General features: G+C 58.6%; 49 protein-coding genes and 5 tRNA genes (1 of these 54 cut by a window edge). 17 read left to right on the top strand and 37 right to left on the bottom strand.

Going from position 1 to position 57,671, the window contains the following annotated elements; genetic code table 11:
- Positions 1-77 precede the first annotated feature (77 nt).
- The 6 genes from DXC79_RS01615 to DXC79_RS01640 all read right to left on the bottom strand — a co-directional run bounded on the left by DXC79_RS01615 (position 78) and on the right by DXC79_RS01640 (position 3,904).
- Positions 78-518, bottom strand: coding sequence for a MarR family winged helix-turn-helix transcriptional regulator (locus DXC79_RS01615; RefSeq protein WP_158550938.1), 441 nt, complete (start codon positions 516-518; stop codon positions 78-80).
- A gap of 104 nt (positions 519-622) precedes the next feature.
- Complete coding sequence (locus DXC79_RS01620; RefSeq protein ID WP_117584044.1) at positions 623-949, bottom strand: DUF202 domain-containing protein; 327 nt, start codon at positions 947-949, stop codon at positions 623-625.
- Positions 950-1,145: 196 nt separating this feature from the next.
- Positions 1,146-1,973, bottom strand: a complete 828-nt coding sequence (locus DXC79_RS01625) for a PTS system mannose/fructose/sorbose family transporter subunit IID (RefSeq protein WP_117584043.1) — start codon at positions 1,971-1,973, stop codon at positions 1,146-1,148.
- Positions 1,973-2,830 (bottom strand): PTS sugar transporter subunit IIC, encoded by an 858-nt coding sequence (locus tag DXC79_RS01630; RefSeq protein WP_089572605.1) that lies wholly within the window; start codon positions 2,828-2,830, stop codon positions 1,973-1,975. The genes DXC79_RS01625 and DXC79_RS01630 overlap by 1 nt, the downstream gene beginning before the upstream one ends.
- 71 nt (positions 2,831-2,901) lie before the next feature.
- Positions 2,902-3,390, bottom strand: coding sequence for a PTS sugar transporter subunit IIB (locus DXC79_RS01635; protein ID WP_117584041.1), 489 nt, complete (start codon positions 3,388-3,390; stop codon positions 2,902-2,904).
- Positions 3,391-3,469: 79 nt separating this feature from the next.
- Positions 3,470-3,904, bottom strand: coding sequence for a PTS sugar transporter subunit IIA (locus tag DXC79_RS01640; protein WP_117634680.1), 435 nt, complete (start codon positions 3,902-3,904; stop codon positions 3,470-3,472).
- A 308-nt stretch (positions 3,905-4,212) separates the two neighbouring features.
- Between DXC79_RS01640 and DXC79_RS01645 the strand changes: the two genes are divergently transcribed.
- Positions 4,213-4,995, top strand: a complete 783-nt coding sequence (locus tag DXC79_RS01645) for a GntR family transcriptional regulator (protein WP_158550939.1) — start codon at positions 4,213-4,215, stop codon at positions 4,993-4,995.
- Between the two features lie 216 nt (positions 4,996-5,211).
- Here the strand turns inward: DXC79_RS01645 and carB are convergent, their stop codons facing one another.
- The 12 genes from carB to rpsF all read right to left on the bottom strand — a co-directional run bounded on the left by carB (position 5,212) and on the right by rpsF (position 20,008).
- Positions 5,212-8,526 carry a carbamoyl-phosphate synthase large subunit gene (gene carB / locus DXC79_RS01650; protein ID WP_117634684.1) on the bottom strand — a complete coding sequence of 1,105 codons (3,315 nt, stop codon included), beginning with the start codon at positions 8,524-8,526 and terminating at the stop codon, positions 5,212-5,214.
- Position 8,527: 1 nt separating this feature from the next.
- A complete protein-coding gene (carA, locus tag DXC79_RS01655; RefSeq protein ID WP_117634685.1) occupies positions 8,528-9,967 on the bottom strand; it encodes a glutamine-hydrolyzing carbamoyl-phosphate synthase small subunit in 1,440 nt (479 codons plus the stop codon).
- A 208-nt stretch (positions 9,968-10,175) separates the two neighbouring features.
- The gene (locus DXC79_RS01660; protein WP_117564028.1) at positions 10,176-11,141 is read right to left on the bottom strand and encodes a hypothetical protein; all 966 of its coding nucleotides are present in this window, start codon (positions 11,139-11,141) and stop codon (positions 10,176-10,178) included.
- Positions 11,142-11,160: 19 nt separating this feature from the next.
- The gene (locus tag DXC79_RS01665) at positions 11,161-12,933 is read right to left on the bottom strand and encodes an ABC transporter ATP-binding protein (RefSeq protein ID WP_117634687.1); all 1,773 of its coding nucleotides are present in this window, start codon (positions 12,931-12,933) and stop codon (positions 11,161-11,163) included.
- A 247-nt stretch (positions 12,934-13,180) separates the two neighbouring features.
- On the bottom strand, positions 13,181-13,876 hold the full coding sequence (locus tag DXC79_RS01670; RefSeq protein ID WP_172622467.1) for an NUDIX domain-containing protein: 696 nt from the start codon (positions 13,874-13,876) through the stop codon (positions 13,181-13,183).
- Positions 13,877-13,897: 21 nt separating this feature from the next.
- Positions 13,898-15,202 carry a phosphoribosylamine--glycine ligase gene (gene purD / locus DXC79_RS01675; RefSeq protein ID WP_117634689.1) on the bottom strand — a complete coding sequence of 435 codons (1,305 nt, stop codon included), beginning with the start codon at positions 15,200-15,202 and terminating at the stop codon, positions 13,898-13,900.
- 121 nt (positions 15,203-15,323) lie between these two features.
- Positions 15,324-16,610: an adenylosuccinate synthase gene (locus DXC79_RS01680; protein ID WP_117634691.1), complete on the bottom strand. Its 1,287-nt coding sequence runs from the start codon at positions 16,608-16,610 to the stop codon at positions 15,324-15,326.
- 93 nt (positions 16,611-16,703) lie between these two features.
- Positions 16,704-18,101: a replicative DNA helicase gene (gene dnaB / locus DXC79_RS01685; RefSeq protein ID WP_117634693.1), complete on the bottom strand. Its 1,398-nt coding sequence runs from the start codon at positions 18,099-18,101 to the stop codon at positions 16,704-16,706.
- 218 nt (positions 18,102-18,319) lie between these two features.
- Positions 18,320-18,859, bottom strand: coding sequence for a 50S ribosomal protein L9 (gene rplI / locus DXC79_RS01690; RefSeq protein ID WP_022094073.1), 540 nt, complete (start codon positions 18,857-18,859; stop codon positions 18,320-18,322).
- 15 nt (positions 18,860-18,874) lie between these two features.
- Positions 18,875-19,141, bottom strand: coding sequence for a 30S ribosomal protein S18 (gene rpsR, locus DXC79_RS01695; RefSeq protein ID WP_006235829.1), 267 nt, complete (start codon positions 19,139-19,141; stop codon positions 18,875-18,877).
- Between the two features lie 72 nt (positions 19,142-19,213).
- The gene (locus DXC79_RS01700) at positions 19,214-19,666 is read right to left on the bottom strand and encodes a single-stranded DNA-binding protein (protein ID WP_006235830.1); all 453 of its coding nucleotides are present in this window, start codon (positions 19,664-19,666) and stop codon (positions 19,214-19,216) included.
- A 48-nt stretch (positions 19,667-19,714) separates the two neighbouring features.
- Positions 19,715-20,008: a 30S ribosomal protein S6 gene (gene rpsF, locus DXC79_RS01705; RefSeq protein ID WP_006235831.1), complete on the bottom strand. Its 294-nt coding sequence runs from the start codon at positions 20,006-20,008 to the stop codon at positions 19,715-19,717.
- Between the two features lie 505 nt (positions 20,009-20,513).
- On the opposite strand from rpsF, the gene DXC79_RS01710 reads away from it, so the two are divergent.
- The 5 genes from DXC79_RS01710 to DXC79_RS01730 all read left to right on the top strand — a co-directional run bounded on the left by DXC79_RS01710 (position 20,514) and on the right by DXC79_RS01730 (position 24,315).
- Positions 20,514-20,604: transfer RNA gene (locus DXC79_RS01710), tRNA-Ser, on the top strand.
- A gap of 48 nt (positions 20,605-20,652) precedes the next feature.
- Positions 20,653-20,743: transfer RNA gene (locus DXC79_RS01715), tRNA-Ser, on the top strand.
- Positions 20,744-21,162: 419 nt separating this feature from the next.
- Positions 21,163-22,170 carry a hypothetical protein gene (locus tag DXC79_RS01720; protein WP_147327464.1) on the top strand — a complete coding sequence of 336 codons (1,008 nt, stop codon included), beginning with the start codon at positions 21,163-21,165 and terminating at the stop codon, positions 22,168-22,170.
- Positions 22,171-22,265: 95 nt separating this feature from the next.
- On the top strand, positions 22,266-23,063 hold the full coding sequence (locus DXC79_RS01725; protein WP_233502921.1) for a trimeric intracellular cation channel family protein: 798 nt from the start codon (positions 22,266-22,268) through the stop codon (positions 23,061-23,063).
- Between the two features lie 106 nt (positions 23,064-23,169).
- The gene (locus tag DXC79_RS01730) at positions 23,170-24,315 is read left to right on the top strand and encodes a polymer-forming cytoskeletal protein (RefSeq protein ID WP_117634697.1); all 1,146 of its coding nucleotides are present in this window, start codon (positions 23,170-23,172) and stop codon (positions 24,313-24,315) included.
- A 149-nt stretch (positions 24,316-24,464) separates the two neighbouring features.
- Here the strand turns inward: DXC79_RS01730 and DXC79_RS01735 are convergent, their stop codons facing one another.
- The 18 genes from DXC79_RS01735 to DXC79_RS01820 form a co-directional block, all read right to left on the bottom strand.
- Positions 24,465-26,258 carry an isopeptide-forming domain-containing fimbrial protein gene (locus tag DXC79_RS01735; protein ID WP_117634699.1) on the bottom strand — a complete coding sequence of 598 codons (1,794 nt, stop codon included), beginning with the start codon at positions 26,256-26,258 and terminating at the stop codon, positions 24,465-24,467.
- A gap of 125 nt (positions 26,259-26,383) precedes the next feature.
- The gene (locus tag DXC79_RS01740) at positions 26,384-28,018 is read right to left on the bottom strand and encodes a SpaA isopeptide-forming pilin-related protein (RefSeq protein WP_233502933.1); all 1,635 of its coding nucleotides are present in this window, start codon (positions 28,016-28,018) and stop codon (positions 26,384-26,386) included.
- A 1-nt stretch (position 28,019) separates the two neighbouring features.
- Positions 28,020-30,926 (bottom strand): Spy0128 family protein, encoded by a 2,907-nt coding sequence (locus DXC79_RS01745; RefSeq protein WP_117634703.1) that lies wholly within the window; start codon positions 30,924-30,926, stop codon positions 28,020-28,022.
- Positions 30,920-31,765 carry a hypothetical protein gene (locus tag DXC79_RS01750; protein ID WP_117634705.1) on the bottom strand — a complete coding sequence of 282 codons (846 nt, stop codon included), beginning with the start codon at positions 31,763-31,765 and terminating at the stop codon, positions 30,920-30,922. Before DXC79_RS01750 ends, DXC79_RS01745 begins: the two co-directional genes overlap by 7 nt.
- A gap of 424 nt (positions 31,766-32,189) precedes the next feature.
- Positions 32,190-34,028 (bottom strand): translational GTPase TypA, encoded by a 1,839-nt coding sequence (typA, locus tag DXC79_RS01755; RefSeq protein WP_006235837.1) that lies wholly within the window; start codon positions 34,026-34,028, stop codon positions 32,190-32,192.
- 117 nt (positions 34,029-34,145) lie between these two features.
- Positions 34,146-34,595 carry a hypothetical protein gene (locus DXC79_RS01760; protein ID WP_089572580.1) on the bottom strand — a complete coding sequence of 150 codons (450 nt, stop codon included), beginning with the start codon at positions 34,593-34,595 and terminating at the stop codon, positions 34,146-34,148.
- A 30-nt stretch (positions 34,596-34,625) separates the two neighbouring features.
- Entirely contained in the window at positions 34,626-34,982 is a 357-nt protein-coding gene (locus DXC79_RS01765; RefSeq protein ID WP_147327465.1) for a hypothetical protein, read from the bottom strand.
- Between the two features lie 33 nt (positions 34,983-35,015).
- A complete protein-coding gene (locus DXC79_RS01770; RefSeq protein WP_117634709.1) occupies positions 35,016-35,516 on the bottom strand; it encodes a bifunctional nuclease family protein in 501 nt (166 codons plus the stop codon).
- 158 nt (positions 35,517-35,674) lie between these two features.
- Positions 35,675-35,751: transfer RNA gene (locus DXC79_RS01775), tRNA-Ile, on the bottom strand.
- 4 nt (positions 35,752-35,755) lie between these two features.
- Positions 35,756-35,831: transfer RNA gene (locus DXC79_RS01780), tRNA-Ala, on the bottom strand.
- A gap of 67 nt (positions 35,832-35,898) precedes the next feature.
- A tRNA-Ile gene (locus DXC79_RS01785) sits at positions 35,899-35,975 on the bottom strand.
- A 298-nt stretch (positions 35,976-36,273) separates the two neighbouring features.
- Complete coding sequence (gyrA, locus tag DXC79_RS01790; protein WP_199408621.1) at positions 36,274-38,985, bottom strand: DNA gyrase subunit A; 2,712 nt, start codon at positions 38,983-38,985, stop codon at positions 36,274-36,276.
- 41 nt (positions 38,986-39,026) lie between these two features.
- Positions 39,027-41,057, bottom strand: coding sequence for a DNA topoisomerase (ATP-hydrolyzing) subunit B (gene gyrB, locus DXC79_RS01795; protein ID WP_117634711.1), 2,031 nt, complete (start codon positions 41,055-41,057; stop codon positions 39,027-39,029).
- A gap of 105 nt (positions 41,058-41,162) precedes the next feature.
- Entirely contained in the window at positions 41,163-41,726 is a 564-nt protein-coding gene (locus DXC79_RS01800; protein ID WP_117634713.1) for a DciA family protein, read from the bottom strand.
- Positions 41,713-42,819, bottom strand: coding sequence for a DNA replication/repair protein RecF (locus tag DXC79_RS01805; RefSeq protein WP_117634715.1), 1,107 nt, complete (start codon positions 42,817-42,819; stop codon positions 41,713-41,715). Before DXC79_RS01805 ends, DXC79_RS01800 begins: the two co-directional genes overlap by 14 nt.
- A 9-nt stretch (positions 42,820-42,828) precedes the next feature.
- Positions 42,829-43,932 carry a DNA polymerase III subunit beta gene (dnaN, locus tag DXC79_RS01810; RefSeq protein ID WP_099432409.1) on the bottom strand — a complete coding sequence of 368 codons (1,104 nt, stop codon included), beginning with the start codon at positions 43,930-43,932 and terminating at the stop codon, positions 42,829-42,831.
- A gap of 238 nt (positions 43,933-44,170) precedes the next feature.
- Entirely contained in the window at positions 44,171-45,895 is a 1,725-nt protein-coding gene (locus DXC79_RS01815; protein WP_117634717.1) for a DnaA ATPase domain-containing protein, read from the bottom strand.
- A gap of 15 nt (positions 45,896-45,910) precedes the next feature.
- Complete coding sequence (locus tag DXC79_RS01820) at positions 45,911-47,263, bottom strand: ATP-binding protein (protein WP_117634719.1); 1,353 nt, start codon at positions 47,261-47,263, stop codon at positions 45,911-45,913.
- Positions 47,264-47,608: 345 nt separating this feature from the next.
- Between DXC79_RS01820 and rpmH the strand changes: the two genes are divergently transcribed.
- The 9 genes from rpmH (at position 47,609) to DXC79_RS01865 (ending at position 52,648) form a co-directional block, all read left to right on the top strand.
- On the top strand, positions 47,609-47,743 hold the full coding sequence (gene rpmH / locus DXC79_RS01825) for a 50S ribosomal protein L34 (protein WP_019127408.1): 135 nt from the start codon (positions 47,609-47,611) through the stop codon (positions 47,741-47,743).
- Positions 47,744-47,763: 20 nt separating this feature from the next.
- Positions 47,764-48,102 (top strand): ribonuclease P protein component, encoded by a 339-nt coding sequence (gene rnpA / locus DXC79_RS01830; protein WP_082435526.1) that lies wholly within the window; start codon positions 47,764-47,766, stop codon positions 48,100-48,102.
- A complete protein-coding gene (gene yidD, locus DXC79_RS01835; RefSeq protein WP_022093804.1) occupies positions 48,099-48,323 on the top strand; it encodes a membrane protein insertion efficiency factor YidD in 225 nt (74 codons plus the stop codon). Before rnpA ends, yidD begins: the two co-directional genes overlap by 4 nt.
- Positions 48,324-48,352: 29 nt before the next feature.
- Positions 48,353-49,123, top strand: coding sequence for a YidC/Oxa1 family membrane protein insertase (locus tag DXC79_RS01840; RefSeq protein ID WP_055251326.1), 771 nt, complete (start codon positions 48,353-48,355; stop codon positions 49,121-49,123).
- Between the two features lie 44 nt (positions 49,124-49,167).
- Positions 49,168-49,737 carry a R3H domain-containing nucleic acid-binding protein gene (locus tag DXC79_RS01845; protein WP_022093802.1) on the top strand — a complete coding sequence of 190 codons (570 nt, stop codon included), beginning with the start codon at positions 49,168-49,170 and terminating at the stop codon, positions 49,735-49,737.
- Between the two features lie 96 nt (positions 49,738-49,833).
- Positions 49,834-50,571: a 16S rRNA (guanine(527)-N(7))-methyltransferase RsmG gene (gene rsmG / locus DXC79_RS01850; protein ID WP_233502923.1), complete on the top strand. Its 738-nt coding sequence runs from the start codon at positions 49,834-49,836 to the stop codon at positions 50,569-50,571.
- A gap of 134 nt (positions 50,572-50,705) precedes the next feature.
- A complete protein-coding gene (locus tag DXC79_RS01855) occupies positions 50,706-51,506 on the top strand; it encodes a ParA family protein (RefSeq protein WP_117634723.1) in 801 nt (266 codons plus the stop codon).
- A complete protein-coding gene (locus DXC79_RS01860; protein WP_199408616.1) occupies positions 51,499-52,404 on the top strand; it encodes a ParB/RepB/Spo0J family partition protein in 906 nt (301 codons plus the stop codon). Before DXC79_RS01855 ends, DXC79_RS01860 begins: the two co-directional genes overlap by 8 nt.
- Positions 52,394-52,648 (top strand): hypothetical protein, encoded by a 255-nt coding sequence (locus tag DXC79_RS01865; protein WP_117634725.1) that lies wholly within the window; start codon positions 52,394-52,396, stop codon positions 52,646-52,648. The genes DXC79_RS01860 and DXC79_RS01865 overlap by 11 nt, the downstream gene beginning before the upstream one ends.
- Before the next feature lie 199 nt (positions 52,649-52,847).
- Here DXC79_RS01865 and rlmN read toward each other — a convergent pair whose 3' ends face one another.
- Complete coding sequence (gene rlmN, locus DXC79_RS01870) at positions 52,848-53,900, bottom strand: 23S rRNA (adenine(2503)-C(2))-methyltransferase RlmN (RefSeq protein WP_117634727.1); 1,053 nt, start codon at positions 53,898-53,900, stop codon at positions 52,848-52,850.
- Between the two features lie 85 nt (positions 53,901-53,985).
- Here rlmN and DXC79_RS01875 point away from each other — a divergent pair, with 85 nt between their 5' ends.
- A complete protein-coding gene (locus DXC79_RS01875) occupies positions 53,986-54,951 on the top strand; it encodes a D-alanine--D-alanine ligase (RefSeq protein ID WP_117634729.1) in 966 nt (321 codons plus the stop codon).
- Positions 54,945-57,671: the 5' portion of a helicase C-terminal domain-containing protein gene (locus tag DXC79_RS01880; RefSeq protein WP_117634731.1), read on the top strand. Its footprint extends 168 nt past the window's final position; only the first 2,727 of its 2,895 coding nucleotides appear in the window; the start codon lies at positions 54,945-54,947; the stop codon falls past the right edge of the window. The genes DXC79_RS01875 and DXC79_RS01880 overlap by 7 nt, the downstream gene beginning before the upstream one ends.

Here is a 57,671-nt window from a genome sequence, read left to right on the forward strand (position 1 = left end):
TGAGATGCTGACGGTAGTCAATGGGCACAACTGTCCCGGGTGCATTTCAAGATGCACCTAAATGTCTGCCTTCATCCTTATAGATTGTCCAGGTAGTCGTCGGCATCATAGGTAAGGCTGTAGGCTTTATTCAGGATGCGCACGAGCTCCTGAGCATCGTGTTCGCCGAGCGCTGAGAGCTGCTTCGAGAGCGATGCCACACTCTCGGCATTTTTTTTCGCCGCGAAATCACGGCCTTCCTCGGTAATGCTCACCAGCACACGCCGACGATCGTTTGGATCGGTCCTGCGCTGAACGTAACCCTTGCTCTCGAGTGAATCCAAGATATGCGACATGCGCGCACGGGAGAATTTCAGCTTCTTGGCAATCTCGGAGGGAATAACATCACCGTCAATACCCGATAGATACTGTAAAACCGGTGCCTCGCCCACACTGGCGCCGCCGGCAGCACTCAAGGATCCCTTGGCAAGGGAACGTGAGTACACAATCAGTTTTCGAGCGACGTCATCGTAATCCACTGGGGATATTGTCCTTTGCAACTCTAGAAGGGCCATAAAACCGTCATTTGCCGTACATTAGTTAACATTCGCAACAATTATTTATGATACCCCAACGCGGAAGTCTATTGCTCGTCCTTCTTGCGTCGCATAAGCTCCTCAACGTCGATACCCGCGGCCTCGAGCATACGCTCAACATTCTTTTTGGCGTTGGTCGTGCCAACCTTAAGCACAATCGAAAGCGGAGTGCCCACCACCAAGCATACGATGCCCGCGGGGACGCCCCAGCCGGGGCCGCCCTGCATACCCCACATCCCCACCAAAAAGCCAATAGCCACGAGCGAATAGCCCAGACGCAGCCAAACGTTGAGCCGCTGAATAGCATCGGTCTGCATCTTTGCCTCGCGGATCAAGTCGTCGCGCGAAAGGTCGTGTCCGTGTTTCTCGTGCATATGGGTCCTCCTCGTGCAAAGCGTGCATCATGTGCAAGAACATCGTTTTTCGAATACGTCATCTTTCAAGAGCAATATAGCGGGTGTCGTGTAGGCGATGGAGGTCGCTGGCCATATTGCCCTTGAAGGGCGGCGCAAAATCAGAAGGCCGTGCGGTTGAGGCCGCACGGCCTTACAGGGGGCCAGGGGATGATGACTAGTAGCTCAGTGCCGGGTCGAAGAAGCCAATAACAACGCCCACGAATGCGATCACGACGAGAATCAGCATCATAACGATGGGGTTGACCTTCTTCTTGGTCATCATGTACCAGCAGAAGATGATGAAGACCATCGGCAGCAGGTGCGGATAGATGCCATCGAGAGTGTCCTGGAACTTACCGCCGCCGGGCAGCACCAGGTTGGGGCTGCAGGTGATGGAGACCCAGGTAGCACCGACTGCACCGATGACCATGGTACCGACCATCACGATGGAATCGCGAAGAGCCTTTGCCTTGGGGCCGACCAGTGCCTCAACCGCCTTGCCGCCGAGCTCATAGCCCTGGTTGTAGGCAAAGCGCATGCCGAGGTACATGAGCAGGTTCCACACGACGATATAGAAGATAGCGCCGAGCGGGGAGCCGCCGGTCGAGAGACCGAGGGCGATACCGAGCAGGATCGGGATCAGGGTACCGACGATCAGCGAGTCGCCAAGGCCGGCGAGCGGGCCCATGAGGCCGGCGCGGATGCCGTTGATGGCGTCGTCGTCGATGGCCTCGCCGTTTGCGCGAGCCTCCTCGAGGCCGGCGGTGACGCCGACAATCATGGTGCCGATCTGCGGCTCGGTGTTGAAGAACGCGGAGTAGGTCTGGAGGGCCTGCTTCTGCTCCTCGGGCGTGTCGTAGAGCTCCTCGACGATCGGAAGCATGGCGCACAGGTAACCGAAGGTCTGCATGTGCTCCTGCGAGAAGCAAGTCAGGTTGCCATAGGACCAGTTGCGGAACGACTTGGCAAGCGTTTTCTTAGAGAGTTTCTTCTTCTCTGCCATTAGATGTCCTCCTCTTCCTCATCATCGGAGCCCGAGGCGATAGCTGCCTTGGGAGCGTTTGCGAGGTCGATCTTGAGCGAAGCGATCTCATAGTTGATCAGGGCGAAGAAGCAGCCGATGCCGGCGGCGGCAATCAGGTTGCATCCCATGACAGCGGACAGGGTGAAGCCGAAGAAGAACGTGAGGAAGTCCGTCGGCTTGGAGATGACCTGCTTGAGCAGGATGGCGATACCGACGGTAGGCAGCAGCGAGCCGACGGTGAACAGCGTCTTCATCGCGATGCCGTCCATGGGCATGTAGGTCTTCATGAGGTCGACCATGGCGGTGCCGCCCATGGTGATGATGAACGTCGGGAGGAACGAGCAGACGATGTGACCAATCCAAGGCAGAACGTTGTTGACCAGGTAGAGCTTGTGGAGATCGCCCTTCTCGAGCCACTTCCACCCCATGCCCTGCCACACCAGGTTGATGGTGGCGGTGCCATAGAAGAGCACAGTGCCGAGCGTGCCGACGGCGGCACCGAGGGATGCGGCCATGCCGGCAGCCTCAGCGGAGGCGGGATCGATGCCCGAGTTCTTGATGGCGAGGATCGCCAGCGGGATGCCGATATAGGACACGGCGCGGACGTCGGCGGAGACGGTTCCGCCGGGGGTCACGAGAGCGATGTAGACAACCTGGATGGCAGCGCCGACGAGGATGCCCGTCTGCATATCGCCCATGATGATGCCGACGATGAGGCCGGCGACCAGAGGACGACCCAGAGTGTAGTTGCCGATCGTCGTGCCGCCCATGCCAGGCAGTGATGCCAGGCAGGCGAACAGGCCGAACAGCGCGGCTTGGAATGCATTGATTGCCATGCTTTCCCCTTTCTTTATTCCTCAGCCCCTTTCCCCAGGGCTGTAGGTACCAAAATGCAGCTGGCGCCTAACTAGAAGCCAAACTGACCGCGGAACTTGGGCCACTCACCAATGGATTTCTCCTTGATAAGGGCGAACTCGACCGTGTAGCCGGCGTTGGTGAGATCCTCGAGCGCCTGGGCCTCTTCCTGCGTGATCGACTGGTTGTTGCCGAGCTTGGTGGCGCCGGGACGGTCGTTGCAGGGGCCGACGATGATGCGGTCCATGCCGGGCTTAAAGCCAAAATCGACGAGAAGTTCCTTCATGTCGAGCGGGTTCTTGGTGATCAGGAAGTACTTGGTGTTGGACTTGAGAACCTTCTCGGAGACCTCCTTGAAGTGCTCCTTGGTCCACACGAACGTCTTCTTGCCCGAGGCACTCTTGTAGGCCTCCTTGAGCACGGGGTTGGACGCTGCAGCGTCGTTGACGGCGATAAGACCGTCGCAGGGATACTCGAGGGCCCAACGGGTAACGGTCTGTCCATGGATCATACGGTCGTCAATACGGATGAACGAAATCATGCGTTCTCCCTTTCTTTATCACCGGGGGTCTTTCCTCTTAACCCCCGCTCCATCACAAAAATTGGGGCGGATGCGCTGCCTAGATGTCGTCGTCCTCGTCGTCGGCGTCATCGGTCGGGACCACAAGCTCGGACATACCGTTCTTGCCCTCCTGCAGCATCATCTGCTTGAGAGAATCCAGGTCCATGGTGGCAAGCCCCATCATGGCGGTCATAGCCATGGGCAGATTCATACCGCCGAAGGCAATGGTGTGGGCGGGCAAGCCCTTCTCGGCCAGCGTGTTCATAGCATTGGTGAGCGGCGATCCGCCCAGGATGTCACCGAGCAGGACAACCTCGTCATCGGCGGTAACGGGAGCGACCATCGCCTTGACGTTCTCGACATATTCGTCAGCGCCCATGCCGTCCACGAGACTCGTCGACAAGATGTTCGGGGCGTCATTGCCGAGCATCTTGAGGACACTGTGCAGTCCGGGAGCGAGCGTTCCGTGACTGACCATTACCAGATACCGCATGCGGTCTCCTCTCGACCTGCCGTGTGTCGCACGGCTTTGCTTTTTGCTGAGATTATTGTTGCGCCGGGGCATGTTCGGTACAAGAAAATAGTTGTGAACGGCAACTATTCATCGGTTAACGGTAGCAACTATTTTTGTGCCTAAATTATTTTTTCTTCTAATTATTTTTAAAATAGCAGGTAGATTGCCTGATAAATGTTTTATGTTCCTTATGCACCATACATACCAGCAAGAATCGGGCCTGGCATCTCCGGTTTGCCCCGCAGTGTCAGACCATGTCACGTACGCCCACGACATGGAGGTACCCCATGGATATGATCTCGTTTCTCGCCTCCGAACCCTTCGACCGCAGCGGTGATACGCCGCTCTATGTCCAACTTAAACATCGAATCGCCCTGCTTATCGCCAGCCAGGCGTTCGACACCAAGACGCCGCTGCCACGCGAGCTCGAAATCTGTGAACGGCTAGAGTTATCGCGCGCGACCGTGCGCCGTTGCTTCCAAGATCTCGTCATCGAGGGGCGCGTGGTGCGCAAACGTGGGCAGGGCACGTTCATCAAACCCCAAACCTCAGCACCCGGCATCGACCTGGCCCTGAATTTCAGCGCGCGGATGCGCGAAGCGGGACGGGTTCCGAGCTCGCAGATTCTCGCCTTTTCAAGCATACCGGCCGTCCGCGGCATCGCCTCTGGGCTCAAAGTGCCCGAGGGGACACCCGTCTGGGAGATTCGCCGCCTGCGTCTCGCCAACGACAAACCCATGGAGCTCAACTACGTCTATATCCTCGTGTCACTTTGCCCCGAGCTCACACGCAAAGACGTGGATGGCTCGCTCTACGCCTACATCGCGGAAAAGACCGGCATCCTGCCCGCAAGCGTCGATGCCGTCTACGAGACGGTCAACCTCGACAAGCATGAGGCGCGCCTTTTGGGACAGAACACCGGTAAGGCGGCGATGCGCATCGTGCGTTCGACCTACGACAAGACGGGAACCCCGTTCGAGGTAGGCGTGCTCATCAGCTGCGACGGTCAGGCAAAGCTGCACGTGCACATCGCCGCCGACAAAACAACCTTCACCGCCACAGCCCAATAAATCCAAAACGTGGGCTCCGCCGTTCGAACGAACGGCGGAGCCCACACTCACTTTCTTTTTCATCCCTAGTCATCGCGCAAAGCCCCTTCGGCAGCACACGGTGCAGCCGAGTCACCGTAGGCCGGGGCGGGAGGCGGACCTTTCTCTCGGAAAACTTCGCGAAGCCCAGTTTCCGAGAGGAAGTGTCCGGCTGCCGCCCCGGCCGACCAGGTCACACTACACCGTGTGCTGCGGCAGGTCCTGCAGGGCGATGACGTCCATGCCCATGTCGTTGGCGCTGCCGTGACCCTGCTGGTCCTCGCGCACCGCCTCGATGGCACTCACATACGTGTTGGCTGCAGACATCGCGGTCACGCAGGTCACGCCGCGACGCACCGCCTCGGTACGCAACAGATAGCCGTCGCCGCGCGAACCTGGGCCGTACGGCGTGTTGATAATCACCGCGATCTTGCCATCGGCGATAAGGTCGCCGATGTTGGGGCTCTCGCTATCATGCGGACCGCTGATCTTTTCCACGATTTCGCACGTCACGTTGCCGCCGCGCAGCACGCGCGCCGTACCCTCAGTGGAACAGATATCAAAGCCCAGGTAGCGCAGGATACGGGCAACCGAAAGAATATGGCGCTTATCGCGGTCGCACACGCTAATGAACACCTTGCCGCTGCCCGGATCGGGCAGGTTGTAGTCGATCGCCAGCTGCGTCTTGGCGTATGCCTCGGGATAGCTCTTGGCGATACCCATGACCTCGCCCGTCGACTTCATCTCGGGCCCCAGGATAACGTCGGCTCCCGGGAAACGGCCCCAGGGCATGACGGCTTCCTTCATGCAGAACCAATCGAGCTGACGCTCGTCGCTCGGCAGGCCCAGGCTGGCGATGGAATCGCCCGCCATGATGCGCGCCACGCACTTGGCCAGCGGCACGCCGGTGGCCTTGGAGATAAACGGCACAGTGCGGCTCGCGCGCGGGTTTGCCTCGATCACGTAGACGGTCTCGCCCTTGATGGCATACTGCACATTGACCAGGCCGCGTACGCCCAGCGCCATCGCGATGCGGCGCGTGGTCTCGCGGAGCTTTGCCTGCAGGCTCTCGCTAAAGCTGAACGGCGGGATGCAGGTCGCAGAGTCGCCGGAGTGAATACCGGCCTCCTCGATATGCTCCAGAATGCCGCCGATGTAGACCTCTTCGCCATCGCACAGGGCGTCGACATCGGACTCGATCGCACCCTCCAGGAAGCGATCCAGATACACCGGGTAGTCGGGGCTAATGCGCGCAGCCTCGGCCATGTAATCGCGCAGATGCTCGGCATCGTAGGCGATCATCATGCCGCGGCCGCCCAGCACGTAGCTCGGACGCACCAGCAGCGGGTAGCCAATATGCGCGGCCACGGCCTCGGCCTCCTCAAACGAGGTTGCCTGGCCCGCCGGCGGATACATAATGCCCAGCTTGTCGAGCAGGGCGGCAAAGCGCTCGCGGTCCTCGGCAAAGTCGATGGCATCGGGCTTGGTGCCCATGATGTTCACGCCGCTCTCCTCGAGCATGCGCGCCAGCTTAAGCGGAGTCTGGCCGCCGAGCGTCACCACGACGCCGTCGGGGCGCTCAACATCGATAACGTCCATGACGTCCTCGTAGGTGAGCGGCTCAAAGTACAGGCGGTCGGACGTGTCATAGTCGGTCGAGACGGTCTCGGGATTGCAGTTGACCATGATGGTCTCGAAGCCGCGGGCCGCCAGCGCGTAGCTCGCGTGCACGCAACAGTAATCGAACTCGATACCCTGGCCAATGCGGTTGGGACCGGCGCCCAGGATCATCGCCTTGGGCTTGTCCGCCGGCGTGGTCTCGTCGGGAGCCACGCACTTCTTGGCATCCGGGCTCGTGCGGTAGATGTTCTCGTACGTCTTGTAATGGTACTCCGTGGCGCTCGAGAACTCGGCGGCGCAGGTATCGACCGTCTTCATGCTGGGAACCACGCCCAGGCCCTTGCGATAAGCGCGAACAAAGCGCTCGTCCGAGCCGGTCAGCGCGGCGATCTCGGCGTCGCTCGTGCCGTACTGCTTGAGCAGGCGCATCGCGTCGGCGTCGATATCCTCCACACGCAGGCCGCGGATGCTCTCCTGGACCTGCACCATATCGTTGATGCGATTGAGATACCACGGATCGATACCGCAAATGGCGTGGATGCGCGCAACATCCCAGCCGCGGCGCAGGGCCTCGACCACAAAGAAGATGCGGTGCTCGGTCGGGGTACCCACGGCCTGGGCGAGTTCATCGTCGCTCAGTTTATCGGCACCCTCCTTGCCGCCAGCGCAAATGCCCTGGTGTCCATCCTCCAGCGAGCGCATAGCCTTGCCAAAGGCCTCCTCAAAGGTGCGGCCGATCGCCATAATCTCGCCCACGGCCTTCATGCGCGTGGTGAGCGTGGGGTCGGTGCCCTTGAACTTCTCAAAGGCAAAGCGCGGCACCTTGACCACGCAGTAGTCGATCGTGGGCTCAAAGCAGGCGGGCGTGGCCTTGGTGATGTCGTTGACGATCTCGTCGAGCGTGTAGCCCACGGCCAGGCGAGCGGCGGCCTTGGCGATGGGGAAACCCGTGGCCTTGGAGGCCAGCGCGGACGAGCGGCTCACGCGCGGGTTCATCTCGATGACGATCAGGCGGCCGGTCTGGGGGTTCACGGCAAACTGCACGTTGGAGCCGCCGGTCTCGACGCCGATCTTCTCCAAGATGGCGAGCGAGGCGACACGCATGCGCTGATACTCCAGGTCGGAGAGGGTCTGCGCCGGCGCCACGGTGATGGAGTCGCCGGTATGCACGCCCATGGGGTCGAGGTTCTCGATGGAGCACACGATGATGCCGTTGCCGGCGTGGTCACGCATGACCTCCATCTCATACTCTTTCCAACCCTCGATGGACTCCTCGACCAGCACCTCATGGGCAGGCGAGAGCTCAAGGCCCTGGCTCACGATGGAGACGAGCTCCTCGTGGGTATGCGCGATGCCGCCGCCGGCGCCACCGAGGGTAAAGCTCGGGCGCAGTACGCAGGGATATCCCACGCGCTCGGCGATAGCCTCGGCGTCGGCCACGCTGTAGGCATAGCCCGAGCGCGCAACCTCCAGGCCGATCTCGGCCATGGCCTCGTTAAAGAGTTTGCGGTCCTCGCCGCGCTCGATAGCGGCCAGGTCGCAGCCGATCATCTCGACGCCGTACTTGTCGAGCGTGCCGTCCTTTGCCAGCTCGACGGCGGCGTTCAGACCGGTCTGGCCGCCCAGCGTGGGCAGCAGCGCGTCCGGGCGCTCTTTCTTGATTACGCGCTCGATAAACTCGGCGGTGATGGGCTCGACATAGGTGCGGTCGGCAAGACCCGGGTCGGTCATGATGGTCGCCGGATTGGAGTTGACCAGGATGACCTCAAAGCCATCCTCCTTGAGCACCTTGCAGGCCTGTGCGCCGGAGTAGTCGAACTCACAGGCCTGGCCAATGACGATAGGGCCCGAACCAATAACGAGGATGCGCTTGATGTCAGTACGTTTAGGCATGTTAGTTCTCCTCGGTCGCAGCGTTCTCGGACTCGGCGAAATTCCAGCCGGCGAGGCGGTCCTTCGCGGTGTCGATGTCCAGGTAGTTCTCCTCGCCGTCCATGAGTCGCGTAAAGGCGGTAAAGAGATAGTGGGCATCGGTGGGGCCAGGCGAAGCCTCGGGGTGGTACTGGACCGAGAAACACGGGGCGTCGAGCAGCTGGATGCCCTCGGCGGTGCCGTCGTTGAGGTTCACATGTGTCAGGCGAATGCGACCAAAGCGCTCGTTCATCACGACCGGCGCGATGCCGCGACGCACCCAGGCGCGCAGGTCACCGTCGGCCGCATGCTCGGTTTCGCCGCCGGAAAGCTCCGGAATCAGTTTGCCCAGACTGGGGAACAGCAGGCCAAAGCCGTGGTTTTGCGCGGTGATCTCCACGCGACGGCTCACCAGATTCATAACCGGCTGGTTACCGCCACGGTGACCGAATTTAAGCTTTTCCATTTGGGCGCCGCAGGCCAGGCTGATCATCTGGTGACCGAGGCAAATGCCAAAGACCGGCACCTTGCCGATCAGCTGCTGTACCTGCTCATAGGTCTCCACCACGGCATCGGGGTCGCCGGGGCCGTTGGACAAAAAGACGCCATCGGGATTCATGTCGAGCACCTCACTCGCGGGCGTATCCCACGGCACGACGGTGAGATCGCAGCCGGCACGGACCAGGCCCTCCAGAATACCGCGCTTCACACCGCAGTCGTAGGCGACCACTTTGTGACGGGCAGGAGCGGCAGCCGCAAGCGCAAAGTCATGCGTGGCAGGCAGGTCGGCGGCCACAAACTCGTGAGGCGCGGGGCAACTTACGGTCTTGACCAGGTTCTCGCCTACCAGCGTGGGCGCAGCGGACAAGCGCTCGGCAAGCTCGTCGACGTCGAAGATCTCGGTCGAGATAATGCCCATCTTGGAACCATTGTCGCGCAGATGGCGCACCAGAGCGCGGGTGTCGATACCCTCGATAGCGACGATGCCGTGAGCGCGCAGGTACTCCGGCACGCTGACGGCCGAGCGCCAGTTAGAAGGCGTGGCGCACATATCGCGAACGATCATGCCGCGCATAGCCGGAGCGCTCGCAGGGCGCACGGCGTCGCCGGGGAAGGCCGACTGGACATCGGTCTCGTCGATACCGTAATTGCCGATCTGCGGATAGGTCATGGTTACAATTTGGCCGGCATAACTCGGGTCGGTCATGACCTCAAAGTAGCCCTCGAGCGAGGTGTTGAAGCAGACTTCGCCGGTCGCGGTGCCCTCGGCGCCGCATGCACGTCCATAAAAAATGGTCCCATCCTCAAGATACAGGATACAGGGACCGCAGGTGCCCTTGCTGGTTTTGGCCAGCATACGCTGGCAAAGCTCGCTGGGCGCGAAGGTGCGGGCGGCAGCGCCCGCGGTATGGTTGTTCGCCATAATTCTCCTTCCCGGTCTCACAGGACCGGCTTAAAGGTGTGTAGTTAGGCCTCGCGGTATTGTAACCGCAAGCATGCCTCATGGCGTTAATTTCATCGAAATGTTTACGAAATGATAATTATGACTTTCTATGCATAATGATTATTTAATCCCCGTCCCAGAAAAATTATCCCGCGTGGGCTTGTGGCTCACGCGGGATAATGGCCTCTTACTTTTGCTTGTCCTGTTCCAGCAGATCGGACGGTGAGCGATCGGGCTTGCCGCCGCGGAAAATCTCGCGGCCATGCAGACGATGCTCCAGGTCACGTTCGGCCTTTTCCTCGTCAATCTTGGTCTGGCTCACCACCGGGTCCTCGATCAGCGACGAAACCGAGTTCACCTGTTTTTGAATGCGCTCGGCAATGGTGTCGTCCATGCTTACGATGCGCATCTTCCAGTCGATACTCGTGGCGTTGGATGAGCTCTTGGTCCACACAAACGTCAAAATGGCGCTCTGATGACCCCGCGCGGGAAACATGCCAAAGAAGGAATCGTGCTGAATGTTGCTATCCTCGTCGATATAGGCGTGAACGTTATACACCACGCGGTCGATCTTATCGTTGAGCAGCGCGTTGGTCGCAAGCGCAGCGGCCTGAATCTGCCCGTTGGACAGCAGCTCGAGCTCGTTGGCAGACGATGTGTCCAACACCGTCACCTCGACCGTGCCCGTACGCTCATCAGCTTCATCGACGGTAAAGTCGAGCGGGAACTGCGTAAAGCCGTTGCCCCACTCAAGGCCGCCCTTCAGCGCCGTCGAAACGGTATCCACCGAAACGCTCTCGGACAGGTTGGCGGTGTTCAGGCGTCGCATCACGCCGTAGCCAATCTGCATGCCCACAATCAGCACCAAGATGCCAATGACCACGGCCATGGCAGTCTTCGTAATGGTATGGCTCACCTGCGAGCCCGAAGGGTCGTCCTCGGACAGCGGGTCGATATGTTTTGCCTGGCTCGCGCGGTCCTCGCTGCGCAGCTGCGCTAGCGCCGCTTTGTCACCGCGCTTGGCCGCAGCCTCCTTCTCACGCATGCGCTCGGTGCGCTTTTTGGCAAGCGTGGGATCCAAGACACCGGATGCATCGATTTCGGAGAATAACTCCGTCACTTCTTCCGGAGTCAAAGGGTTCTTGTCAGCCATAAACTTCCTGTCATATCAATCAGTCGAGCTCGTGCGCACGCGCACCTTCGAACTGCATTCGATAGTAACGGGCATAGGTGCCGCCACGGGCGAGAAGCTCCTCGTGCGTGCCACGCTCCACAACGCGACCATGCTCAACGGTCGCAATCTCATCGGCATGCTTAATAGTCGAGAGACGGTGGGCGATGATGATTGTGGTACGGCCGCGTGCCAGCTCTTCGAGCGACTCCTGTACCGCTTCCTCGCTCTCGTTATCCAAAGCACTCGTCGCCTCATCCAAAATAAGGATCTTGGGGTTCTTGAGAAATACGCGCGCAATGGCGACGCGCTGCTTCTGTCCGCCCGAAAGACGGCTGCCGCGCTCGCCCACGACCGTGTCATAGCCCTGTGGAAGCGACTCGATAAAGGCATCGATGTTGGCGCGACGGGCGGCCTCGGCGATCTCTTCTGCCGTAGCGCCCGGCTTGCCGTAGGCGATGTTCTCGCCGATTGTTCCGTCAAACAGGTAGACATCCTGCTGCACCAGGCCGATGGCGCGGCGCAGGCTCTGCTGCGTCACATCGCGCACGTCCTGGCCGTCGATGCTAATGGATCCGGCAGCCACGTCATAAAAGCGTGGCAGCAGCGAACAGGTCGTGGACTTGCCACCGCCCGAAGGGCCAACCAAAGCGATGGTCTGCCCGGGCTTGATGGACAGATTCATATGGTCGATAACGGGACGCTCTTCGGCATCACCCTCGCCCAGCTCAACGTCCTCGTAGTTAAAGCACACGTCGTGATAATCCACGGCGCCGGCGGTCACCTGCAGATCCGTGGCGTCCGGCTTGTCCTGGATATCCGGCGCGGTCGAGAGCACCTCGTCCATACGCTTAAAGCCAGCGATGGCCTTCTGATACATTTCGGCCGAATTGACGAGTGTCTCGAGCGGCGTGCAGAACAGCGAAATGTAGAGCGCGAAGGTTGCCATATCGACCGCCTGCAGCTGACCCTGGGCAACGAGCCAACCACCCAGCAGCACCACGATCACGTACAGCACGCCCGAGAGCAGGCCATACGTCGCGGTATAGACGCCCATGGCGTGATACATGTTTTCCTTGGACGAAAGGTAGCGATTGTTGGAGGCGCGGAACTTAGAGCGCTCGGTCTCCTCATTGGCAAAGCTCTTGACCACGCGCATGCCCGCCAGCGAATCCTGCAGCTGCGCATTGATGCCGCTGATTTTTTTGCGATTGTCGCTAAAGACCTCGCGCATGCGCATGTTCTGCCAAAACATGATGACCGCAAACGCTGCCGTCACCACAGCCATGGCAAGCGCCAGCACCGGGGCGATGGTAAAGAGGATCACAAACGAGCCGATAATCTCGATGCCGCAGATGATGATCCACTCGGGCACGTGATGCGCCGCCTCGCAGATATCGAACAGGTCGTTGACCACGCGGCTCATCATGTCACCCGAGCTGTTGCGGTCGAAATATGCAAAGCTAAAGCGCTCATACTGGTCGAACAGGTCCTCGCGCATCTTGGACTCCATGCGCGCGCCCATCACGTGGCCCCAATAGCTCACAAAATAGCGGCAGGCGCAACGGATGACATACATCAGCACCAAACCCACCGCGATCATACCGAGCGCCTGCATAATGGCAGCCTGACCCCGGGTAAACAGCCCACCGGTCAGATTGCGCAGGATAATGGGGAACGCCAGGTCAATGGCGGCAAGCACCAGAGCACAAACAGTATCAGCAACAAAAAGCCCCATCTGGGGCTCGTAATACGAGAGAAACCTTTTAAACATGCAATCCTCGAAGAGAAATAAATAGCGTGAGAAATCCGGTTGAACCGGTCAGGCTGAAAACAAAGCGTCCCAACAAGCATAACGCCGATGTTCTGGCAGCGTCAGCGAAAACGTCCCTAAGCGAGCAAGGTGCCTTGAAAGAGGAGCGACGCGTACTTCGGTACGCGAGCGACGATTGAAAGGCAGATTGCCGCTTAGGGGCGTTTGCAGCGTCGACTCGTTACGCGGTTTGGTAAAACCGCGTAACCTAGAGCTCCGCTCCGCCCAAGCGGTGCGCGATGCTATCGCAGGCCAAGGCGCCCACGACGGTCTTGGCGTCTTCGATCTTGCCGTCGAGCACGGCGTCGATCAGCTCGTGCAGCGGCACCAGGTCCACGTTGACAAACTCGTCATCGTCGGGGTTGGGCGCGTCGAACTCGAGCTTGGTGGCCAGGTAGATATGAATGATCTCATCGCAGAAGCCGCAGGACGTGACAATCGACGTCAAAAAGCGAATACGACCAGCCCTAAAGCCCGTCTCCTCATGCAGTTCGCGCTTGGCGCAATCGAGCGGGTCCTCGCCTGGATCGAGCTTGCCGGCGGGAATCTCGACCGTCACGCGGTCGATAGCGGTGCGGTACTGACGCACCAGTACGATCTTGCCGCTCTCGGTCAGCGCCACAACGGCCGCAGCACCCGGATGGCGAACGATATCACGGGCGCTGCGGCGACCGTTGGGCAGCTCAACCTCAAGACGGTGGACGTCGAGGATCTTGCCCTTCCAGGCGCACTCCTCCGAAAGAATCTTCTCGTGCAGCTCGGCATCGTGTGGGTCGTCGTCGCCCAGCACCAGCGCCGGCTCGTCAGCGACCTCGCCACCAGGCTCGCCCTCGGCGTGCCCATACATGCGGCTGTCCTCTTCGACGATCTGCGCGTCCACGAGCTCTTCGTTCTTCTCGTCCATCCGTCTCATTCCTCTCGGATTTTAGGCATCCCAGGCGTCGCGGCCGCGCAGCGCGCGCAGGCCGATGTCGTGACGCAGGGTCTTGCCCTCAAAATCAATCTTCTCGCAGGCATCGTAAGCAAGGTTGCGAGCGTTCTCGAACGTGTCGCCCAGAGCGGTCACGGCAAGCACGCGGCCACCATTGGTCACGAGCTGGCCGTCCACCATGGCAGTGCCCGCGTGGTACACGGTCACGTTCTCCATGGCCTCGGCGTCGGCGATACCGGTGATGACCTTGCCCTTCTCGTAGCTGCCGGGATAGCCCGCGCTCGTCAGGACAACGGCCACAGCCCACTCGTCACGCCAGTCGAGCTCAATCTGATCGAGCTCGCAGTTGGCGCAGGCCAGCATGACCTCAACCAGGTCGTTCTTAAGGCGCGGCAGCACGACCTGCGTCTCGGGGTCGCCAAAGCGGGCATTGAACTCCAGCACCTTGGGGCCGGCAGGCGTGAGCATAAAGCCGCCATACAGGCAGCCGCGGTAGTCAATGCCCTCGGCAGCAAGCTCGGCAACGGTCTGCTCCATGACCTTCACCATGGTGGCGTGCTCCTCGTCGGTCACGATGGGCACCGGGCTGTAGACGCCCATGCCGCCGGTGTTGGGGCCCTTGTCGCCCTCGAGGGCGCGCTTGTGGTCCTGCGAGGTGGCCATGGGGCGCACGGTCTTGCCGTCGGTAAAGGCGAGCAGCGAGCACTCGGGACCAACGAGCATCTCCTCGATAACCACGGTGTTGCCGGCATCGCCAAAGGTGCCGCCAAAGCACTCGCGCACGGCCTCTTCGGCCTGCTCGAGCTCAGTCGCCACGATAACGCCCTTGCCTGCGGCCAGGCCGTCAGCCTTCACGACCAGCGGGGCACCCTGCTCACGCACATAGGCGAGAGCCGAAGCCTCGTCAGTAAACGAGCCATAGGCGGCCGTCGGAATGCCGGCACGCTCCATGAGCTGCTTGGAGAATAGCTTGGAGCCCTCCATCTGGGCACCCTCGGCACCCGGACCAAAGCAGGGAATACCCGCCGCGCGCACGGCGTCGGCCACGCCCGCCACGAGCGGAGCCTCGGGGCCAATCACCACGAGTCCGCATCCATGGCTCTGGGCAAACGCCGCCACGGCCGCAGGATCGCAATCGTCGAGAACCACGTTCTCGCCGCAGCTCGCGGTGCCGCCGTTACCCGGCGCAATGTAGAGCTTGCCGGCGCGCGGTGATGCTGCGAGCTTAGCTGCCAAAGCGTGCTCGCGGCCGCCGCTGCCCAACAACAGGATGTCGATGGTTTGAGTGTCCGCCTTCAAGGGTGCCTCCTCTATGGATGAACGGCCCGCCAACCATGCGGACCCATTACAAAGCAAATATACCCCTCGGCCGCCCGCTTGGGCTGCAAAGGGGTATATCGCAATAACCGAATAGTACCGATTACTTCCAGAATCGGTTGATGATCTGTTCGCGATCGGCGCCGACGCCAATGAACGTCACGCGGGTGTGTGCCAGATCCTCGATAAACGCCACGTAGTCCTGAGCCTCCTGCGGCAGCTCGTCAAAGCTGCGGCAACCGGTGATATCGCACTTCCAGCCAGGGAGCTCCTCGTAGATGGGCTTGGCCTGCTCAAAGCGCACCTGATGCTCGGGCACGCTCGTGTAACGCTCGCCGTCGACGTCGTAGGCCACGCACACCTTGATGGTGTCGAAGGCCGAAAGCACGTCGAGCTTGGTCAGGGCGATATCGGTGAGACCGTTGACGCGCGAGGCATAGTTGGCAATAGGGCCGTCGAACCAGCCACAACGACGACGGCGACCGGTGGTCACGCCGTACTCATAGCCTTCCTCGGTCAGCGTGTGGCCGGCCTCGGACTCATAGGAAAGCTCGGTGGGCATGGGGCCCGAACCGACGCGGGTGATATAGGCCTTCATGACGCCCAGCACGCGGTCGACATTCTTCATACCGACGCCGGAGCCGGTGATGGCGCCGCCAGCGGTGCAGTTAGAAGACGTCACGTACGGATAGGTGCCGTGGTCGATGTCGAGCAGCGTCGCCTGGGCGCCCTCGAACAGCAGGTCCTTGCCCTCGTCGATCATGTTGTTGAGCAGCAGGCTCGTCTCGGTGATGTAGGGGCGCAGGCGCTCGGCCATGGGCAGGTACTCGTCGCAGATCTGGTCCACGGTGTAGGTGGGAAGGTGGTAGATGAGCTCGAGCTCGGGATTCACGCGGGCAAGAGCGGTCTCCAGCTTGTCGCGGAACAGCGCCTCGTCCAGCATGTCCTGCATGCGCAGGCCGATGCGGGCCATCTTGTCCTGGTAGCACGGACCGATGCCGCGCTTGGTGGTACCGATGTTCTTCTTGCCGAGCTTCTGCTCAAAAGCACCATCCAGATCGATGTGGTACGGCATGATGATGTGCGCGTTGCCACTGATCTTGAGGTTCTTGGTGGTGATGCCGTCGGCCTCGAACATGTCAATCTCCTCAAGGACAACCTTGGGGTTGACGACGCAGCCGTTACCGATCACCGACACATGGTCGGAATACATGATGCCGGAGGGCACCTGGTGCAGGCCGTACTTCTTGCCGTTGACGACGATGGTGTGGCCGGCGTTATTACCACCCGAATAGCGCACGACGGCATCGAAGTCGCCGGCGACCAGGTCGCAAATCTTACCCTTGCCCTCATCGCCCCACTGGGCACCGACCAAAACGGTTGACGGCATGTTTACTCCTTACATTCATGGACTGTCTACGTGCCACGCCGGCACGCAGAAGCACAAAACATTCCCAGTATACCCGTGCAACGGGCGCCTGTCCTACTCCTCGGTATGCGCCCCATCAAGCTCATAGAACTTGGTGGATGCCGGCAGGAACATCAGGTCGACGTCACCGATCGGGCCCGAACGGTTCTTGGCCACGACGATACGCGTAACGCCCTCGTCGGGTCGATCGTCACGCGAGGCCTCGGCCTCGTCGGCGGATCGGTCCAAGAACATAACGATATCGGCGTCCTGCTCGATGGAGCCCGATTCACGCAGGTCGGACAGCTGCGGGCGCTTGCCGGTACGGGATTCAACCTGACGCGACAGCTGCGACAGCGCGATCAGCGGAATCTTGAGCTCCTTGGCCATAATCTTCAGACCTCGCGACATCTCGGAGACCTCGACGGTGCGGCTCTCGGAACGACGTCCCGGCGGAGGACTCACCAGCTGCAGGTAGTCCAGGATGATGATGGCCTTCTCCTTGTTGTGGAGCATGCGGCGGCTCTTGGCGCGGATCTCAGTCACTGTGGTGCCGGGCGTATCGTCAATCAAAATATCGAGCTTGGACAAGGTCTGCGTGGCCTCGTTGATATTGGCCCACTGCTCGGGGCTAATGCGGCCCATGCGGAAGTCGCTGATCGAGATCATCGCATAGGCGCAAATCAGACGCTGGGCAATTTCCTTACCCGACATCTCCAGCGAGAAGAAGCCGACGGTATAACCGGCAGCGGCAGCGTTGAGCGCCAGATTCAGGGCGAACGACGTCTTACCCACAGCAGGGCGAGCGCCGATAATGATGAGCTGACCCTCGCGGAAACCCATGAGCATGCGGTCGAGCGACGGGAAGCCCGTGGGCACGCCCGCAGCCTGGCCACCGGCCTGGCACACTTCCTCGGCCTCGTTATAGGCCTCGACCATAAACTCGGTCAACGTCTTGTAGCTCGACTTGACCTCGCGTGCCGTGACCTTGAGCAGCTTGCTCTCGGCCAGCTCCACGACCTCCTTGGTGTCGGTAGGGGCGTTATAGGCCAGCGCGTTGATCTCGTTGGTGGCACCGATCAGCTCGCGCAGCATCGAGTCGCGACGGACGATGGCGGCATGGTGCTGCCAGTTCACGAGCGACAGGGTCTGACCCATCAGCTCCAAAATGTAGGCCTCGCCGCCCACGGCATCGAGCTTGTTGATGCTGCGCAGGTAATCGATCAGCGAGATAGAGTCGATGGGAATGCGGCTGTTGTACATATCGACCATCGCGGTGTAGATGGTCTTATGAATAGGCCGGTAGAAGTCATCGGGCTGCAGCTCGACCTGGGCCTCTTCGACCACCTCGGGCGATAGCAGCATAGCGGCCAGTACATTGGCCTCTGCATCTTGGTTTTGGGGAAGACCCAACTTGGAGCCGCGGTCCTCAACCGTCAGCCCGGTCTCCCTATCGTCATATGCCATGAGCATCCTCATTCATATCGCTTGCGAGCATCCATAGTATCAGCCACGGTCCCAAAACGCGCCGCGCGCCGCCAATCATCACCGAACCAAACGGATGAACGGTCCTGTATATAGGACTTCGACGCAACGTTCACCATGACACTCACTCAGCGCAAAAAACAAAAGGGCGCCCTGGTTTCCCAGAGCGCCCTTCTTAGAACAAGATTGTTGTGTTGCAGCAAATGCTACTCGGCAGCAGCCTCAGTCTCGACCTCGGCGGTCTCGGCCTCGGCGACCTCAGCGGCCTCCTCGACCTCAGCCTCGGCAGCGAGCTCCTCGGCGGTAACGCCGACGAGAACGACAACCTCGGCCTTGATCTCGCGGTACAGCGAGATGGCAACGGTGTGGGCACCGGCAACCTTGATGGGCTTACCGAGCTCGACGCGCTTGCGGTCGATGTCCATACCGAGCTGAGCCTTGATGGCGTCAGCGATCATAGCGGCGGTAACGGAGCCAAAGAGGATGCCCTCGTCGCCGACCTTGACGTCAACGGTGACCGTCTTGCCCTCGAAGGCAGCCTTGGTCTCGTTGGCGGTAGCCAGACGGACGGCCTCGCGCTTGGCGATGTTGTTGCGACGCTCGTCAAGCTGCTTGAGATTGCCCTTGGTGGCGGCAACAGCGAGCTTCTTGGGGAACAGGAAGTTCTCAGCGTAACCCTGAGCGACCTCTACGACGTCACCCTCGCCGCCCTTGCCCTTGATCTCATCGAGAAGAATAACCTTCATGATGCGTCTCCCTTCTTAGCCGCGGTCGCGGTTGCCACGAGAGGAAACCACGGGGACGGTGTACGGCAGGAGAGCCATCTCGCGGGCGCGCTTGATGGCGTTGGCGATGTCATGCTGATGCTGCGTGCAAGCGCCAGTGACGCGACGGGGCTTAATCTTGCCACGGTCGGTCATGTACTTACGGAGAAGCTGAGTGTCCTTATAGTCGATGAACTCAGTGTTCTCCTTGCAGAACTGGCAGTACTTACGACGCGGCTGACGTGCAGAAAAATCATTAGCCATGTCAAAATACCTTTCGTTTGGCAACTTCGGCGAACCGAAGCCGCCTCTCACTCAAAAATAGGTGAACAACCCTTAGAACGGGATGTCCTCATCGTAGACGTCGACCGCGGGCGGCGTAGCCACCGGTGCGGCAGGACGTGCTGCGGGCGCGGGAGCTGCGGGGGCGTAACCGCCCTGGTCGTAGCCACCCTGGCCACCACGGGAGCTCATAAACTCGATCTCATCGACGATGACCTCAAGCTTGCTCCGGCGCTGGCCGTCGCGCTCCCAAGAGCTGTAGCGCAGCTTGCCCTCGATCGCGACCTTGTTTCCCTTTGCCAGGAAACGGCTCACGGCCTCGGCGCGGGTGCCGAACATGGTGCAGTCGACAAAGTTGGGATAGTCCTCCCACTCGCCAGTCTGCGCGTTGCGGCGACGATCGTTCACGGCGACGCCAAAGGACAGAACCTGGGTTCCGCCGGCGGTGGCGCGCAGCTCGGGATCGCGGGTGAGGTTACCGGTGATGTTCACTCGATTGATGCTCATAACTCACTACTTCCTCTTGGGGCACAAGCCCAGTCCAAAACGACAGTCTTACTCCTGGTCGTCGCGACGGACGATCATGTGGCGGACCACAGCGTCGGTGATGCGCAGGACGCGATCAAGCTCGGCGATCTGGGTAGGATCTGCGTGGAAGTTGATGAGGGTGTAGTCACCATCGGTGAGGTCGTTGATCTCGTAGGCGAGCTTGCGCTTGCCCCACTCGTCAACGGAGTCGACCTTGCCAGCGCCCTCAGCGATCGTGGTATCGATACGCTTCATAACAGCGAGACGAGTCTCGGGGTCGAGCGACGGGTCAACAAAGAACAGCAGTTCATAAGCCTTCATATTGTCACCTCCTCTGGGCAAATGTGGCTTCAGGTCGTGAAGGTGCGCCTGAAGCAGGAAAAGACTTGGTAATAATATCTTTCAACCTCCTAGGCTGCAAGAATATGCAGCTACAACCTCATGACCTCCACATATGTCCATGCTCACACGGCACTTCATGCGCATTCCAACCAAATGCTGACCAAATGCTTGACGGATCTGTGTTCAAGATACGGTGCCGTGGGGACAAGTTGAGCCAAGCCGCAGGTCAGCGGGCACAAGGCTGTGGTCGCAAAATGCATACCAGTGGCCCACAGCACCACCCAAAGATTTTTAAATTCATTGCCAAGTCGCTTATGAATACCCTTTTTTGAACAATTGAGTTGATCAACCACGCTGGTCGGAAGCCGTTTTTTGGGACCTCAAGCCCCACTGCAGCGCCAAGCACGGCCAAGCGTTTTAAAAAATGCCAACTTTTCTGTTTGCACTTTGCGATTCCTCGTGTATACTGACTTTCGCATTTAACGGAGAGTTGTCCGAGTGGCCGAAGGAGCACGATTGGAAATCGTGTAGGCGTCAAAAGCGTCTCCAGGGTTCAAATCCCTGACTCTCCGCCAGTTAATTCCAAAGCAGGCCTTCGAGCCTGCTTTGTTTTTACCCCACGCGGAGGGGTGGCAGAGTGGTTGAATGCGGCGGTCTCGAAAACCGTTTGGCCTGTATAAGGTCACGAGGGTTCGAATCCCTCCTCCTCCGCCATTTTGGTTGAGAAAGCTCCCGAAAACGGGGGCTTTTTTGTTTAGAGTCCCTTACAAGCAAATACGGCGGAGGAGGAGGGATTCGAACCCGTCAGGACGCGGAGCGTAAAGAAAACGCGCCAGTGGCACGTTTTTAGCGCAGCGCGGTCGGCGCAAGCCGACCGAATAAATTTTGAGCTCCGCTCAAAATTTGGACATCCCTCCTCTTCAACCCACACCCCCATCACGTTCAATCCCAACCCAACATCCCAAACATGTACATCACCCTCCAAAGATGTCAAAAAATGTCGTTTTTGGAGGGTGGTGTACACGTTTGTATATGACACACGCCGTGCATGAGTCGGCTTACTCGCATTCGGTATATTTCCCCACCTCAACGGACATAAGAGTTGGGTATCGACTCAGAGCGAGAGGTCCCCAATGGATACCCCTGTTCTCATTTCGCATAAAACTGCATGGCTCGTCCATCACGCGCCGCAAGGCCGGGTTCAAGCGGTCGCGCAACACGACTACCAGATAGGCGCAAGAGGTCTCTCCACCCAGCAACGCATCGCGCGCATACGACAGGCCCTCACCGACTGCGGCATTCCGCCCGATATGTTCAAGACTATCGATATCTCCGTAGTGTTTGCTTTCGAGCGAATTCGCACCAACGGCGTCACTTGCCATGTTCTCGGCCAAAGCCTACCCTATGGCCATATTGACGAGCTTACGCCCGGCATCTTTATCACCGACGAAGCCTTCACCTTCGTGCTCGCCGCCGAGTGGATGGATAGAATCGAATACCTCGAGTATGGCTACGAAGTTTGCGGCGACTATCGCATGGGCCTTAATCCCTCTGACCCTTATACCGAGCAACCAGCAACCACCTCCAAGGACGAAATTGTCGAACTGCTCGATCAACACCCTGGCAAACCCGGTGCCACACGCGCGCGACTCGCGCTCAGACATGTCTACGACCACCCGGTCTCGCCTATGGAGGCTGCATCGGCAATCGCACTTTCACTTCCAACAAGCGAAGGCGGCGTTGGCATTCGAGGCATCGAGCTCAACCGACCGCTCGAGATCCCTCAACGTCTTTGGCATTGCACCAAAGCCCGAACACTCAAAATCGATGCCCTCATTACCTATAAGCGCAGAGAGCTCGGCATCGAATATAAGGGTGGCTTTCACGACGAGACTGGCCGTAAGGGAGCAGATGCGGAACGCGAAGCTGTGCTCGCCCAAATGGGTTATCGCATTGTCACACTCACCTCAGCGCAATTTGCCAGTCAACTCGCTTTTCACCGTGCCATGAACAATATCCGCGAAGCACTCGGTATGCCCCGCTGCACGGATGCCGAGTATCAGCGAAAGCAAAACGAACTGCGAAAGGCACTTATCCGCAACTGGAAGGGCACGAAGGACATAGAGACGCCCTCCGAGTAACGTCGCCCGCTCGGCGCGCGCCAAAACATGTACATCATCCGCCAAAAACGACATTTTTCGACATCTTTGGAGGCTGGTATACATGTTTGGAACCTATGACCGCACCCAACCCCTACCGTTTGCCGAGCAATAGGGTCGCAATCGCCGCCAACCATGTACTATGTACGGGCATTGTCCAAACCTGCAACTCAAAGGATTCCATCTTGCCCGCTGTCGCCGCTATGACCGTTACTTCACACGCTTCGGATGCCATGGTCGCTATCCCATTTTGGCTTGAGATGTTCGCTGTTGTCGCGGCATCAATCTCGGGCGTGTTGGTCGCGCGCGAGCATAAGCTTGACCTGGTGGGCGCGGTCGCACTCGCCGTGGTCTGCGGCCTGGGCGGTGGTCTTTTGCGCGATATGACACTCCAGGTCGGCAACGTCTACATCCTCAACCAGCCAATGGCGCTGCCGCTTTCCATTGCCACGGCAGCCATCATCTATATTTTCCCGGCAATCGTCGACAAGCCCGAAAAACTCATTCCCCTGCTCGACATCATCTCGGTCGGCATCTACGCCGCCACTGGAGCAGACAAGGCGCTGGTCTACGGCTTTGCGCCGGCGGTGTGCATCATGATGGGCTTTTTCACCGCGGTGGGCGGCGGCATGTTGCGCGATGGCTTTATGGGCGTGGTTCCGGGCATTTTCCAACGTACTAACTTTTATGCCATCGCCGCCATCGCCGGATCGACAAGCTATGTGTGTCTCGTTATGAGCGGCATTATGAGCAATGTCGCCGCGCTGGTCGTATGCGTTGTCGTGACCATGGGTCTGCGCTGGCTCTCGCTGCGCTTTGACATCAAAAGCCCCACCGAAGAGGACATCGCGCGCTTTTTGCACCACAAAAAGTAGATTGCGCGGGCTCATCCTTCGAAATGCAACCGAGAGGTTCTTTTAGAGCGCCCACGCGTTGGGTACCCTGTTAGGTGCATATCGAGCATCTGACGAAGGATTCACTATGCCCCACAATCAATTCCCGTCGACCCAGCGCCGTAAAGCGTGGGGCCGCATCACCATCCTATTTGCACTCATCGTACTGGCGGTCATCGCGCTTCCCACGGCGTCGTTCGCCGGCACGGACACCGCAGGCAACGTACTTGCGACCGACAATGACGCCAATCCGTCCGGCGTCGAAGGTGACCTGTACTGGGCAGGTCAGAGCCTCAACCTGGACGACACCTCCATCGACCGCGATATCATCGCCGCGGGCGATACCCTCTCAATTCGCGACTGCACGGTGGGCGGCGCCGTTCGTCTTGCGGCGCGCACCATCGACATTGCCAAGACCACGGTTGATGGCAGCGTCACGGTCGTCGGTCAGCATGTCGTGCTCAATTCCGACAGCACCGCCAGCTGCTTCTATGCGATAGGCGAGACGGTTGCCCTGCGCGGCTCTACCAAGTCGGCAGCGCTCGCGGGCGATACGGTGACCATCGATGGCACCGTCGAGGGCGATGTCGAGGTCTGGGCCGACAAGCTCATCCTGGGCAAGAACGCCCACATCACCGGCACCGTGAACGCCCATGTTTCCGAGGACCCCGAGCGCGCCGCGGGAGCCGAGGTCGGCGCGCTCAAGATCGACCGCACCGAGAACGAGGATACTTCCACCGCTAACGATGTCATCGGCGGCATCGTCGCCGCGGCGCTCTCGACCTGCTTTGTCGCCCTGCTGCTCGAGCTCGTCTTTCCGCGTGCGACTGCCAGTGCCGCCGGCATGCTCCACCAGCGCCCCACGCCCCTGTGGGTGAGTGGTCTTCTGGGCACGGTCGCTATCGTCCCCGCCGTCCTACTGCTGATTATCTCGATTGCCGGTCTGTCACTTGCCGGAACCCTCTTGTGCGGCGTTATCGGCATCGCGTTGGTGTCGAGCGCCTTTGCGGGATGCGCGATCGCCCGCATGGTCGGACACAACCAGAACCGCTACGCCATGGCAGCCGTGGGTGGCATCGCCGCGGGCGCGCTTACGGCTATCCCCCTCGTAGGTGATTTCATCAGCGGCGTAGCCTTCGTCTTTACACTCGGCTACATCATCCAAATCATCTGGCGCAACGCCCACCTCAAGCCGCAGCAGGCGGCTAACACGCCGGGACTCCCCACCGCTTAGCCGCTAACCACCACAAAGGGGACAGGCACCTTTGTGGTGGTGCAAAGGGGTCAGGTTACTTTGCACCAACAAACGAAGCGGGGCACCCGATCACATTCGACCGGATGCCCCGCTTTTTCATGTCTCGTGTTGATATTCGAGGCGAACGATTACTCCTCAGAACCGTCATCGCGCTTACGGCTACGAATGAGATGCGCCACACCAATGCACAGCACCGCGCCACCAGCAATCCAAGTGAAGGTCACGCCGTTGAGACCGGTCAGCGGGAGGTTGGAACCCTTCTTGTTCCTGACGATAAGGGTGACGGTGCCGCCGTCGACTGACGGGGTAACCCAAGTGGGGCGATTCGTTCCCGCGGTTACGTTCAGCGTATTCGGAGCGGCGTTTTCAGAGAGCGTCTCGCCCTCGAGTTCACCAAGGCCTTCGGCGGTAATGGTGAAGGTAAAGTCGTCCAACGTGTTGTAGCCAGGGTTGCTGCCCTCGACCTCGTGCACCGTGTAGGTACCGGCATCGAGGCCCGTTACGCTGATCTCACCATTCCCATTGGTCTTAAACTTGTGTTCAGTAACGCCAAGCGAACCGTTCTCCTGAACAAACTGCGTGCCCGCAGTGCCAGATTCAAGTTCATCGGCGCCCGTGGCCTTGATAGTAAACTCAACGTCCTTGAGCTTCTTGTTGTTGTCGTCAAAGTCCTCTTTGACAAGCTGGAGCGCGTAGGTGTAATCGCGAACGGTGTCGGGCACAGACTCACCCTTTCCTCCGCTCATGGGATTGTTGGAATAGATGAGCTTAACTTCGTTGTCGTTACCTCTGCCGCCAACGGTAACCTTCTCAGTCTTCGCGGGATTGAGTTTTGCGGTGTAAGTGACGACGACCTTGGAGTCCTTAGTAATGCCAATAGCAGAGGAGCCGCCTTTGGCGGTCACAGTCTTCAGATCATCAAACTTAATCGTCAGAAGATTATTGTTTTCAGTCGTATTGTAATTAACCGCGCCAACAGGAAGTTGAACCTCAGTTCCGGTCGTATCGTGGTCATTCGCATAAACCGTAACATTGACCGACTTTTCGTCGGCAATTAGACCGGCAGAGAGTTCGTCGTGGAACTCGTAGTAATAGGTGTCGAACGAGGCAACATTTTCGGCAACGGTGCCGGTCAGCTGATAGTGAACAACCTGGCCAACCTGAGAATCAGCCTTGTCGGCCCAATCGCTACTGGGCTTGTCGTCTTTAATCTTCTTTGTAACCGTAGGAATGCCAATCTTCTCCTCAACCTCGACGGCGCCACCACCCACGGCAGCGAAGATCGGCGAGGTGCCTGTCTGCCTTTTGTTGGAATAGTTGTTCTCCGTACCGATAGAACTATCGTCCGTCAGGAAGAGATAATAGCCAGAGTTCTCAAAAGAAACCGAGTCATCCGCGGCGAAAGCAGCGCTAGTGGCCCCCTTTGGCTTGGTGGGTGTAGTGTCCTTGAGCAAGTCGGCAATCTTATCGAGCAGATCGCCATTGTTCACGACCCCAGAAGCACTCTGGAGATTTGCGGCCATCCACTCGGCGACATCCTGTGCGGTGGGATTTTCAGTGGGAAGTTTCGGATCAGTGGAGTCATAGCCAGTGCTGCCCTGAATAGCAGCAATAATGGCGTTCCGAGTGTCAGGTGTCACATTGGCGCCCCATTCGACATCAGAAGCGACCTTGTTGCCTGAGCCAGCTCCATCAACCACCTTGGCTTTAAAAATCTGATAGGCAACAAACTGAGTCTTTTTGTTCTGGTTCGTGGCATCCGTATTTTTTGCATTTTGCCTGATGGTAATGCTATTGGCCTCAGTCGTCGCGCCTTCAACAGCAAACGCCATGCTCACGGGCGCCATAACTCCACCGAAGCTCAACGCTGCAGTAAGTCCGGCGGTTACTACCAGGCGGGCGATGTTCTTGGTTGTCTTCATGTTTGGTCCTCTTTCTTGGAGGGTTCTCTAGTAACTTTTTCAAAACCAATGATCATCAGGTCGGTAGGCCTGCGCGCCACTCGTTACGGAGGCAGTACACCATTGAGCAAGGGGGGGGGGGACAATTATTTTTCACGGCGACCTCCTCCCCGCTTGATGACGAGCGCGGCAACAATAGCCGCCACTCCGATGGCAGCCAAAACCGCCACCAGCACCAACGTTCTATCTCCCGTCGAGGGCATAAAGCCTCGACTTACTTCTTTACTTGGGGTGTTGAGCACCGAAAGTTCAATCAAACCCGTCCCGGCATCGGCAGTATCAACCCGCAGAGGGCTTTCGACCGATACGGTCACCTTGGGCTTCGCGGCCGCCACCTGTTTAACGTCCAGGCCCTCGGCCGTAACCGTCACCGTACGCTTGCCTTCAAAGGCGGTGTATCCCTTGGGAGCCGCGACCTCCTCGACGGTGTAGACATCCGCGTCCACACCGGTCAATTCCACATGGCCATCCGCGCCCGTGGTGACGCACGCGTCGGCATCCGTCGACCACGAGCCGTCAGTCGTTAGAATGCGCCCGCGGTCATCGATGATGCGCAGCTTGGCGCCCGCGAGCGGCTTATCGTCTGAGCTTGAGCGCTTGATCAGACTGAGACCCCAGGTGTAGGCGCACGCGTCATCGCTCGGCGTGCGGGTGAAGCCGGCGTCGCCGGACTGGCCGGCGAGGGGGGAGCGCGGGTAACGCAGGTAGACCTCGTTGGGGTTGCCCTTCGCGATGCCGTGGTTGCACGCGCTGTTGAGCGGCGCGTTGTACACTGCGACCACGCGGGCGCCCGCGGTAAAGGCGTCGGCCCCGCCGAGCGCGGCGATCAGGTCGCCGGTGCGCACGATGAAGGCATTGCCCTCGACCGAGACCTTGCACTGTGAAGTTATGTCTGTCCACCCTTTAGCCGGCGCCGAGCTGGCATTGCCGCCCTCACATGCGACGGCGTCGAAGCCGCCGTCCGCGCCCGCCGCCACGTACACGCGCATGCTCGCAGCCACCTTGGAGGGATCGAGCCCCGCACTCATGGTGTCGACGAACTGCACCGCGTAGGTGTCGTAGGCCGTGAGGCCGGCCGGGACCGTGGCCGACAGGCGCCAATAGAGGTCGTCGGCGACCGTGGCGTCGGCGGCCTTCTGCCATGCGGCGGCGCTGTCCTCCAGCACGTGCTTGGCCACCTTGGGGGTCGCGGCCTTGGGCTTGACGGCGACCGCACTGCCGCCGACCAGAGCCATGATCGGCGCGGTGCCGGCCTCGTTCTGGGCGACGGCGCCGTCGTCGGCGACGATGAGCCAGTAGCCGCAGGGCAGCTCGGCCGCCGTGCCCGCCTTAAGGGCCACAGACACGGCACCGGTATTGCATATCGCTCTGGCGAGTTTTGCCGCCAGCGCGGTCGTCATGTGTCCGTCGGCATTCATCCATTCGGCAGCCACTTGCGCCGTCGAGACCGTGCTGTCGAGCCCCGCATCATGAAGCACGGGGAGAACGGCCTGGCGAACGGCATCATTCGCCCACGTTACGTCAGTTGCAATTTTTTGGTCAGTATCGGCGTCGTCGACAACGGTCGCCGAAAGGAGCTGGTACGCGTCATACCGCGTCGCAACCGTACCGTCCACCGTAATGGCTCCGGTGTCGGCAGCATGGGCCGCCCCAGGGGCAATCGCGAAAGAGAAGACGGCAGCCATGGCTATTACCACAACGTTCAACAAATGACGAAGCATCTTACTCACGACTACCACCTCGATCCCGATCGCGATGGCAACGAGCATGCATCCATGTCGCAGCAAAACACAGCATCGAAGCGCCGGCCAGATACGTCATAGTCAAGCCAGCCCCGCCCGCCTCGGGAAGCGTGGTCGAATACTTATTGGTAAAGGTCGGTGGGGTTGTAGAGCCGTTGTCGTAGGTGACCTCGGTGCTTAGCTCTCCTTCTCCATTAGTCACGACAACCTTAACCTCATGTTTGGTCGTGTCATAGGCGATGTGGTCCTTGACATTGTTCTCGGCACCCTCGGGGACGACCTCGGAGATGGTGTAGCGATACTCGCCGGCCTTGTTGTACTTGACGTTGAAGGAGACGTTGCCCTCTGCGTCATTGGTCGCCGTCTGGAACACTTTGTCCTCGGCGTTCTTGAGCGCGAACGAGAACTGCCTCGCCTTGAAGGTGCCACCGTCGAGCACCTTCTTCGCTTTGATGACCGCAGACCCCGCCAAACGATTGTCGTAGACCCAGATCTCGTCCTTCTTGGCGTCACCGATGATCTCCGCGTCGACGACGAGGTTCTTTGCCTTAGTAAGCGCTGCTTGGTATTCATCGTCGCTCGCGCTGCCCTTGAGCATGATCCACGTGGGGCTTGCCACAGCGTAGCCTTCGGGCGCATCCGTCTCCACGAGCTGGTAGAGCACGCAATTGCTCATCGCCTTGTCTCTTGTACCGAATGAGATCTTGCCATTGGCGTCGGTCTTAGCGGTTTCAAACCTAGTCCTTGCATTCTCGATACCTACCGTTGCGACCTGATCCATGTTCACGCTATAGAGCGTGAATTCAGCTCCCCCTAGCGTCGCTCCAACCTGCTGCGCATCGTACTTGGTCATCGTGATGCCGTAACCATTGCCACCCGCACTGGCGGAAGCCCTCTGGATGGTCCATATTTGATCGTCGATCGCTGTGCCTTCCGTCACGCCCGTAAGTTCTGCGGTATTGGAAAGAGGCACCTTATCATTGGGGTTTCCGGTCGGGATAACCTCGTACTCGACCTTAAGGTATTTCTTGTCGGGCACATCAAGCGTCAACTTCGTGCGCGCGCCAGTATTGTCTGGAACCTGCTCCATCTTAGACGAATAGTCCTTCTGGGACAGCGCAACCCAGCCACCGTTCACGCACTCATAGACCTTAAGCGTCGACGGCACCAACGTGCACTTGGCATCCATGGTATCGACGAGCTCAAGGAAGTCGGTGCCATTTTTAAGAGCAACGGCAGACTCGTTAACCAAGATGGTGTACTTGATGCGATTGCTATTACTAACCTGTTCACCAGTCTTTTTGATTACGTTGTTCTTGACAGTGACAGTGCCGCTGCCGGATTCGAACTTCTTGCTTCCCGACTCGGCGCTGGCGGTGTTGGTGAACTTCACCTCGTTCGTAGAGGTGTCGAGCTCGCCGCGCTTGACCGCCGTCTGATATGTAAGCTTGGCGTAACCAGCATATTCGCCGAGCTCCGTCGTAGGGATGGAGAAGGTGACCGTGTTGCCGTCGTTTTTTACGTTGCCGGCGGCAAGCGTCTGACCCGTAACGACCTCCTTGGCCTCGCCTCCACGCCCAAGGCCCTTATGCAGATCGTAGGGATTCTGTACGAGCGTGAACTTTGCGGAATTCGCGACATAGCTCATAGCGTTCGGAAGGGTGTCGACGATATTCAGAGGTTTGCTGTCGAGCTTTCCGGCTCCATAGTATTCTCCGACCTCACTCTTCTGACGGTTCGCGTACACCGTCCACTCGACAATCCATGCGCCCTTCTCGTCCGAGTCGTCGACGTCACTCCAGTCGAATTTTTCATTCCAAGTTACCTTCGTCTCAGCTTCCGGCTTCTCGACCGCGGGCGTCGTTTCCTTGTTGACGACATACATTGGGCTATCGGTGTAGTACGGCCAACCGCCATTCTGCCCCGGCACCGTAACAGATGCGAAGTTCGAGTACCAGCCCGGCAGCGCATCAGAAGTGGTAGTGTACGTGATGTCGGCGTAATCCTCGTTCGCGAGAGCCGCCTTCACCTTGTCGTTAATGTTTATGTCGAGGTTGAAGTTTCTTTTGTGCCCATCCTTCTGTACGACGTTATTTCCATCTTTCAACTCATTTGTCGTCAGCTTCCAGTCGTCGCCTCGAACTAGCTCAGTTTTGCCAATCTTGATCTTTATTGAGTTGACATCAACACCGATATCTTGTTTCCACGCCGATTGAAACGTATCCTTCACCGTCACCTTATCAAGGTTGGCCGCATTGACAATAGCTTTCAGCGCCACGCGCGTCTTCCACTTCGCCTCGCCAGTTGTTGAAGCGTTCTCTCGACCCACGAGTTCCTTGGTGATCGGTGTGTCCACCAACTGCGGCGTAAACTCACCTTTACCAGTGCCGGAAACGGAACCATCGTGCTCGATCGTTGCGCTGTTGCGCACGGTGTCATACGAACCCGTTTCATTCATCTTGGTGTGATAAACAATGCGATAGGTGATGTACTTATCCTCAAGGTTGTCCGAGAACTTGTAGGTAAAGGATTTCTCAGACTGATCGAGCTCGCCGGTGGCAAGAACAGTCGACCCCGAGCTGCCTTTATAAACCGTATAGTTCCCCGTATACGTTTGCTTTTCGTCCAGATGGTCAGTGAACGTGTAACCGCTCATATCGGCCTTGAGCTCACCTTGGTTGAGCGTGACCGTCCACGTGATGTCGGACGGCGTGCCCGAGCCGTTGGACTTGTTGATCATGTCATAGCGGAACTTGCTGGGAGCAACAGTCACAGAGCCGTGTTGGCGATCGCTCGAGCTGCCCCACTCCCACGTTGCCGTGTTCTTGGATGCGTCCTGCTCGTCGACAAATTCGCCGTTACCCGCGGAGACACCGCTCTTCAGCACCGTCTCATACGTGATCGTGTGCTCCCCCCGGAAAGGTTGCCCAGATTGTCAATGGTCGCAGTCTGACCGTCGATCGTCGGCTGCGGATCGAGCTTCTTGCCATCGAGCGTGAAGCTGCCGCTCACGAAGCTGAAGTTGTCACCCAGCACGTCAGTGAACTTGACGTTCGTAGCGTACGACTCGACGGTGAGCTTAACAGACCAGGTGACCTTGGCCACGCCGTCGGCTCCCTGGGAGAAGGCTCCCGATTTCTTCCCTTTGACGGCGCCATCCGTAGTTGGAATATTGATTGATCCCGCACCGGGGAACTTGATAGGTGTACTGCTGTCCGAGCCAGCGTTCTTATTTGCTAACTCAAATGAAAAATTGGCTCCGACAACAATTTCCGCAGGGTTTTTGTCAAGCCAGCTCTTATCAAACGTAAAGATGACCTTATTGTCCTTGATCTCCCACGTACCAGCCTTTTCGGCAGTAGCCTCCGGACCCTCCATGAGGTCGCCACCGGCGTTATCGTCAATGACTATGGTATCGGGGAGCTTGTAGACAGCGATGTAGTTCTGAGGCGTAGGCGCCTTACCGCTTATGAACCGTGCCGAGAAAGCTCCATAGAGCTTCGAAGTAGACGTTACGGCAGTACCGCCCAAAGGCTTATTATGGTTCTCATCGGTATACAACTTGACCTCAACCGTTGCCGTATCGCCGTTGATCACAATCGGCGTCGGCGTCGTCACGTCATCGGCGCGCACGGGGGCTGCACCGTGAAACACTGCGGCGGTGAGGCCAATTAGAATGAAGATCAGGGCCGCCATACCCAGCGACCGTGAGCGGTGTGCGTCCATAGTTGTCCCCTAATTCCTACAACACAGTGTGGAATACGGCGAATCGTCGGATCGAACACAACCCCAACATCAACGAGAACCTACCTAGCGCATTGCAAGAACCCACTGGGGAGCAACTTCTAAGACGGTTCGTCTATGCCACAATGCATAACATACAATATAGATACCAGTCATGTAAACCGCAGGTAAAGAGGTCTTTTAATTTAATACCAGTTGGTATTTACCTGTTAACGGTTTTGTATCAAAGCAGTTGCATTTCAATGATTCGTGTATATGTTTAAACAACTTAACTTTGACCGAAAAGCCGATCAGAGGGATAGTCGCCTCAGCTGTGGTGCAAACGAACCTTTCCCCTTACACCAAAAAAGGGCGCCGACCACGATGGTCGACGCCCTTTCTTGTTAGTCGCTATAAAGCCCAGCGCTTATTTGTTGACCTGGCCGGCGCGAACGGCAGCTTTCTTGCGGTCGGTGGCGTTGAGCAGACGCTTACGCAGGCGGATGTTCTTGGGAGTGATCTCGACCAGCTCGTCGTCGGCGATGTACTCCAGCGCCTCCTCCAGCGAGAAGGTGCGAGGCGGCACCAGCTGGACGGAGATATCGGAGGTCGAAGAACGCTGGTTGCCCAGGTTCTTGGTGCGGGCGATGTTGACGACCATGTCGCCGGCCTTGCTGCGCTCGCCCACGATCATGCCCTCGTAGCACTCGGTGCCCGGCTCAACAAACAGCTGGCCGCGCTCCTGCAGCGTGCCCAGGGCGTAGGCAACGGCCTTCTCGGTGGTCATGGAGATCATAGCGCCGTTCTGACGGTTGCCGATCTCGCCGGCGTAGGGGCCATACTCCAAGAAGGTGTGGTAGAACACGCCCTCGCCGTGGGTGACGTTCATGATGCGGTTCTTAAGGCCCATGATGCCGCGGGTCGGGATCTTAAACTCGAGGTGCGTCACGATGCCCGAGGTATCCATGCTCGTCATGATGCCGCCGGAGGTACCGAAGACCTCAACGACCTTGCCCGAGTACTCGTCCGGGCACTCGACGACGGCCTGCTCGACGGGCTCCATCTTGTTGCCGTTCTCGTCCTTCTTAAACAGAACGCGGGGACGGCCAACCTGGAACTCAAAGCCCTCGCGACGCATGGACTCCATCAGAACGGACAGGTGCAGGATGCCGCGACCCGAGACCTCGACGCCGCTCTTGTCCTCGAGCTCCTCGATCTTCATGGTCACGTTGTTCTCGGCCTCGTTGAACAGGCGTTCCTTGAGCTGACGGGCACCAACGATGTCGCCGTCGCGACCGACGAGCGGGGAGGTCGAAGCCTCAAAGACGATGGACAGGGTCGGCGGGTCGATCTCGATGGGCTCGAGCTCAACGGGGTTCTCGGGATCGGTGTAGACATCGCCGATATCGGTGCGGTCGATGCCCACGACGGCAGCGATGTCGCCGGCACCGACTTCCTGGCACTCGGTGCGGCCCAGGTAGTCGAAGGTAAAGAGCTGTTTGACGGTAGCGGTGGCGCTGGAGCCGTCGTTCTTGACAACCAGGATCTGGTCGCCCTGGTGGATGGTGCCGGAGTACACGCGGCCGATGCCGATACGGCCGACGAAGTTGGAGTGGTCGATGGTCACGCACTGCATGGCGAGCGGGGCGTTCTCGTCAACCTCGGGTGCGGGCATGTCGTCGATGATCATGTCGAGCAGCGGGTACATGTCCATGTTGCCGTCGTTGGGGTCAAGGCGGGCAAAGCCATTCATGGCGCTGGCGTAGACCACGTGCTCCATGGCAAACTCGAGCTGATCGTCGGTAGCGCCCAGGTCGGCCATAAGGTCGAGGCAGTCGTTGTAGGCCTTCTCGGGGTTAGCACCCGGACGGTCAATCTTGTTGATGACGATCATAATCTTGAGGCCGGTGTCGATAGCGTGACGCAGCACGAAGCGGGTCTGGGGCATGGGGCCCTCAAAGGCGTCGACCAGCAGCAGGGCGCCGTCGGCCATACGCAGCACGCGCTCGACCTCGCCGCCAAAGTCGGCGTGGCCCGGGGTGTCGATGACGTTGATCTTGACGTCCTTGTACTCGATAGAGATGTTCTTGGCGAGAATCGTGATGCCGCGCTCGCGCTCCTGGTCGTTAGAGTCCAGGACGCGGTCCTCGACCTGCTGGTTGGCACGGAAGGCGTCCGTGGCACGCAGGAGCTTGTCGACCATCGTCGTCTTGCCGTGGTCGACGTGGGCGATGATGGCGATGTTCCTCAGATTGTCTACGCGCATGTAGTTCCCCTATCTTCTATCCATATACAAACGGCACGCGTATGCGACCCGCCCAGCAACACAACGCTCAGCGGGAATATTGAGCCTTTTACCGAAAACTCGTTTATTTTAGCGATTTTAGATAAGAGGGGTTTCCTCACCTGCAGGTTCAGGGTCGCTCCACATAAAACCATCGCCGGCACCCATGCCCTCATACAGCACGTATGCCGAAAAACCACTCTCGAGCGTGGTTTCGAAGAAGCTCACGAGCAGAGCATCGTGATAGCCGCCGTCAATCTCAACGCAGCCGGTGTAGCCGATGGCATAGCGGGCGATACGGCCCAGGCCCTCGTCCTTAAGACCCATCTTGTGCTCGGAGATAAAGTTGGTAGCCGCCTCGAGGCACGCCTCTTCGCCATCCTCATCGAGCGCCGCCAGATAACGGTTGGAAGCGGCATCCTCAATTGCCACGACCACGCCAGGGTTTTCACCGGCGGCCAGGTCGTCCAAGAACGCACCGATCAGGTCACACACCATGGCGTCGAGCTCGGCGGAGACGTTACCGGCGTCCTGCATATCCTGTGCCATCTTTAGACCTTCCCATCGAGTCTGGCGTCGTTACAGTTCTTGCGCCTCGGCGGCGATCTTGGCGGCAGCGTCGCGGGCGCGCATCATATCCATCGCGCGCTTGTCGAGCACCTTGATCTGACTGGTCAGCATTACCGCATCGACCACGCCCCAGATCACGAGGCCCGTAGAGATCGAAAACCCAAGCGCACCAACTGTACCACGAAGGCGCGAGCAGATTGCCGCGACAAGGGCGGAGATGACAACCATCTTGATAAACGAGCCGCGGCGTTCGCGAAGCGTGCGGGCCTGCGTCACATAGGCAATGCGAGCCGCCTCAGAAGCCTCCGAGCGCATCTGGGCCTCGCGGGCGATCGCAGCCGCCTCGGCCGACATACCGCCGGCCATCAGCGAACACTCCGCATCCTGGCCGCCCCGCATTTAGAAATCATCGGGGGAGAGCGTATGGACGAACTCGTCGAACTTCTCGAACTCCTGCTCGTCGTCGACTTCCTCGGCGTGGGTAGAAACAGTGCCCAGGCGATTCATGATGTCGTCCTCCACAAACATGGGGGCATTGCTGCGCACGGCAAGAGCAATGGCATCACTGGGACGGGCGTCGATCTTGCACTCGTCACCATCGGCCAGTACGACGATCGTCGCGTAGAACACCGGCGGCTCGGCGCGAACGATCTCGATGCGCTCGAGCTTGGCGCCCAGGGCGCCAACAGTATCGAGCAACAGGTCATGGGTAATCGGGCGCTCGGCTCGGCCGCTATCGATGCCACGGCTGATTGCCGCAGCCTCAAACGAACCAGTCTGAATGGAAAGGGAACGCAGCGGCGCGGGCGAGTCCGATTTGCTGCTGCGCTCACGAAGCACGATAAGCGATGGCACGGGACCGGCGGCCATGACGATGGTCTCTATGTCGACACGAACCATGGAACACCTCCGGTACGTAGCGGTTAACACGCGGCAGCCCGCCGCATTGAATAGCTATACTACCCAATCTTTCGCACAGCACACAAAACCAAAATGAGATTTATCGCAGACAAGAAAAAAGCCCCGAGGCAACGCCCCAGGGCTCTTCACAGTTTTGATGGTGGACCTGACAAGATTCGAACTTGTGACCTCCCGGTTATCAGCCGGACGCTCTAACCAACTGAGCTACAGGTCCATCATGGTGGAGGTTAGGGGGATCGAACCCCTGACCTCAGGCTTGCAAAGCCCGCGCTCTCCCAGCTGAGCTAAACCCCCACGGAGACAGTAATAAACACCCCAGCGGCGACTCGGCTCTCGCTGGGGTGTTTATTGCGAAAGAAAGTGGTGGACCTGACAAGATTCGAACTTGTGACCTCCCGGTTATCAGCCGGACGCTCTAACCAACTGAGCTACAGGTCCATCGCGCAAGGGATATATTAGACGAGTCGTTACGCGCGCGTCAACAACTTTTTTGAAAATCTTTGAGGGGTGTGTCAGACGGCTGGGCGAGATAGGTTAGGTTTGCTGCTCGGGCAGTCCTGCGCAAGACGAAGGCCACATTAAGTGGCCTTCTTTGCGTGCGGAACTCGCGACAAACCTAACCCATCTCGCCCAGCCGTCTGACACGGGGCTCCAAGCTTGTCAAAAAAGCGGTCGGCGCGCAGGTGCGCCGACCGCCGATATATGGGGTCTGATATTTTCTACCAGCTAGGGCCTCTTACTCGTCTAGGAGATCCTCTGGCATGTCGTTGCCGTCGCCTAGGTCGACTGGGGCCTCTTCGGTGTCGGCTGCGGCCTCGGCGCCTTCGCCTTCGGGTTTTTCCTTGGCTGCCGTCATGCGGGCTACGGCGCAGATGCGGTCGTTGTCGTCGACGGTCATCATCTTGACGCCCTGGGTGGCGCGGCCGGTCTGGCTGATCTCGTCGGTCTTGACGCGAATGACCGTCGCGCCCTCCGTCACGATGAACAGCTCGTGCTGCGGGCCCACCGTCTTCATGGCCGCGAGGTTACCCTTACGCTCGGTCATTTGGATGGTGTAGACACCCTGGCCGCCGCGATTCTGCTCCGGGTAGTCCGCAACCGGCGTGCGCTTGCCGTAGCCGCGCTCGGTGATGACGAACAGATCGCCGTTGCCGTTAGTGACTTCCATGCCCAGAACGCTCACGCCGTCCTTCATACCGATACCGCGAACGCCGCTGGTATCGCGGCCGGTGGCGCGCACCTGCTCCTCGGAGAACATGATCGCCTTGCCCGCGGTGGTGGCCAGGATAATCTTGTCGCCCTCGCGCACGCGGCGCACGTTCAGCAGCGCGTCGTCGTCACGCAGGTTGATAGCGATCAGGCCGTCGCGACGGCTGCGGTCATATGCGCTCATCACGGTCTTCTTGACCATGCCGCTCTTGGTGGCAAACATCAGGTACTCGTCAGCAGGGAACTCGCGGCAGCTGATGACGCTCGCGATCTTCTCGCCCTCCTCGAAGGGCAGCAGGTTGACGATCGCGGTACCGCGCGCCTGGCGCGTACCCACCGGCAGCTCGTGCACCTTCAGGCGATAGACCTTGCCCTTGCTCGAGAAGAACAGCACGTACTCGTGCGTGGACGCGATGAACATCTCGTCGATGACATCGTCCTCTTTGAGGTTGACGCCCGACACGCCCTTGCCGCCGCGTTTCTGGGCGCGGTAGGCGGCCACCGGGATGCGCTTGACATAGCCGGTGTGGGTGATGGTCACGACCATGTCCTCGTCGGCAATGAGGTCCTCGACGTCCAGGTCCTTCTCGACCTGGCTGATCTCGGTGCGGCGCTTATCGCCAAACTTCTTGGAGATCTCGCGCATCTCTTCCTTAATGACGCCCAGGATCTTCTCCTCGTGCGCCAGCAGGTCCTCGTAGTAGGCGATGGCGCGGCGCAGGCCGTCCAGCTCTTCCTGGATCTTGTCGCGCTCCAGGCCGGTCAGGCGGCGCAGCTTCATCTCGAGGATGGCCGTGGTCTGCTCGGGTGTAAAGCCAAAGCGCTCGATCAGGCGGCTGCTGGCCTCGGAATCGGTCTGCGAGGAACGGATGATGCTGATGACCTCGTCGATATGGTCAAGGGCCATCAGGTAACCCTCGAGGATATGCGCGCGGGCCTGAGCCTTCTTAAGGTCGAAGCGGGTGCGGCGAGTGACGACGTCGACCTGGTGGTCGATGTAGTGTTGCAGCATCTCGCGCAGGCTCAGGCATTTGGGAACGCCGTTGACAAGCGCCAGGTTGTTGGCGCCGAAGGTCGTCTGCAGCGAGGTGTACTTATACAGGTTGTTGAGCACGACCTGCGGAATGACGCCCTTCTTGAGCTCGATGACCAGACGAATGCCCTTCTGGTTGGACTCATCGCGCATGTCCGAGATGCCCTCGATGCGCTTGTCGTTGACGAGCTGGGCGATCTTCTCCTGCAGGGTGCCCTTGTTGACCATGTAGGGAATCTCGGTAAAGACCAGGCGGCTGCGGCCGGTCTTGGTGGACTCCACGTGAGCCTTGGCGCGCACGGTAATGGAGCCGCGGCCGGTCTCGTAGCTCTGCTTAATGCCGGCGCTGCCCATGATGATGGCGCCGGTGGGGAAGTCCGGACCGGGCATGATCTGCATGAGCTCGTCGACGGTGGCGTCGGGGTTGTCGATCAGGTAGCAGGTGGCCTCGATCGCCTCGGTGAGGTTGTGCGGGGCGATGTTGGTGGCCATGCCGACGGCGATGCCCTGGCTACCGTTGACCAGCAGGTTGGGGAAGCGCGCAGGCAGTGCCACGGGCTCGGCGAGCGATTCGTCGTAGTTGGGCTGCCAGTCGACGGTATCCTTCTGCAGGTCACGCAGCAGTTCCATGGCGGGCTTGGCCAGGCGGCTCTCGGTGTAACGCATGGCTGCCGCGCCGTCGCCGTCGATGTTGCCGAAGTTGCCGTGACCGTCGATGAGCGGCGTGCGCATGGAGAACCACTGCGCCAGGCGAACCATGGCCTCATAGACCGCGAAGTCGCCATGCGGGTGGTACTTACCGATAACTTCGCCGACCGTCCAGGCCGACTTCTTGTGTGGGCGGTTGGGGTAGATGCCGCTCTCGTTCATCGCGTACAGGATGCGGCGGTGCACCGGCTTTAAGCCGTCGCGCACGTCCGGCAGGGCGCGCGCCGTGATGACCGACATCGAATACTCGATAAATGACTGCTTCATCTCGCGGCCAAACTCCGAAATCTGGAGCTGGCCGCCGTTTATATCCTCGCCGGCCGAGGCGCCACGATCGACTTCGCCAAAGCTCTCCTCGAGCTCACCGTCGTCGTCCTCTTCCTCGTCATCATCGGCATCGGGGTTATAGGCGTCAGGATCGCCGTCCTCGCCCTGCTCAGCACGGGCAAGCAGGCGCTTCAGATCGTCGGGCATGCCGGCATCGCCGGCCTCGCCCATACCCTCGTTATTGTTGATATCGTCTGCCACGTTACCTCCTCTTAAGCGTCAAGGAAACGCGCGTCATGCGCATGTTTTTCAATGTACTCGCGGCGATAGCCGACCTCGGAACCCATCAGCTCGCGCACGGCGCGGTCCGCCACCACGGCGTCCTCGATCGACACACGCTGCAGGATGCGGGTCTTGGGATCCATCGTCGTCGAGGCAAGCTGCTTGGGGTCCATCTCGCCCAGGCCCTTGTAGCGCTGGACGGTATAGCCCTTGCGCTTCTTGGTGATCTTGCCATCCTTGGCCTTGCCGGCCTCGTCGTTGTCGTCGGGGTTCAGGCCCAGACTCTGGATGGTGTCGCGCAGGATCTCGTCTTCGGGCTGGCGGCCGTTGGGATACACGTAGTGGATCTTGTTGCGCACCTTAATGCCAAAGATGGGCGGGCAGGCAACATAGACGTAGCCGGCATCGATCAACGGACGCATGTACTTGTAGAAGAACGTCAGCAGCAGAATGCGGATATGCGCACCGTCGACGTCTGCATCGGTCATGATGATGATCTTGTGGTAGCGCGCCTTGGTGATATCGAAGTCGCCGCCGTCGCCGGCACTCGTCGTGACGCCGCAGCCGATCGCGGTAATCAGCGACTGGATGGTGTCACTCGAGAACGCGCGATGGTCACCAACGCGCTCGACGTTCAAAATCTTGCCACGCAGGGGCAGAATCGCCTGGATGTCTCGGCGACGGCCGTCCTTGGCCGAACCGCCTGCCGAGTCGCCCTCTACGATGAAGAGCTCGGTCAGCTCGGCATCGCGCACCGAGCAGTCGGCGAGCTTACCGGGCAGGGATGCCGTCTCGAGCAGGCTCTTGCGGCGGGTCGCCTCGCGCGCCTTGCGGGCGGCGTTGCGCGCCTTGCAGGCCTGTTGCGCCTTCTTGACGATCTCGCGAGCAGGCTTGGGATGCTCCTCGAGGTAATCGGCGAGGCCGTCGGTCACGATCTTGAGCGTGAGCGCACGCATATAGGAGCTGCCGAGCTTGGCCTTGGTCTGGCCCTCAAACTGCGGGTCGGGCAGCTTGACCGAAATAACGGCCGAAAGACCCTCGCGCACATCGTCGCCGGTCAGATTGGCGTCTTTTTCCTTGAGCAGGTTCTGCTTGCGCGCGTAGTCGTTGATCACGCGGGTGAGCGCGGTGCGAAAGCCCTCAAGGTGCATGCCGCCCTCGGGAGTGTAGATGTCGTTGGCAAACGACATGACGTTCTCGCCGTAGCCGCTGTTCCACTGCAGGGAAACCTCGACCTCGCCCATCTTGGCCACGGGCGCATCCGGGTCCGATTTGCCCTCGATGTAGATGGGCTCCTTAAAGGCCTCGGGGACGTCCTTACCCTCGTTGAGGAACTTGACGAAGTCGATGATGCCGCCCTCGTAGCAAAACTCCTCCACGTGGGGAGTCGCCTCGCGCTCGTCGGTCAGCACGATTTTGAGGTTCTTATTGAGGAACGCCGTCTCCTGCAGACGGTTGTGCAGCGTATCGAAATCGTAGATGCAGGTCTCGAAGATCTCGTCGTCGGGCCAGAAGGTGACGGTGGTGCCCGTCGAATCCGAGGTGCCCACGACCTCCATCTTCTTGACGGTCTTGCCGCGCGAGAACTCCATCTCGTAGGTGTTGCCATCGCGACGAACCTGAACGACCACGCGCTTGGACAGCGCGTTGACGACGGAGATGCCCACGCCGTGCAGGCCGCCCGAGACCTTATAGGCCGAGTTATCGAACTTACCGCCGGCGTGCAAGATCGTCATGACGACCTCGAGCGTCGGGATCTTTTTAACAGGGTGCTCGTCGACGGGGATGCCGCGCCCGTTGTCGACGACCGTGATGGAGTTGTCGGCGTGGACCGTCACCTGGATCTCGGTGCAGAAACCGGCCATGGCCTCGTCGACGGAGTTGTCAACGATCTCCCACACCAGGTGATGCAGACCGCTGGCGCTCGTCGAGCCGATATACATGCCCGGGCGCTTACGAACGGCCTCGAGACCTTCGAGAATCTTAATCTCGCCGCCATCGTAATCGTTTTCGTTTGCCACACGTCCTCCTTCAGTCAAGAAAATGTGTATAGCCTTACTAGTTTATCGTAAAAAAATACCCTCGGGAACGAGGGTATTTGGCTCTACAAGGCCACCAGATGCGATTTAAGGCTCTTTTTTGCTTTGCACGCCCTTGGCCCACTCGGCACTGGCTCTCATGGCGTTCTCGAGGGCCTCGCGCAGTTTTTGGTCTTCGATGGGCGCCACTTGGCGCTCGATCTCGGTACGCTCGGCCTCACTTAGGTCGGCGTGCGGGGCCGGCGATCGCTCGGTCGTCGCCGGGCGCAGGCGCTCCTTGGCGGCGGGCGGCGTGTGACCGGGCGCGGTGGTTTTGAACACCAGGCCGTCCACATGCGCACCGGCGCGCTCCATGCGCGCGCGGATGATCTCGCGCAACAACGTCATTTCCTGCGTCCACGAGGGCGAGTCGAGATACACCAGCAGCTCATTGGACTCGGGCAGGTAGCGCAGTCCCGTCACATGCCGTCCCTCGCGCGTGCCCGAGCACACCGCGTTCCATGCGCGATAGACCGTGCGCGACTCCTCGGCGGCCTCCATCTGCGCACGGCGCTCAGGGGTCGCAGCCGCCAGGATGCGCTGGCGCTCTGCGTTCAAAAACCCGCTGAAGGCGACCGTTTCGCTCTCGCGCTCGTAATTAGCACGTCTCACCCATGCTCACCACCTTGGCTCGATCAAGCAGGTCATCGGTAAAGTACCCCAGGTTGGTCGTAGTTATGACCGTCTGGATATCATCGCCGATCAGCCGCAGGAAAGCGCCGCGACGCTCGCCGTCGAGCTCGCTCATCACGTCGTCCAGAAGCAGCAGTGGGGCGGTGCCCAGGACATCGCGAGCCACGGCAACCTCGGCCACCTTCCAGGACAGCACCAGCGTGCGCTGCTGTCCTTGGCTGGCAAATGAACGGGCGGAGCGACCAGCCACGGTGAACTCGATCTCGTCGCGATGCGGTCCCACCAACGTCACGCCGCGGCGAATTTCCTCGTCGGCATGCTCGTCAAGGGCGGCCAGCATGCGCTCGTACGCCCAGCCCTTCAGCTCTTCGCGATCCTCGACCTGGGGCAAATCCCCCAGCGTGGACGCATAGGTCACGTTGGCGGTCTCACCTGACGCCACTTGCCCGTAGGCAGTGTGCACATGGCCCGCCAGCCGGTCGAGCAGGGCCAACCGGTGCACGAGCAGGGCCGAGCCCGCGCGGGCAATCGAATCGTTCCACGCGCCGAGCATCTCGCGGCAGCACCAGGTCTCCTTGAGCAAGGCGTTACGCTGGGTCACGCAGCGCCCATAGGTGCTCGCAAGATCGGCATAGCGTGCGCTCAGCTGCATGCCAAAGTCATCGAGGGCGGCTCGGCGCACACTGGCGCCTCGCTTAACCATGTCCAGATGGTCGGGGCAAAACAGCACGCTCGGCAGAACCCCGCGCACACCGGCGGCAGAGCATCTCTTGCCGTTGCGGCTAAACGAGCGCTTACCGTCCTCCGCGCTCAATCCCATATCAAGCACGCGGCCGTCGCCCTCGATCCTCAGCTCGACCTTGCACGAGCCCACGCCGTCATGGACGAGCTCGGCTGCGGTCGGATGCCTAAACGAGGCGCCGCTCGTCAGCAGCTGCAGCGCCTCTATGAGATTGGTCTTTCCCGCCGCGTTGGGTCCCGCAAGTATCGTCACGCCCTCGTCCAGGGCAAGGCGATAGCTATCGAAGCTGCGGTAGTGCGCGACGGAAAGATCGCGGGCGAACATGGTCATGGCGCAGCGCTAGATGCGGACCGGCATGACCAGGTACAGGTAGTTGATCTTGTCGTAGGACTTAAAGATGCCCGCCTGCGAGTAGCTCTTGAGCTCCAGCGTGATCTCCTTCTCCTTGGACAGGGCATTGAGGCAGCCGAAGATGTAATGGTAGTTGAAGGCGATGGTACCCGACTCGCCCTCGGCCTCGACATCGATCGTCTCCTGCGCAAGGTCCTGGTCATTGGAAATGGAGGACAGGCCCATCTGCCCGTTCTCGACATCGATCTCGAACTTGACGGCGGGGTTGGCGCTCGCGATAACGGCCACGCGCTTGAGGGCGGCGTTAAAGGCGGCGACGTCGATCTTGACGCTCGTCACGCACGAATCGGGGATGAGCTGCTTGTAGTTGGGGTACACGCCCTCGATACGGCGCGACACGTAGGTGGTGTTGCCGGCCTCGAAGACGACCTGGGTGTCGGTAGCCCCGATCATGATGGTCGCCTGGCTGGCCATGATGTTCAGCGCGTCGTTAAAGGCGTCAGCCGGAACGTTGAGCTCAAAGGAGCCCTCGAGGGTCGAGGTCTCGACCTGCGTATCGCACACGGCCAAGCGAAAGGAATCGGTCGCTACCAGGCGTACGGTGTTGTTCTCGACCTTCATGTGCACGCCGCCCAGGATGGGGCGAGCCTTGTCGGTCGAGGTGACGCGCCACACGCGGCCGACCATTTCGGACAAGACATCGGTCGGCAGCTCCACGGCACTCTCGATGGCATAGGCCGGAAACTCGGGGAAGTCATTGGCATCGAGCGTGTTCAGGCGGAAAGAGCTCTTCTCGCAACCAATCAGCACCTGGCGCTCGGACAGCTCAAAGGTGACCGGGGCATCGGGGAGGGTCTTGGTGATATTGGAGAGCATCTTACAGGGAATAACCATCTCGCCCTCTTCTTCGACATGCGCCGCGATGCGATGACGGATCGAGATGGTGTAGTTAGAGGTCTGGAATTCCAAGATGCCGTCTTGGGCCTTAACGAGCACGCCCGACAGGATGGGGAGGGTGGATGCCGAAGCGACACCCTTCATAACGACGCCGATGGCTTGTGTAAGCGAGCTCTGGCTGACGGTAAACTTCATCTTTTAATACCTTTCTATAGATATAAATATCTTAATAATAGTAATAGCACTGACGAAACTGTTGATTACTCCCAAAGACGCAGGTCAGACCCAGAAAGAGAATCGACAGCAACCTGTGTGCAACAGGGGTGGTTTTCCACGTTCAAAACCTGCGCAAAACTTTTCATCACCGCGGGTTGGGTTTTAGACACCTTATGCCCGTGGTTTCAACAAGTTTTCAACAGGTGTCTCTATTTCCCTACGAGCGCAGTGTAATTTTATCGCGCAGCGACTTGAGGTCTTCGGTGACGGTGCGGTCTTCCTGGATCATCTTCTGGACCTTTTTGTAACTCGTGCTGACGGTCGAGTGGTTGCGATTGCCAAATTCGGCGCCCACCGCCGTGGTCGTCATCTCGCACATCTCGATGGCCAGATAGATGGCAATGTGGCGTGCTTTGGCGATATTGGCGTTGCGACGCGGGCCGATGAGCTCCTCGTGCGTCACGCCGTACTGCTCTTCGATGACGGACTGAACCGTCTGGACGTTGATCTTTTTGGCCGATGTGTCGAAGTACTGGCTGGCGATGGCGTCGATATCGTCAAAGGTGAGCTCCCCGCCCTCGCGCTCGCGGTCGCCCGCCTCGCCGGCGCAGCGCTCGCAAAAGCTCTCGAGTTCGCGGATGTTGGTGCCCGAGACCTCGGCCATGTGTTTAAAGTGGTCGTCGGTCAGGTGCCCGCTGTCGCCCCCATAGGCCGCCAGCAGCGAGTCGTCGCCTGCCTCGGGAGCGGCGACGATGGTGTTCTCGTAATAGCGCTGCAAGATCTTGTATTTCATCTCGTAGCTGGGCTCTGCGACCAGGCAGAGCATGCCGGCGTTGAAGCGGCTGGTCAGACGCTCGTCCATGCTCAGGTCCTTGGGGGCGCGGTCTGCCGCGATGACGACCTTCTTGTTGTTGCGGATGAACTCGTCCATGAGCTGGAAAAAGTAGTCCACGCTCGCGCGCTTGCCGATGATGTTTTGGATGTCATCGATGATGAGCACGTCCACGCCGTGGTATGCCTGCATGATAGGGGCGTTGCTCTTCTTTTGGCGGTCGAACTCGGTCATCAGGTCGTCCAGATATGCCTGGGAGTTGGCATACTTGACCTTGATCTCGGGCGACTTCTCGGCGAGCTCGTTTTTGATGGCAAGCAGCAGGTGCGTCTTGCCCAGGCCCGATTTGCCGTAGATGAACAGTGATGTGCACGTGCCGCGCTCGTCCGCGAGGGCGGCAAACTTGAGTGCCGAGCGATAGGCATGGCTGTTCTCGGGGCCGTAGACAAAGTTCTCAAAGGTAAATTTTGAGTTCGCGGCGAGTGGGGCTCCATCCGTATTCTGCTCGGCCGGCACGGTCGGTGCCGGCATGGGTGAAGCGGGGGTCGCGGCTTGCGTGGACTTAGTCGGCGCTCCGCCCTTCATCTGGTTCATCATGCGACGAAAATCATCGGCCGAGAGCGTGTTCTTGATTGCAATGCCCGAATCCGCGCCCGCCGCTGCGTCATGAGCGATGGGCATGTGCGTGACGGGTGCGTTCGTTGACGTCGCAGCGGCGGTCGGCAACGGTGCCATGGTTTCACGGGAAACATCGCTGTGCTGGTGCTCGATTGTCGGCACGTCGCCTGCGGAGGCCGGCACCGCCGGGGAAGCAGCGGGAGCCGTGGCGGGCGCCGTCGCAGCAGCGGATTCCGCCGCGGCTCCTTGCGGTGCCACGATGTCGAGCGCGATCGGAGCAAAGGCGATTTCTTCCAGATAGGCCTCAATAGTCGGCTGATGCTTTTTGAGCTGCGCGATGGCAAAGCGCGAGGGGGCCTCGATCGTGAGCGTATCTTCGGTCAGGCTTATGGCGCGCGATTGCCCCAGCATGTTGATGAGGCGTGCATCTTGGCCGTCGCGCTGGCAAAAGGCGATGGCATCCCCCAGGATGATGCTTGCTTCCTCGTCCACTGTCTCTCCCGTTCTTTAGCTCTGAGCTCGCACGCGAGCGGCGCCGAGTTCGGTCAGATGGTATTTCTGGCCATGCTTGATGACCAAGCCGGCCTGCGCCAAGTCATTGAGCGTGCGTGACCAAGTGGGGGCCGAGTTTCCAAACGCCCTCGCCAGATCGGTTGCACCGCACGCTTGATTTTGCGCCAGATAGCCCAGCGCGGCGTTGCCGCGATCGCTTACGAACACGTCCGGCTGTGGCTGCGCATACTGATTTGCTGCATTAGGATACATCATTTGAGCTGCTGATTGTTGAGAACTCTGCACCGGCGGCATTTGCTGTTGAAAACTTTGAGGCCACTGTTGGTAAGGCTGCGGAGTCATCTGCTGGGCCCAGGGGTTGTACTGCTGCTGCGGCATCTGCTGGTACGGCTGCTGATATCCCTGCTGGTACTGCTGTGGGAACTGCTGGCCATACCCCAGTGGCGGCATCTGCTGATATGGATATCCCTGTTGGTACGGCTGATATCCCATTTGCTGGCCACCCGGTGCCCCCGTCGCCTGCTGCATTGCTGCTGCATCCTGATCCGCCAGCGGCATGGCCTCTGGCACGTTTGGCGGCATCGACATCGACGCCGCCTGGGACTCTTGTGTAGGAAGCATTCCGGGCTGCTGCATCTGTCCCACGCGGGGCTGCATCTGTTGCGTTGCCATGGGCTGCTGCGCAAAAGCTCCCGGCAGGGGATATGCGGGCTGCTCCGTCTCGGGCCGCACGGCAGCACCGCGCCCGCCGGCGCGTTCGATTTCCTGCACGCGTTTAGGATCCAGGCTTACCGTAACCACGGTGCCGTTGCCCATGTTGTCCTCGATGGACACGGCCCCGCCGGCGTTTTCCAAATACTCCTGCACCATGGGAAACCCTGCTCCGGTTCCACGGATATAGCGCTTCATCTTGCTGTTTGCGCTGGTAACGCCAAAGTCGAAAGCGCGCTCCTTGTCGTCGATGCCGGGTCCTTGATCAGCAAAGCGGATGGTGTCTCCGCCGTCCAGAATCGAGATGATGGGCTCGGCAAAGTGCGCGTGGATAAAGTTTTCGACAATCTCGCGGATGACCATGAGCGAGATATGGCCACCTTGTTCTTTCATGCACTGGTAGACGGTGTTGGTCGTCTCTTCCAAATACGTGCGGACATCTTGCGGATCAATGACGATCACACGCGGTGTCGACAGCATGTCGTCATAGACGGCGATGCGCGCGGCGTACATGGCTTTTGGCGCCTGCGTGGTCGTCTGCTCGCCTTCCTCACGCTCTTCGCGCACGCCGGTGATGTGCTCGTTGTCGGGTGCCGGGTCTCCGGAATCGACCATGGTGTAAAAGTCGTCAGACATGCCGCTCGCAATCTTTCAAAAGGTTTCGAACAAATAGTAGCTCACCGTGCAATGTTTCTCATCTTTCGACAACTTTTCAAAACCTGTTGAAAACTTTGGAAAACGGACGAAAAGTTCTCAACATTGCCAACATGACCTGTTGAAAACTCGATGAAATATCGTGAAAAGTTGCCATGCACCGCTAAATCGAGCTCGGCTTATGGGGGAACCGTGTGAACTGCGCAACCTTTTACCTTTGATTTCTTGACATTTGAACATTGATTTCCCTACAATCTTCAAGCTCACGTGTCTATATCTGCGTCCGCGCCCCCGCGGACACTCGAAATGCAGCAGGAGGAACTTAAGATGAAGCGTACGTATCAGCCTAATAAGCGTAAGCGTGCCAAGACCCATGGCTTCCGTGCCCGTATGGCCACTAAGGGTGGTCGTGCCGTGCTCGCCCGTCGTCGCGCCAAGGGCCGCAAGCGTCTCACTGTCTAGCAGCGATACACACATCTCGCATGAAGACTATTAAGTCTCGGCAAGATTTCGAGCATGTGTTCAGTCAGGGGCGTCGTTTCAATCACCCTCTGATTCGAATGACCATATGTGAATCGGTTGGCGAAGGCGACTCCGGAAGGGTCGCCTTCGTTGGTGCTAAACGGCTCGGTTGTGCTGTCGTGCGCAACCGTTCTAAGCGTGTGATGCGCGAGGCCGCCCGCAGCTGTGGATTTCCCGTTGCGGGTTATGACATCATCTTGTTCGCAACTCCCAAGACGAGGGTTTCTTCGCCTCAGGAGATGGACAATGCATTGCGTTCGCTTATGAAACGCGCCGGCGTTGCCGGGGAGGAGCGATGAGCAATCACGTTTTGCGACGTGTTGCCATCGCTCCTATTCGCATATATCAACAGGTTATTTCGCCCTTATTGCCTGACGCCTGCATTTATTACCCAACGTGCTCGCAATACGCCGTCCAGGCGATTGAGAAGTACGGTGTTTTGAGAGGCTGCTGGCTTGCCGTGAGGCGCATCGCTCGCTGCAATCCCCTGCACGTCGGCGGTTATGACCCTGTGCCCTAGCGGGCACTCGCTATCGGAGGAAAACTTACATGTGGGATTGGATCGTTAACATCCTTTTCGAGCTGCTCAAGCTCATCCAGACCTTTGCGGTCGACTGGGGCCTGTCCATCATCATCCTGGTGGTCATCATCCGTCTGCTGCTGACGCCGCTTATGCTCAAGTCGACTAAGTCGACGGCACGCATGCAGGTGCTGCAGCCCAAGATGCTCGAGATCCAGGAGCGCTATGCCGACGATCCCCAGCGTCAGGCCGAGGAAATGCAGAAGTTCTACAGCGAGAACAAGTTCAACCCGATGGCTGGTTGTCTGCCGCTGTTGATTCAGATGCCTGTCCTGTTCGCCCTATTTACGCTGCTGCGTAACCTGCCGGACTACTTTAACGACGGCACGTTCTCGTTCTTTAATATTCTGCCCGACCTGACCACCACGCCGAGTGCCTCCTTTGCCGATGGCTTTATGGTCGCGCTGCCTGCGCTGGTCTGCCTGATCCTGTTCGCTGTCCTGACCCTGATTCCGCAGCTCTATATGTCGCGCAACCAGACCGGCCAGCAGGCTCAGAGCATGCGTATGATGGCCGTTGTCATGACGGTCATGATGCTTTGGATGGGCTGGAGCCTTCCCGTTGGTGTTCTGCTGTACTACGACGTCTCGTCTGCTTGGCAGGTTATCCAGCAGATTTTTGTGACGCAGAAGGTCATCGACAAGGCGAAGGCCGATGAGGAGGAGCGCCTTAAGAACGCGCCGCTGCAGGTTGAGGTCACTCGTCGCGAGAAGAAGCCGCGCCCGCACAAGAAGAAGTAGCGGGATATCAATCTTATTTAGGTACCTAACTTTTGGAGTACGTTATGTCTGAAGAGATCATCGAGGATATGCTTGAGGAGGTTGCCCCGCAGGTCGCGGGCGATTATCCCGAGATTGCACAGCGCTACAAGGCCGGTGAAGAGCTGACCGACGAGGAGCTCGACACCATTGCCGATGTCGCGATTTCCATCCTGCGTTCCATCCTTTCGCACTTCGATGCCGCCAACTCTCCTATCGATGAGTATGAGGGCGACGAGGGTGAGCTGATTCTGGATGTAACGGCTCCCGACCTTGCTGTTCTCATTGGCCGTCATGGTCGCACCCTTGATGCCCTTCAGGTTATGTTCTCATTGCTGGTGAGCCGCAAGCTTGGCTTTAGGTATCCGGTTGTAGTGGACGTCGAGGGATACAAGAGCCGCCGTCAGGACAAGGTTGCCTCCATGGCACAGTCTGCAGCCGAGCGTGCCATCCGCACTCATAAGAGTGTTTCGCTTCCGCCCATGAATGCCTATGAGCGTCGACTGGTTCACATTGCACTTCGTGGCAATGATGCCGTCGATACTCATTCTGAGGGTTCTGACCCTGATCGCCATGTGGTGATTGTTGCTCGATAATCTGCTCGAGCTTATGCTAAGGGGACGTGGTTTCCACGTCCCCTTTTTTTGTCAAAAGTTCTCGATACACTGATTTTTGTCAGAAAGGAGCTTTCGTTGTTAGTACTTACTGATCAGCAAGCTGACGAGATGTTGACTCGTCTATCTTCCTATTGCAAAGAGTATTCCTTGAGCGTATCTGATGTTGAGCTGAGGAAATGTATTCAGCATTTGGATTTGGTTCTGGAAACAAATAAGACAACTAATCTCACCCGTATTCTTAACGTAGAAGATGCTGCGGTACTTCATATCCTCGACTCACTTGTTTTGCTCCCCTATATCAATAAGGCTCCTGAGGGAGCTTTGCTCGATATGGGTACAGGTGCGGGCTTCCCTGGTATTCCGTTAACCATAGCCACGCATCGTAAAGCTACTTATATTGACTCTGTTGGTAAGAAGGTTGATGCCGTCAATTCTTTTGTTCATGCTCTTGGGTTGAAACATGCTCATGCGATTCATGATCGCCTTGAAGAATATGCTCGAAGCCATAAGAAGCAGTTTTCTGTCGTAACCGCCCGCGCACTTGCCCCTCTACCGATTCTTGTTGAGTATGCGGCTCCGTTCCTCAAGGATGGAGGTCTATTTGTTATCACCAAGGGTAATCCTTCGGATGAGGAGCTAGTTTCCGGTATGTCGGCAGCTAAGATTTGCGGCTTCACTTTGCTTCTTAATGACGCAATCGATTTGCCTGAGGGCTTGGGCCACAGGGAGTTCATTGTTCTCAAGAAGAGTCATCCAGCATCCGTTTCATTGCCTCGTGCAAATGGCATGGCTAAGAAGAATCCGCTTGCCTAGATGTTTCACGTGAAACATAATGGATACTAACAACTTGCAGTGTTTCACGTGAAACATGGCGGTTGATATCGAATCGGAATGTTTCACGTGAAACATCCTCCGTTTGACAGCTTTAATACACACCAGGAGGGACCGTGGGATTTCGCGACGTTAAGCGTTCTAGGAACGCAAAAGACACGCGTATCATTGCAATCATCAATCAAAAAGGCGGCGTCGGTAAGTCAACGACGGCTGTAAACCTTGCAGCAGCACTGGGTGAGCAGGGTCGTAAGACACTGATTGTCGATTTTGATCCGCAGGGAAACAGTACCAGTGGATTTGGAATTGAAAAAGAAGACCTTGATCACTGCATCTATGATGCATTGTTGAATGATGTGCCGGCAGAATCGCTTGTTCTTGATACAAATTGCAAAAAGGTATTCGTAATTCCAGCTACGATTCAGCTTGCAGGTGCCGAAATTGAGCTCGTAAGCGCAATTGCTCGTGAAACCCGCCTCAAAGATTTGCTTGAGCCGATTCAGGACGAGTTCGATTTTATTTTTATTGACTGTCCTCCTTCGCTCGGCCTGCTTACTATCAATGCCTTGACCGCAGCAGGTAGCGTTTTGATTCCAATCCAGTGTGAGTATTACGCACTCGAGGGCGTTACGAAGCTGCTTGAGTCAATGAAGATGGTCAAATCACGTCTGAACAAGGGCTTAGACACCTATGGCGTGCTTTTGACCATGTATGACTCACGTACTTCTTTGTCGAATCAGGTTGTTGAGGAAGTTCAATCGTACTTTGGTGATAAGGCGTTTAAGACGCTGATTCCCCGTACGGTTAAAATCTCTGAAGCTCCGTCTTTTGGAGAACCGGTAATTACCTATGCACCTCAAAATAAGGGTGCAAAAGCGTATATGAACCTTGCAAAAGAGGTGATCAAGCGTGCCTAGTGCAAAGAAACGTGGTGGATTGGGACGCGGACTCAATGCTTTGGTCTCAGAGGCTGAGTATGAGACCGGTGGTTCTGCTGCATCTGCTTCAAATGCCGCATCTGAAACAAAACTACCTATTGAGGATATCGTTCCCAACCCTAATCAACCGCGAATTCACTTTAATGAAACTGAACTTCGCGAGTTGAGCGAGTCAATCCAAGAACATGGCGTTTTGCAGCCGCTCTTGGTTCGCAAGCATGGAAACGGTTATGAGATCATCGCTGGTGAGCGTCGTTACCAGGCATCAAAGCTTGCTGGTCTTGAGGAACTGCCTGTCATCATTAAAGATGTTAATGATGAAGAGATGTTGGCTCTTGCTCTAATTGAAAACCTTCAGCGTTCTGATCTGAATCCCGTCGAAGAGGCTAAGGGTTATCGTCAGCTTATCGACTCTAGCGGTATGACCCAGGAGGCGTTGTCGAAGGCAGTAAGCAAATCACGCTCTGCAATTACTAACTCGCTGCGTCTCCTCGATCTCCCTGAGGTTGTTCAACAGATGATTTTTGAGGGTAGACTTACTGCTGGTCATGCACGTGCGATTCTTGCAGTTCCCTATGAAGATGCTCGAATTCGTCTTGCAGAGAAGGTTGTTGCAGAGGGTCTTTCCGTCAGAGCGACAGAAAATCTTGCTCCGTTGTTTTCTGCCGGAGAGACACCTAAGACGCCGCGGCCTGCAACGCCTCAGTCTTTTAAAAAGGCTGCGCGTGTACTTCGTCAGGTATTTAATACCAACGTGCGTGTGAAGAGCTCGCGTGGAAAGAATAAGATTGAGATTGAGTTTAAAGACGAGGAAGAGCTCTCTCGTATTCTTGGTGAAATGATTCAGTTTGATCAAGGAGGCCAAGATGAGGAATAAGATTTTTACTGCGATTGCGTTGGCGACGACTGTCGCGGCTGGTGTCTTTGCTGGCTATAAGATCGCGACAGACGATGAACTTCGAGGACGTTTGCTTCGTGGCGCGCAAGATATTGTCGATACTTCCAAGAAGAAAATGGATGTTATGACAGAAGATGTTGCCATGCGAACTGCTCAGGTAACGAAAAATCCTAAGATTAATCAAGGTTGGGTTAGCAATCAATGGGAAAATGTAGGCTATTAGGTACCTAACAATTACCCTGCATATTTTGAGGGGCCCTTGTCTGATTCATAAGACAAGGGCCCTTTATTTTGTCCGTAAAAAATGGGAAAGGTAGCAGTTGGTCCAAAATTGAGGTCGATAAATGAAACGACCCCGGTTGCATATCCTGCAACCGGGGTCGTTCGATGTTTCACATGAAACGTTTTGGGGCGCGACTCCCCTATGCGTTTTTCTGAACTTTAAAGCGCTGCTTCAGCTGTCCGCAAGCGGCGTCAATATCGTTACCACGGGAGTTACGAATCGTGGTCTCGATGCCACGGGACTCAAGACGACGCTGAAGATCCTCAACCTTATGAATCGGCGACGGCTTGAGCGGGCTGCCCTCGATGTCGTTAAGCTGAATTAGATTAACGTGGCACAGCGTTCCCTCGCAGAAGTCGCAGAGCGCCTGCATCTCGGGATTCGTATCGTTGACGCCTTCGATCATGGCATACTCATAGGTCGGGCGGCGGCCAGTCTTCTCGGTGTAGAGCTGAAGTGCCTCGTGAAGGCGAAGCAGCGTGTACTTCTTAACACCGGGCATGAGCTTATTGCGCGTCGACTGGATGGCGGAATGCAGGGAAACGGCAAGCGTGAACTGCTCGGGGATATCGGCAAATTTGCGAATACCGGGAATAACGCCGCTGGTAGAGACGGTGAGGTGACGAGCGCCGATACCGATGCCATCGGGGTCGTTGAGGATACGCAGCGCCTTGAGAACCTCGTCGTAGTTGGCAAACGGCTCGCCCTGGCCCATGAAGACAACGCTTGTGGCACGCTCGCCAAAGTCGTTGGATACATGAAGCACCTGGTCGACGATCTCTTGAGCGGTCAGAGAGCGCTTGAGGCCGTTGAGACCGGTAGCGCAAAAGGCGCAGCCCATGCCGCAGCCTGCCTGGGTGGAAACGCAGACGGAAAGCTTGTTACGACGGGGCATGCCGACAGTCTCGACGGAAATGCCATCGTGGTACTCGAGCAGATACTTGCGCGAGCCATCTTTGGAAACCTGCTTGGTGAGTTCAGTCGGCGTATCAAAGGCAAAAGCCTCTTTAAGCTGCTCACGGAAAGCCTTGGGAAGGTTGGTCATATCGTCAAACGAACAAACGTTCTTCTCAAAGACCCATTCGATGAGCTGCTTCGCGCGGAAGGCGGGCTGGCCAAGTTCGGCCACGAGCTCGCGAATATCGTTTTGGCTCAAGTCGCGAATGTCCTGAGATTTAGTCTTGGGATTCATGGAAGCCTTTCGATTTTGGGGAAACGTAGAGGGTATCGCTACAATATGGTATCAGCTGCAGAAATTATAGAGGAGGAGTCTGCCCATGCCGGGTAAAAGCCTAGAGAACATGCACGTAGCGGTCTTGGCGGGCGGTCATTCCGCCGAGCGCGAGATCTCGCTCGATTCGGGAAAGAACGTTGTGGTGGCACTGAAGGAAGCCGGCTACACCTCGGTGGAGCTGCTTGACACGGCTGCTGATGACTTTATGGTAACCATGGCGACCGGCGGATTCGATGTGGCATTTATCGCCATGCACGGCGCCGGCGGTGAGGATGGCGCCATGCAGGGTGCCATGGAGACCCTGGGTATCCCCTACACGGCCTCGGGCGTACTTGCCAGCGCCTGCGGTGCCGACAAGGAGGTCTCTAAGCTCCTATACGCCAAGGCGGGCATTCCCATTGCCCCCGGCCTTGCGCTCGAGGTGGGCGATGAAGTCGATATCGATCATATCGTCGAGGTTTGTGGCGAGCGCTGCTTTGTGAAGCCGGCCGTCAACGGTTCCAGCTATGGCATTTCCCTGGTCCATGAGCCCTCCGAGCTGCCCGCGGCAATCGCCAAGGCGTTTGAGTACGGCGACAAAGTGCTGGTCGAGAAGTGCATCGAGGGTACCGAGATCACCGTCGGCGTATACGGCGAAGATGACGTACGCGCCCTGCCGATTGTCGAGATTCGTAAGCCCGAGGACTGCGAGTTCTACGATCTGGACGTGAAGTATGTCGACCCTACGGATATCCATCGCATTCCGGCGCAGATTTCACCCGAGAATTACGCTCGCGCTCAGGAACTTGCCTGTGCCGCTCACAAGGCCCTCGGTTGCCTGGGTGTCTCGCGCAGCGACTTTATTGTGAGCGAGGACGGCCCCGTTATCCTCGAGACCAATACCATTCCCGGCATGACCGATACGTCGCTGTATCCGGATGAGATCCGCCACACCGACGACATGACGTTCCCGCAGGTCTGTGACAGCCTGATCCGTATGGGCCTTCGTCGAGCGGGCATTGCATGCTAATCGAGGACGCGGTTTCGTCAGGAACGCCGCAGTTTGTCATCGATTCCTATGCCACGCTTGCCGAGCGCGCCAAAACCCAAGCGTTTGGTCTCATCGAGGAAGATGTTATCGTCCTCGATACCGAGACCACGGGTCTTTCGGTGCAGGACAACGAGCTGATCGAGATCTCGGCGGCCCGTCTTTCGGGCCGCGAGGTCATCGACCGCTTCGATACCTTCGTGCATCCCAGGCAGCTGATTCCCGCCGAGATTACCGAGCTCACGAGCATTACAAATGTCGATGTTGCAGATGCCCCGTCGGCGGTTGAGGCCGTCGCCGCTCTCGCCGATTTTGTCGGTGGCTGCCCGGTGATCGCACACAACGCCACGTTCGACCGCTCGTTTATCGAGTCGGTCAAAGGCGGCGTCAACGTGAGCGATATTTGGATCGATTCGCTGGCGCTGTCGCGCATCGCGCTTCCGCGCCTGGCCTCGCACAAGCTGTCTTTTATGGCCGATCTGTTTGGCTGCGACTCGGTATCACATCGTGCCAATGCCGACGTCGACGCCCTGTGTGGCGTATGGCGCGTGTTGCTCGTGGCGCTCACCGACTTGCCCCAGGGCCTCATGGCGCGCCTAGCCGACATGCATCCGGACGTGCCTTGGTCCTATCGTCCTATCTTCTCATTCTTGGCAAGGCAGAACCCTGGTTCTATCTTCTCTCTCAGCGCCGCTCGTGCTGACGTTCTCAAGGCCGATCGCGCCGACGATCGGGTGGACGCCGATGAGCTGCCGGTTCTCAAGATGCCGAGTCGTGAGGAGATCGAGGCAGACTATGCGCCAGGTGGCCTGGTCAATCGCATGTATCCCACCTACGAGCCGCGTGATGAGCAGATCGCGATGGCACTCGAGGTCCGCGATGCGCTGGTCACGGGCACTCATCGAGTAATTGAGGCAGGCACAGGCGTCGGCAAATCGATGGCCTATCTGGTGCCTTTTGCCGAGGCAGCACGCCGTAACAACATCACGGTAGGTATTGCGACCAAATCGAACAATCTTGCCGACCAGCTCATGTACCATGAGCTGCCAAAACTTGCCGAGCAACTGGACGGTGGTCTGTCATTTTGCGCTCTCAAGGGGTATGACCACTATCCGTGCCTGCGCAAGCTCGAGCGCATGAGCCGCGGCCAGGTCGAGATTACCACCAAGCGCGATCCGGCGGACACGCTCACGGCGGTCGCGGTCATTATGGCGTACGTCTGCCAATCAGCCGATGGCGACCTCGACTCGCTCGGCATTCGGTGGCGCAGCGTCAACCGTCCCGACTTTACGACGGCCTCGCGCGAGTGTGCTCGTCGCCTCTGCCCGTTTTTCCCTGATAAATGTTTGGTCCACGGCGCTCGCCGTCGTGCGGCGCATGCCGATGTGGTGGTCACCAACCATTCCCTGCTGTTCCGCAACGTCGCGGCCGAGGGCAGGATTTTGCCTCCGATTCGTCATTGGGTAATCGACGAGGCCCATTCCATCGAGCGCGAGGCGCGCCGTCAGTGGGCGCGTGTGGTGTCGGCGGACGAATCGCGCGTTCTGTTTGAGCGTCTGGGTGGCTCGAGCACCGGCGCGCTAAGCCAGGTTTCCCGTGATTTGGCAACCTCCGAGGGCTCTACGCTCTATCTGGGCCTTACTGCCAAGGCGACGTCGACGGTTGCGCGCGCGAGCATGGCGATCGCCGGCGTGTTCGATGGCGTTCGCGAGCTCGGCCGCCGTGCGCGTGGGGGTTATGACAATGCCAATCTATGGATTGGCCCCGAGCTGCGCGAATCTGACGACTGGCATGATTTCTTACAGTCGGCCTACACTGGCATCGACGCATTGGAACAAGCTGACAAGAGCGTCGACGCGCTGGTGCAAGCCGTCGCCGCCGACAAGCCAGAGGTTGTTGTCGACCTGGGTGATATCTCGCGCCGCCTGCACGAGCTGGCCGAGAACCTAAAACTCATCATTGATGGTACCGATGAACACTACGTGTATTCGCTGCAGGTCAATCGCAGGCTGCGTGCCGGCGGAGAGTCAATGACCGCAGAGCGCATCGACATTGGCGAGGCCTTGGCAACCGAGTGGCTGCCCGAGGTTCACACGGCTATCTTTGCCTCGGCGACCATGACGGTGTCCAAAAGCTTTGAGCACTTTAACCATGCGGTCGGCCTTGATCGCATCGGTGCTTCAACGTCGTCATCGCTGCACTTGGATTCGAGCTACGACTTCGATTCGAACATGGCTGTAGTCGTTGCGGGCGATATCCCCGATCCGCGCGATCGTGAGAGCTATCTTACGGCGCTCGAGCGCGTACTGGTCGACGCCCATCTTGCCATGGGCGGATCGGTGCTCACGTTGTTCACCAATCGGCGCGACATGGAGGACCTATACGCCCGCGTTGAGCCCAAGATGGCCCGTGCGGGTCTGGAGCTCAACTGCCAGCAGCGCAACTCATCTCCTCGTCGCCTGCGCGACCGGTTTATCAACGAACCGACCTCGTCGCTTTTTGCGCTCAAGGCCTTCTGGGAGGGGTTTGATGCCAGCGGCGAGACGCTGCGCTGCGTCATCATTCCCAAGTTGCCGTTCTCAAGCCCCACGGACCCGCTCTCGTGCGAGCGCAACCTGCGCGAAGACCGCGCATGGGCGCGCTATTCGCTGCCCGAGGCGGTGCTCGAGGTTAAGCAGGCCGCGGGGCGTTTGATTCGCTCG

It is taken from the genome of Collinsella sp. TF08-11AT, assembly GCF_003437035.1.
Classification (GTDB): Bacteria; Actinomycetota; Coriobacteriia; order Coriobacteriales; family Coriobacteriaceae; genus Collinsella.

What these genes read in the sequence shown, in the direction of transcription:
- DXC79_RS01770 (WP_117634709.1), bottom strand. Translation starts at nt 35,516, where the DNA reads ATGGTTCGTGTCGACATAGAGACCATCGTCATGGCCGCCGGTCCCGTG.
- yidD (WP_022093804.1), top strand. Translation starts at nt 48,099, where the DNA reads ATGAGCAATCACGTTTTGCGACGTGTTGCCATCGCTCCTATTCGCATA.
- DXC79_RS01645 (WP_158550939.1), top strand. Translation starts at nt 4,213, where the DNA reads ATGGATATGATCTCGTTTCTCGCCTCCGAACCCTTCGACCGCAGCGGT.
- rpmH (WP_019127408.1), top strand. Translation starts at nt 47,609, where the DNA reads ATGAAGCGTACGTATCAGCCTAATAAGCGTAAGCGTGCCAAGACCCAT.
- DXC79_RS01670 (WP_172622467.1), bottom strand. Translation starts at nt 13,876, where the DNA reads ATGGACGAGAAGAACGAAGAGCTCGTGGACGCGCAGATCGTCGAAGAG.
- dnaB (WP_117634693.1), bottom strand. Translation starts at nt 18,101, where the DNA reads ATGCTCATGGCATATGACGATAGGGAGACCGGGCTGACGGTTGAGGAC.
- dnaN (WP_099432409.1), bottom strand. Translation starts at nt 43,932, where the DNA reads ATGAAGTTTACCGTCAGCCAGAGCTCGCTTACACAAGCCATCGGCGTC.
- DXC79_RS01635 (WP_117584041.1), bottom strand. Translation starts at nt 3,390, where the DNA reads ATGATTTCGTTCATCCGTATTGACGACCGTATGATCCATGGACAGACC.
- DXC79_RS01640 (WP_117634680.1), bottom strand. Translation starts at nt 3,904, where the DNA reads ATGCGGTATCTGGTAATGGTCAGTCACGGAACGCTCGCTCCCGGACTG.
- DXC79_RS01760 (WP_089572580.1), bottom strand. Translation starts at nt 34,595, where the DNA reads ATGGCACAGGATATGCAGGACGCCGGTAACGTCTCCGCCGAGCTCGAC.
- DXC79_RS01740 (WP_233502933.1), bottom strand. Translation starts at nt 28,018, where the DNA reads ATGCTTCGTCATTTGTTGAACGTTGTGGTAATAGCCATGGCTGCCGTC.
- rpsF (WP_006235831.1), bottom strand. Translation starts at nt 20,008, where the DNA reads ATGAAGGCTTATGAACTGCTGTTCTTTGTTGACCCGTCGCTCGACCCC.
- DXC79_RS01750 (WP_117634705.1), bottom strand. Translation starts at nt 31,765, where the DNA reads ATGGACGCACACCGCTCACGGTCGCTGGGTATGGCGGCCCTGATCTTC.
- DXC79_RS01660 (WP_117564028.1), bottom strand. Translation starts at nt 11,141, where the DNA reads ATGGCTGACAAGAACCCTTTGACTCCGGAAGAAGTGACGGAGTTATTC.
- rplI (WP_022094073.1), bottom strand. Translation starts at nt 18,859, where the DNA reads ATGAAGGTTATTCTTCTCGATGAGATCAAGGGCAAGGGCGGCGAGGGT.
- DXC79_RS01875 (WP_117634729.1), top strand. Translation starts at nt 53,986, where the DNA reads ATGCCGGGTAAAAGCCTAGAGAACATGCACGTAGCGGTCTTGGCGGGC.
- DXC79_RS01820 (WP_117634719.1), bottom strand. Translation starts at nt 47,263, where the DNA reads ATGTCTGACGACTTTTACACCATGGTCGATTCCGGAGACCCGGCACCC.
- DXC79_RS01735 (WP_117634699.1), bottom strand. Translation starts at nt 26,258, where the DNA reads ATGAAGACAACCAAGAACATCGCCCGCCTGGTAGTAACCGCCGGACTT.
- rnpA (WP_082435526.1), top strand. Translation starts at nt 47,764, where the DNA reads ATGAAGACTATTAAGTCTCGGCAAGATTTCGAGCATGTGTTCAGTCAG.
- DXC79_RS01840 (WP_055251326.1), top strand. Translation starts at nt 48,353, where the DNA reads ATGTGGGATTGGATCGTTAACATCCTTTTCGAGCTGCTCAAGCTCATC.
- gyrA (WP_199408621.1), bottom strand. Translation starts at nt 38,985, where the DNA reads ATGGGCGAGGCCGGCGATGCCGGCATGCCCGACGATCTGAAGCGCCTG.
- DXC79_RS01720 (WP_147327464.1), top strand. Translation starts at nt 21,163, where the DNA reads ATGGATACCCCTGTTCTCATTTCGCATAAAACTGCATGGCTCGTCCAT.
- DXC79_RS01845 (WP_022093802.1), top strand. Translation starts at nt 49,168, where the DNA reads ATGTCTGAAGAGATCATCGAGGATATGCTTGAGGAGGTTGCCCCGCAG.
- DXC79_RS01730 (WP_117634697.1), top strand. Translation starts at nt 23,170, where the DNA reads ATGCCCCACAATCAATTCCCGTCGACCCAGCGCCGTAAAGCGTGGGGC.
- rpsR (WP_006235829.1), bottom strand. Translation starts at nt 19,141, where the DNA reads ATGGCTAATGATTTTTCTGCACGTCAGCCGCGTCGTAAGTACTGCCAG.
- rlmN (WP_117634727.1), bottom strand. Translation starts at nt 53,900, where the DNA reads ATGAATCCCAAGACTAAATCTCAGGACATTCGCGACTTGAGCCAAAAC.
- DXC79_RS01630 (WP_089572605.1), bottom strand. Translation starts at nt 2,830, where the DNA reads ATGGCAATCAATGCATTCCAAGCCGCGCTGTTCGGCCTGTTCGCCTGC.
- DXC79_RS01765 (WP_147327465.1), bottom strand. Translation starts at nt 34,982, where the DNA reads ATGGCCGGCGGTATGTCGGCCGAGGCGGCTGCGATCGCCCGCGAGGCC.
- DXC79_RS01805 (WP_117634715.1), bottom strand. Translation starts at nt 42,819, where the DNA reads ATGACCATGTTCGCCCGCGATCTTTCCGTCGCGCACTACCGCAGCTTC.
- DXC79_RS01865 (WP_117634725.1), top strand. Translation starts at nt 52,394, where the DNA reads ATGAGGAATAAGATTTTTACTGCGATTGCGTTGGCGACGACTGTCGCG.
- DXC79_RS01620 (WP_117584044.1), bottom strand. Translation starts at nt 949, where the DNA reads ATGCACGAGAAACACGGACACGACCTTTCGCGCGACGACTTGATCCGC.
- DXC79_RS01725 (WP_233502921.1), top strand. Translation starts at nt 22,266, where the DNA reads ATGACCGCACCCAACCCCTACCGTTTGCCGAGCAATAGGGTCGCAATC.
- DXC79_RS01665 (WP_117634687.1), bottom strand. Translation starts at nt 12,933, where the DNA reads ATGTTTAAAAGGTTTCTCTCGTATTACGAGCCCCAGATGGGGCTTTTT.
- typA (WP_006235837.1), bottom strand. Translation starts at nt 34,028, where the DNA reads ATGCGCGTAGACAATCTGAGGAACATCGCCATCATCGCCCACGTCGAC.
- carB (WP_117634684.1), bottom strand. Translation starts at nt 8,526, where the DNA reads ATGCCTAAACGTACTGACATCAAGCGCATCCTCGTTATTGGTTCGGGC.
- DXC79_RS01625 (WP_117584043.1), bottom strand. Translation starts at nt 1,973, where the DNA reads ATGGCAGAGAAGAAGAAACTCTCTAAGAAAACGCTTGCCAAGTCGTTC.
- DXC79_RS01700 (WP_006235830.1), bottom strand. Translation starts at nt 19,666, where the DNA reads ATGAGCATCAATCGAGTGAACATCACCGGTAACCTCACCCGCGATCCC.
- DXC79_RS01680 (WP_117634691.1), bottom strand. Translation starts at nt 16,610, where the DNA reads ATGCCGTCAACCGTTTTGGTCGGTGCCCAGTGGGGCGATGAGGGCAAG.
- carA (WP_117634685.1), bottom strand. Translation starts at nt 9,967, where the DNA reads ATGGCGAACAACCATACCGCGGGCGCTGCCGCCCGCACCTTCGCGCCC.